The organism is Ilumatobacter sp. (assembly GCF_965215205.1).
Classification (GTDB): Bacteria; Actinomycetota; Acidimicrobiia; order Acidimicrobiales; family Ilumatobacteraceae; genus Ilumatobacter_A.
Genome location: NZ_OZ244049.1, coordinates 1,490,805 through 1,548,163, shown reverse-complemented (window position 1 = coordinate 1,548,163; position 57,359 = coordinate 1,490,805). Strand labels below are relative to the sequence as shown.

51 protein-coding genes, 2 tRNA genes and 2 pseudogenes (2 of these 55 cut by a window edge) are annotated in these 57,359 nt (G+C 71.7%); 23 read left to right on the top strand and 32 right to left on the bottom strand.

The genetic code is table 11. The features are described 5' to 3' along the window. Positions 1–440: the end of a sortase domain-bontaining protein gene (locus tag ACOOHC_RS07270; protein ID WP_420453332.1), read on the top strand. 481 nt of this gene lie to the left of the window's left edge; the window shows 440 of its 921 coding nt (coding positions 482–921); its start codon lies beyond the left edge, outside the window; it ends in the stop codon at positions 438–440. 7 nt (positions 441–447) lie between these two features. Here the strand turns inward: ACOOHC_RS07270 and ACOOHC_RS07265 are convergent, their stop codons facing one another. From ACOOHC_RS07265 to ACOOHC_RS07245, 5 genes are all read right to left on the bottom strand, one after another. After that, positions 448–1,200 (bottom strand): class I SAM-dependent methyltransferase, encoded by a 753-nt coding sequence (locus tag ACOOHC_RS07265; RefSeq protein WP_420453331.1) that lies wholly within the window; start codon positions 1,198–1,200, stop codon positions 448–450. A 43-nt stretch (positions 1,201–1,243) separates the two neighbouring features. Then, entirely contained in the window at positions 1,244–3,919 is a 2,676-nt protein-coding gene (gene polA / locus ACOOHC_RS07260; protein WP_420453772.1) for a DNA polymerase I, read from the bottom strand. 107 nt (positions 3,920–4,026) lie between these two features. After that, positions 4,027–4,611, bottom strand: coding sequence for an ANTAR domain-containing response regulator (locus ACOOHC_RS07255; protein WP_420453330.1), 585 nt, complete (start codon positions 4,609–4,611; stop codon positions 4,027–4,029). 72 nt (positions 4,612–4,683) lie between these two features. Next, entirely contained in the window at positions 4,684–4,974 is a 291-nt protein-coding gene (locus ACOOHC_RS07250; RefSeq protein ID WP_420453329.1) for a hypothetical protein, read from the bottom strand. A gap of 109 nt (positions 4,975–5,083) precedes the next feature. Then, positions 5,084–5,157: transfer RNA gene (locus ACOOHC_RS07245), tRNA-Leu, on the bottom strand. Between the two features lie 102 nt (positions 5,158–5,259). On the opposite strand from ACOOHC_RS07245, the gene fabD reads away from it, so the two are divergent. The 5 genes from fabD (at position 5,260) to ACOOHC_RS07220 (ending at position 9,846) form a co-directional block, all read left to right on the top strand. Then, the gene (gene fabD, locus ACOOHC_RS07240) at positions 5,260–6,444 is read left to right on the top strand and encodes an ACP S-malonyltransferase (RefSeq protein ID WP_420453328.1); all 1,185 of its coding nucleotides are present in this window, start codon (positions 5,260–5,262) and stop codon (positions 6,442–6,444) included. 1 nt (position 6,445) lies between these two features. After that, positions 6,446–7,435 (top strand): beta-ketoacyl-ACP synthase III, encoded by a 990-nt coding sequence (locus ACOOHC_RS07235; RefSeq protein WP_420453327.1) that lies wholly within the window; start codon positions 6,446–6,448, stop codon positions 7,433–7,435. A 129-nt stretch (positions 7,436–7,564) separates the two neighbouring features. Then, entirely contained in the window at positions 7,565–8,278 is a 714-nt protein-coding gene (locus ACOOHC_RS07230; protein ID WP_420453326.1) for a beta-ketoacyl-ACP reductase, read from the top strand. A 116-nt stretch (positions 8,279–8,394) separates the two neighbouring features. Then, positions 8,395–8,631, top strand: coding sequence for an acyl carrier protein (acpP, locus tag ACOOHC_RS07225; RefSeq protein ID WP_420453325.1), 237 nt, complete (start codon positions 8,395–8,397; stop codon positions 8,629–8,631). Between the two features lie 12 nt (positions 8,632–8,643). Beyond that, complete coding sequence (locus tag ACOOHC_RS07220; protein WP_420453324.1) at positions 8,644–9,846, top strand: beta-ketoacyl-[acyl-carrier-protein] synthase family protein; 1,203 nt, start codon at positions 8,644–8,646, stop codon at positions 9,844–9,846. Positions 9,847–9,880: 34 nt separating this feature from the next. On the opposite strand, the gene fabZ is transcribed toward ACOOHC_RS07220, so the two are convergent. Then, the gene (fabZ, locus tag ACOOHC_RS07215; RefSeq protein ID WP_420453323.1) at positions 9,881–10,309 is read right to left on the bottom strand and encodes a 3-hydroxyacyl-ACP dehydratase FabZ; all 429 of its coding nucleotides are present in this window, start codon (positions 10,307–10,309) and stop codon (positions 9,881–9,883) included. A gap of 354 nt (positions 10,310–10,663) precedes the next feature. On the opposite strand from fabZ, the gene ACOOHC_RS07210 reads away from it, so the two are divergent. The 4 genes from ACOOHC_RS07210 to ACOOHC_RS07195 all read left to right on the top strand — a co-directional run bounded on the left by ACOOHC_RS07210 (position 10,664) and on the right by ACOOHC_RS07195 (position 15,011). After that, a complete protein-coding gene (locus ACOOHC_RS07210; RefSeq protein WP_420453322.1) occupies positions 10,664–11,650 on the top strand; it encodes a LysR family transcriptional regulator in 987 nt (328 codons plus the stop codon). After that, complete coding sequence (locus ACOOHC_RS07205) at positions 11,625–12,989, top strand: acyl-CoA carboxylase subunit beta (RefSeq protein WP_420453321.1); 1,365 nt, start codon at positions 11,625–11,627, stop codon at positions 12,987–12,989. Before ACOOHC_RS07210 ends, ACOOHC_RS07205 begins: the two co-directional genes overlap by 26 nt. Before the next feature lie 239 nt (positions 12,990–13,228). Further along, positions 13,229–14,491, top strand: a complete 1,263-nt coding sequence (locus ACOOHC_RS07200) for a citrate synthase (protein ID WP_420453320.1) — start codon at positions 13,229–13,231, stop codon at positions 14,489–14,491. A 232-nt stretch (positions 14,492–14,723) separates the two neighbouring features. Next, positions 14,724–15,011 (top strand): transposase, encoded by a 288-nt coding sequence (locus ACOOHC_RS07195; protein ID WP_420453319.1) that lies wholly within the window; start codon positions 14,724–14,726, stop codon positions 15,009–15,011. A 659-nt stretch (positions 15,012–15,670) separates the two neighbouring features. Here ACOOHC_RS07195 and ACOOHC_RS07190 read toward each other — a convergent pair. The 3 genes from ACOOHC_RS07190 to ACOOHC_RS07180 all read right to left on the bottom strand — a co-directional run bounded on the left by ACOOHC_RS07190 (position 15,671) and on the right by ACOOHC_RS07180 (position 19,874). Continuing rightward, complete coding sequence (locus ACOOHC_RS07190; protein WP_420453318.1) at positions 15,671–17,893, bottom strand: NADP-dependent isocitrate dehydrogenase; 2,223 nt, start codon at positions 17,891–17,893, stop codon at positions 15,671–15,673. 200 nt (positions 17,894–18,093) lie between these two features. Further along, entirely contained in the window at positions 18,094–18,726 is a 633-nt protein-coding gene (locus ACOOHC_RS07185; RefSeq protein WP_420453317.1) for a hypothetical protein, read from the bottom strand. Beyond that, positions 18,723–19,874: a CHAD domain-containing protein gene (locus ACOOHC_RS07180; protein WP_420453316.1), complete on the bottom strand. Its 1,152-nt coding sequence runs from the start codon at positions 19,872–19,874 to the stop codon at positions 18,723–18,725. The genes ACOOHC_RS07185 and ACOOHC_RS07180 overlap by 4 nt, the downstream gene beginning before the upstream one ends. 95 nt (positions 19,875–19,969) lie before the next feature. On the opposite strand from ACOOHC_RS07180, the gene ACOOHC_RS07175 reads away from it, so the two are divergent. Beyond that, a complete protein-coding gene (locus ACOOHC_RS07175; RefSeq protein WP_420453315.1) occupies positions 19,970–21,076 on the top strand; it encodes an acyl-CoA dehydrogenase family protein in 1,107 nt (368 codons plus the stop codon). A gap of 55 nt (positions 21,077–21,131) precedes the next feature. Here ACOOHC_RS07175 and ACOOHC_RS07170 read toward each other — a convergent pair whose 3' ends face one another. From ACOOHC_RS07170 to ACOOHC_RS07135, 8 genes are all read right to left on the bottom strand, one after another. Continuing rightward, positions 21,132–22,481: a hypothetical protein gene (locus ACOOHC_RS07170; protein WP_420453314.1), complete on the bottom strand. Its 1,350-nt coding sequence runs from the start codon at positions 22,479–22,481 to the stop codon at positions 21,132–21,134. A gap of 81 nt (positions 22,482–22,562) precedes the next feature. Beyond that, positions 22,563–22,636: transfer RNA gene (locus tag ACOOHC_RS07165), tRNA-Val, on the bottom strand. Further along, a complete protein-coding gene (gene hemW, locus ACOOHC_RS07160) occupies positions 22,627–23,772 on the bottom strand; it encodes a radical SAM family heme chaperone HemW (protein ID WP_420453313.1) in 1,146 nt (381 codons plus the stop codon). Before hemW ends, ACOOHC_RS07165 begins: the two co-directional genes overlap by 10 nt. A 72-nt stretch (positions 23,773–23,844) precedes the next feature. Beyond that, positions 23,845–24,351, bottom strand: a complete 507-nt coding sequence (locus ACOOHC_RS07155) for a transcriptional regulator (RefSeq protein ID WP_420453312.1) — start codon at positions 24,349–24,351, stop codon at positions 23,845–23,847. A gap of 69 nt (positions 24,352–24,420) precedes the next feature. Beyond that, complete coding sequence (locus ACOOHC_RS07150; protein ID WP_420453311.1) at positions 24,421–25,155, bottom strand: RsmE family RNA methyltransferase; 735 nt, start codon at positions 25,153–25,155, stop codon at positions 24,421–24,423. Between the two features lie 10 nt (positions 25,156–25,165). Then, entirely contained in the window at positions 25,166–26,302 is a 1,137-nt protein-coding gene (gene dnaJ / locus ACOOHC_RS07145; protein WP_420453310.1) for a molecular chaperone DnaJ, read from the bottom strand. A 114-nt stretch (positions 26,303–26,416) separates the two neighbouring features. Continuing rightward, complete coding sequence (gene hrcA, locus ACOOHC_RS07140) at positions 26,417–27,448, bottom strand: heat-inducible transcriptional repressor HrcA (protein WP_420453309.1); 1,032 nt, start codon at positions 27,446–27,448, stop codon at positions 26,417–26,419. 127 nt (positions 27,449–27,575) lie between these two features. Further along, a complete protein-coding gene (locus tag ACOOHC_RS07135; RefSeq protein ID WP_420453771.1) occupies positions 27,576–28,913 on the bottom strand; it encodes a cryptochrome/photolyase family protein in 1,338 nt (445 codons plus the stop codon). Positions 28,914–29,021: 108 nt separating this feature from the next. Here ACOOHC_RS07135 and ACOOHC_RS07130 point away from each other — a divergent pair. Continuing rightward, positions 29,022–29,267: pseudogene (locus ACOOHC_RS07130) on the top strand (PRC-barrel domain-containing protein); the annotation flags it as partial. 197 nt (positions 29,268–29,464) lie between these two features. Here the strand turns inward: ACOOHC_RS07130 and lepA are convergent. After that, positions 29,465–31,250 (bottom strand): annotated as a pseudogene (gene lepA, locus ACOOHC_RS07125) (translation elongation factor 4). A 153-nt stretch (positions 31,251–31,403) separates the two neighbouring features. Between lepA and rpsT the strand changes: the two are divergent. Continuing rightward, a complete protein-coding gene (gene rpsT / locus ACOOHC_RS07120; RefSeq protein WP_420453308.1) occupies positions 31,404–31,655 on the top strand; it encodes a 30S ribosomal protein S20 in 252 nt (83 codons plus the stop codon). 147 nt (positions 31,656–31,802) lie between these two features. Here the strand turns inward: rpsT and holA are convergent, their stop codons facing one another. Together holA and ACOOHC_RS07110 are read right to left on the bottom strand one after the other, a co-directional pair. Next, positions 31,803–32,762 carry a DNA polymerase III subunit delta gene (gene holA / locus ACOOHC_RS07115; protein WP_420453307.1) on the bottom strand — a complete coding sequence of 320 codons (960 nt, stop codon included), beginning with the start codon at positions 32,760–32,762 and terminating at the stop codon, positions 31,803–31,805. Continuing rightward, complete coding sequence (locus tag ACOOHC_RS07110; RefSeq protein WP_420453306.1) at positions 32,737–34,068, bottom strand: ComEC/Rec2 family competence protein; 1,332 nt, start codon at positions 34,066–34,068, stop codon at positions 32,737–32,739. Before ACOOHC_RS07110 ends, holA begins: the two co-directional genes overlap by 26 nt. 103 nt (positions 34,069–34,171) lie before the next feature. Between ACOOHC_RS07110 and ACOOHC_RS07105 the strand changes: the two genes are divergently transcribed. After that, positions 34,172–34,651, top strand: coding sequence for a hypothetical protein (locus ACOOHC_RS07105; protein WP_420453305.1), 480 nt, complete (start codon positions 34,172–34,174; stop codon positions 34,649–34,651). A 57-nt stretch (positions 34,652–34,708) separates the two neighbouring features. Here ACOOHC_RS07105 and ACOOHC_RS07100 read toward each other — a convergent pair whose 3' ends face one another. Both ACOOHC_RS07100 and ACOOHC_RS07095 read right to left on the bottom strand, forming a co-directional pair. Then, the gene (locus tag ACOOHC_RS07100) at positions 34,709–35,494 is read right to left on the bottom strand and encodes a helix-hairpin-helix domain-containing protein (protein WP_420453304.1); all 786 of its coding nucleotides are present in this window, start codon (positions 35,492–35,494) and stop codon (positions 34,709–34,711) included. 214 nt (positions 35,495–35,708) lie between these two features. After that, positions 35,709–36,437: a tetratricopeptide repeat protein gene (locus ACOOHC_RS07095; protein WP_420453303.1), complete on the bottom strand. Its 729-nt coding sequence runs from the start codon at positions 36,435–36,437 to the stop codon at positions 35,709–35,711. Positions 36,438–36,460: 23 nt separating this feature from the next. On the opposite strand from ACOOHC_RS07095, the gene ACOOHC_RS07090 reads away from it, so the two are divergent. Genes ACOOHC_RS07090 through ACOOHC_RS07080 form a run of 3 tightly spaced genes read left to right on the top strand, consistent with a single transcriptional unit; the run spans position 36,461 to position 39,618 of the window. Then, positions 36,461–37,552 (top strand): phosphotransferase family protein, encoded by a 1,092-nt coding sequence (locus ACOOHC_RS07090; protein WP_420453302.1) that lies wholly within the window; start codon positions 36,461–36,463, stop codon positions 37,550–37,552. After that, positions 37,549–38,544: a PAC2 family protein gene (locus ACOOHC_RS07085; RefSeq protein ID WP_420453301.1), complete on the top strand. Its 996-nt coding sequence runs from the start codon at positions 37,549–37,551 to the stop codon at positions 38,542–38,544. The genes ACOOHC_RS07090 and ACOOHC_RS07085 overlap by 4 nt, the downstream gene beginning before the upstream one ends. A 54-nt stretch (positions 38,545–38,598) precedes the next feature. Next, a complete protein-coding gene (locus tag ACOOHC_RS07080; protein WP_420453300.1) occupies positions 38,599–39,618 on the top strand; it encodes an LLM class F420-dependent oxidoreductase in 1,020 nt (339 codons plus the stop codon). On the opposite strand, the gene ACOOHC_RS07075 is transcribed toward ACOOHC_RS07080, so the two are convergent. From ACOOHC_RS07075 to ACOOHC_RS07060, 4 genes are read right to left on the bottom strand one after another with little or no spacing between them, the layout of a single operon-like run. After that, entirely contained in the window at positions 39,605–40,132 is a 528-nt protein-coding gene (locus ACOOHC_RS07075) for a Fur family transcriptional regulator (protein WP_420453299.1), read from the bottom strand. The genes ACOOHC_RS07080 and ACOOHC_RS07075 overlap by 14 nt on opposite strands. A gap of 11 nt (positions 40,133–40,143) precedes the next feature. Next, the gene (locus tag ACOOHC_RS07070; RefSeq protein WP_420453298.1) at positions 40,144–40,992 is read right to left on the bottom strand and encodes a metal ABC transporter permease; all 849 of its coding nucleotides are present in this window, start codon (positions 40,990–40,992) and stop codon (positions 40,144–40,146) included. After that, positions 40,989–41,825, bottom strand: a complete 837-nt coding sequence (locus ACOOHC_RS07065) for a metal ABC transporter ATP-binding protein (RefSeq protein WP_420453297.1) — start codon at positions 41,823–41,825, stop codon at positions 40,989–40,991. Before ACOOHC_RS07065 ends, ACOOHC_RS07070 begins: the two co-directional genes overlap by 4 nt. A 24-nt stretch (positions 41,826–41,849) precedes the next feature. Further along, a complete protein-coding gene (locus ACOOHC_RS07060; protein ID WP_420453296.1) occupies positions 41,850–42,752 on the bottom strand; it encodes a metal ABC transporter substrate-binding protein in 903 nt (300 codons plus the stop codon). Positions 42,753–43,100: 348 nt separating this feature from the next. Between ACOOHC_RS07060 and ACOOHC_RS07055 the strand changes: the two genes are divergently transcribed. The 4 genes from ACOOHC_RS07055 to ACOOHC_RS07040 all read left to right on the top strand — a co-directional run bounded on the left by ACOOHC_RS07055 (position 43,101) and on the right by ACOOHC_RS07040 (position 48,065). Beyond that, positions 43,101–44,684 carry a Gfo/Idh/MocA family protein gene (locus ACOOHC_RS07055; protein ID WP_420453295.1) on the top strand — a complete coding sequence of 528 codons (1,584 nt, stop codon included), beginning with the start codon at positions 43,101–43,103 and terminating at the stop codon, positions 44,682–44,684. Continuing rightward, the gene (locus ACOOHC_RS07050) at positions 44,681–45,706 is read left to right on the top strand and encodes a Gfo/Idh/MocA family protein (RefSeq protein WP_420453294.1); all 1,026 of its coding nucleotides are present in this window, start codon (positions 44,681–44,683) and stop codon (positions 45,704–45,706) included. The genes ACOOHC_RS07055 and ACOOHC_RS07050 overlap by 4 nt, the downstream gene beginning before the upstream one ends. Before the next feature lie 62 nt (positions 45,707–45,768). Then, complete coding sequence (locus ACOOHC_RS07045; RefSeq protein ID WP_420453293.1) at positions 45,769–46,758, top strand: alpha/beta fold hydrolase; 990 nt, start codon at positions 45,769–45,771, stop codon at positions 46,756–46,758. Beyond that, positions 46,755–48,065: a hypothetical protein gene (locus ACOOHC_RS07040; RefSeq protein ID WP_420453292.1), complete on the top strand. Its 1,311-nt coding sequence runs from the start codon at positions 46,755–46,757 to the stop codon at positions 48,063–48,065. Before ACOOHC_RS07045 ends, ACOOHC_RS07040 begins: the two co-directional genes overlap by 4 nt. A gap of 44 nt (positions 48,066–48,109) precedes the next feature. On the opposite strand, the gene ACOOHC_RS07035 is transcribed toward ACOOHC_RS07040, so the two are convergent. The 6 genes from ACOOHC_RS07035 to ACOOHC_RS07010 all read right to left on the bottom strand — a co-directional run bounded on the left by ACOOHC_RS07035 (position 48,110) and on the right by ACOOHC_RS07010 (position 55,347). After that, on the bottom strand, positions 48,110–50,179 hold the full coding sequence (locus tag ACOOHC_RS07035; protein WP_420453291.1) for an ABC transporter ATP-binding protein: 2,070 nt from the start codon (positions 50,177–50,179) through the stop codon (positions 48,110–48,112). Beyond that, positions 50,176–51,174, bottom strand: a complete 999-nt coding sequence (locus ACOOHC_RS07030) for an ABC transporter permease (RefSeq protein ID WP_420453290.1) — start codon at positions 51,172–51,174, stop codon at positions 50,176–50,178. The genes ACOOHC_RS07035 and ACOOHC_RS07030 overlap by 4 nt, the downstream gene beginning before the upstream one ends. After that, the gene (locus ACOOHC_RS07025) at positions 51,171–52,163 is read right to left on the bottom strand and encodes an ABC transporter permease (RefSeq protein WP_420453289.1); all 993 of its coding nucleotides are present in this window, start codon (positions 52,161–52,163) and stop codon (positions 51,171–51,173) included. Before ACOOHC_RS07025 ends, ACOOHC_RS07030 begins: the two co-directional genes overlap by 4 nt. 67 nt (positions 52,164–52,230) lie before the next feature. Then, positions 52,231–54,006 carry an ABC transporter substrate-binding protein gene (locus ACOOHC_RS07020; protein ID WP_420453288.1) on the bottom strand — a complete coding sequence of 592 codons (1,776 nt, stop codon included), beginning with the start codon at positions 54,004–54,006 and terminating at the stop codon, positions 52,231–52,233. Between the two features lie 125 nt (positions 54,007–54,131). Next, a complete protein-coding gene (locus ACOOHC_RS07015) occupies positions 54,132–54,764 on the bottom strand; it encodes a TetR/AcrR family transcriptional regulator (RefSeq protein WP_420453287.1) in 633 nt (210 codons plus the stop codon). Positions 54,765–55,026: 262 nt separating this feature from the next. Further along, positions 55,027–55,347 (bottom strand): hypothetical protein, encoded by a 321-nt coding sequence (locus ACOOHC_RS07010; protein WP_420453286.1) that lies wholly within the window; start codon positions 55,345–55,347, stop codon positions 55,027–55,029. 116 nt (positions 55,348–55,463) lie between these two features. On the opposite strand from ACOOHC_RS07010, the gene ACOOHC_RS07005 reads away from it, so the two are divergent. Continuing rightward, complete coding sequence (locus ACOOHC_RS07005) at positions 55,464–56,723, top strand: cytochrome P450 (RefSeq protein ID WP_420453285.1); 1,260 nt, start codon at positions 55,464–55,466, stop codon at positions 56,721–56,723. 130 nt (positions 56,724–56,853) lie between these two features. Next, positions 56,854–57,359 carry the start of a diguanylate cyclase gene (locus ACOOHC_RS07000; protein ID WP_420453284.1) on the top strand. Its footprint extends 1,063 nt past the window's final position, so 506 of the gene's 1,569 nt are visible here — the first part of the coding sequence; the start codon lies at positions 56,854–56,856; its stop codon lies beyond the right edge, outside the window.

The following is a 57,359-nucleotide window of genomic DNA, read 5'->3' as shown; positions in this document are numbered from 1 at the left end:
GCCCGACGCCGACGCGCCTGCGCATCTCCTCGATCGACGTCTCCCGATACCCGATCCGCGGCATCGGGCTCGACGGCGACGCGCTCGAGATCCCCGACGAGACCGAGATCGGCTGGTACCGGTACGGGTCGACGGCCGGACGCGCCGGGGCCGTCGTGCTCGCCGCCCACGTGTCGTGGAACCGCACGACCGGGCCGTTCTTCCGGCTCGAGACGGTGGACGCCGGCGACGAGATCGAGGTCACCCTCGACGACGGCGCCGTCCACCGGTACACGGTGACCGAGCGGGCGATCTACGACAAGGACGAGCTCCCGCGCGCCCGAATCTGGCGCAGCTCGGGCCCCGAGGAGCTCGTGCTCATCACCTGCGGCGGCGACTACGACCCGAACCGCCGCCGGTTCGGCCAGAACGTCGTCGTCTACGCGACGCCGAGAGGCTGACGCGTCGTCACCGGGCGGAGCCGCCGGCGGCGCCCCCCGCGATGCGGGGCCGCTGCGCGATGACCAGGAACTCCGGCGAGTCGACGTCGGCCGGAGCGTGGGAGTACGCACCCGGCTCGACGCTGCTCACCGAGGTCACCTGCAGCCCGTTCCGTGCGAGCAGGAGCCGCAGCTCGCGCGGGGTGTAGCACCCGGTCCACAGCTCGGCCTCCATCGCCTCACCCGTCTCCGAGCGGACCTCGGTGCGCTCGTGGTTGACACCGGTGTCGGCGTCGAAGTCGGCGCCGTCCCAGTGCTTGACCACGAAGTACGCGCTGAACGCGCTCAGCGCCAGACGCCCGCCCGGGCGCAGCGCCCTCGCCATCGAGGCGACCACCGAGTCGTCGTCGCCGTCGGCGGTCATCAGGCCGAACGCGCCCTGGCACAGGCAGATCACGGCGTCGAACCCCTCCTCGACGGTGAGCGACCGCGCATCGGCCCGCTCGAACGTCGCACCCGGCGGGGCGTGCCGCTCGGCGATCTCCACGAAGCGCCGGCTGATGTCGACGCCGTGCACCTCGATCCCGCGGCGGGCGAGCTCGTGCGAGTGGCGGCCGGGGCCGCAGCCGACGTCGAGCACGCGGTCCCCCGCCGAGAGCGACAGCGCCTCGACGACGTGGTCGACCTCCTGCGCCGTCCCCTTCGTGAACGAGTAGCGCAGGTAGGCCGAGCCCATGTGCTCGGCCAGCGGCTCGAACCAGTGATCCGTCGGCCGGCTCACCGGGTGCCCACGGCGTCTCGTCGGGTGTCAGGCACCGGGTGGCTCAGCTCTTCGCGGAGGCCCAGGTCTCGCCCCACGAGACGTTGACCTCGAGGGGGACGTCGAGCTCGGCCGCGTCGTGCATGATCCGCACGACGAGGTCGCCGATCACCTCGCGCTCCGCGGGCGGCACCTCCACCAGCACCTCGTCGTGGACCTGCAGGATGAGTCGGCTCTCCACCCCGACCTCGCTCAGCGCCTCGTCGATGCGGACGAGCGCGACCTTGAAGATGTCGGCGGCGAGGCCCTGGATCCCCGCGTTCATCGCCTGGCGCTCGCCGGCCTGACGCACCCGGTAGTTCGAGTTGAGCAGCTCGGGGATCGGCCGACGACGCCCGAAGAGCGTCTCGGTGTAGCCGCGCTCGCGCGCCTCGACCACCGTGCGGTCCATGTAGGCCTTCACGTTCGGGAACGCCTCGAAGTAGGCGTCGAGGATCACCGACGCCTCGTCGACGGCGATGTTCAGGCGCTGCGCGAGCCCGTAGGCCTCCATCCCGTACGCCAGCCCGTACGAGACCATCTTCGCCTTCGACCGCTGGTCGAGCGTGACCGCGGCGGGCTCGACCGAGAACACCCGCGACGCCGTCGCGTTGTGGATGTCCTGAGCGCTGGTGAACGCCTCGAGCAGCCCGGGGTCGGCCGCGAGGTGGGCGATGCAGCGCAGCTCGATCTGGTTGTAGTCCGCGACGAGCAGCTCGGTGCCCGGCGTCGCGACGAAGGCCCGGCGGAACAGGCGGCCCTCCTCGGAGCGCACCGGGATGTTGTGCAGGTTCGGCTTGTCCGACGACAGCCGGCCGGTGCGCGCCACGGTCTGGTTGAACGTCGCGTGGATGCGGCCGTCGGGGGCGACCTCGGCGAGCAGGCCCTTGCCGTAGGTCCCGCGCAGCTTCTCGACCTCGCGGTGGCGACGCAGCGGGGCGAGGAACTCGGGCCACTCGTGCTCGAGCTTCTCGAGGGTCGCGGCGTCGGTGGACGGCCCCGTCTTGGTCTTCTTGATCGGCGTCAACCCGCGCTCGTCGTAGAGCAGCTCGCGCAGCTGCTTCGGGGAGTTGAGGTTGAGGTCGTCCTTGCCCGCCACCCGGCGGAGCTCGGCGATCAGCGACTCGACCTCCCCGCTCAACTTGCCGTTGAGCGCCTCGAGCTCCTCGATGTCGACCGCCACGCCGACGTGCTCCATCTTCGCGAGCACCATCACCAGCGGGTTCTCGATCGTGGAGTACAGCTCGTCCATCCCCTGGGCGGCGAGGCTCGCCCGGATCGGCTCGACGAGGTGGTGCACCGCGAGGGCGTCGCGCCCGGCGAGCTCGGCGTCGGACCTCGAGGTGCCCTCGAGGTCGAGCTGGCCGGCCCCGGCGGCGTCGTCACCGGGTCGGGCCCAGCGCGTGTACTTCTCGATCAGGTCGGGCAGGTCGTAGCGGGCCTCGGCCGGGTCGATCAGGTAGGCGGCGATCGCGGTGTCGAGGGTGATCCCGTCGAGCGCGATGTCCAACCCCAGCAACGACCGCATGACGGGCTTGAGGTCGTGGCCGCGAACGTCGGTGTGCACGGCGAACGCGGCACGGACCCCGTCGTCGGGCAGGAGGTGCGCCGGGATCCACGCGACCTGCGCCGACTCGGGCTCGGTGACGACGGCGATCCCGCTGAGCGCGCTGCGTCCCGGCTCGCCGATCCAGCGCGCCGCCAGGTCGAGCGCATCGACGTCGGAGATCGCGGCGACCGCGGCGACGGCGCTGTCGAGCTCGACCACCTCGGCGACGAGCTCCTCGGCGTCGTCGCGCGGCCCCATGTCGACCGGGGCGCCCATCGAGTCGATCGCGTCGGCGATCCGGCCGCTGAGCGCACGGAACTCGAGGAAGTCGAACAGCCGCTTCATCTCGACGCCGTTCGGCTGCGGCACGAGGTCGTCGAAGTCGACCGAGTCGACCGGGGCGTCGTGGCGCAGCACCATCAGCTCGAGGTTCTTGCGCGCCCTGGCCTCGTGCTCGGTCAGGTTCTCGCGCAGCTTCGGCGTCTGCTCGTCGACGTGGGCGAAGATCCCGTCGAGGCCCCCGTACTTGCCGATGAGCTTGGCCGCCGTCTTCTCCCCCACCCCGGGGATCCCCGGGAGGTTGTCGGAGGTGTCGCCGCGCAGCGCCGCGTACTGGGGGTACATGTCGGGACGCACCCCGGTCTTGCCCTCGATGCCGGCCTCGTCGTAGAGCGAGTAGTCCGACACCCCTCGCTTGTTGTAGAGGACGCGCACCTTCGTGGCGTCGTCGACGAGCTGGTAGCTGTCGCGGTCGCCGGTGACGATGATCACCTCGTGCCCGCGCTCGACGAGGCGGTCGACGGCGGTCGCGATCAGGTCGTCGGCCTCCCACCCGGCCTCGTCGATCGTCTGGATGCCGAGGGCGTCGAGCACCTCGCGCACCAGGCCCATCTGCTGGCGCAGGATGTCAGGTGCCGCGTCGCGCTGGGCCTTGTACTCGGGTTCGGCCTCGTGGCGGAAGGTCGGCTCGGCCCGGTCGAACGCCACGAGGATCCCCTCGGGCTGCTGCTCGTTGAGCACGTAGGCCAGCATCGAGGTGAACCCGAACACCGCGTTGGTGACCTGGCCGCTGGCGGTCGCCATGTCGGTCGGCAGGGCGAAGAACGCGCGGTAGGTGAGCGAGTTCCCGTCGACGAGGAGGTGGGTGCCCAGGGTGCGCTCCGTTCGGTCTGGTTCGGTCTGGTCGGCTGGTGTCGGGCTGCTGATCGCGCCCGGCGTCGGACGGGATCGGTCGGGTCGTCTCGGGTCGGTCGTCTCGGTCAGCCGGTCGGCGGGCGCAGCGACCCGTCGAGGATCCGGTCGGCGACGTCGCGCATCCGGGTGCGCTCGCGCATCGCGGTCTTCTGGATGAACGCGAACGCGTCGCCCTCCGACATCGCGGCCTCGTCCATCAGCGTGCCCTTCGCCCGGTCGAGGATCTTGCGCGACTCGAGCTGATCGCCGAGCTGGTCGACGTCGCCGGCGAGCGAGCGCAGCTCGCGGAAGCGCCCCATCGCGACTTCGATCGCCGGGACGAGGTCGCTCTTCTGAAACGGCTTGACGAGGAACGCGAGCGCACCGGCGTCGCGCGCCTCCTCGACCACCTCGCGCTGGCTGAACGCGGTCAGCATCAGCACCCCGCACATCCTCTCGGCGTTGATCGTGCGCGCCGCCTCGAGCCCGTCGGCGCCGGGCATCTTGATGTCGAGGATCGCGAGGTCGGGTCGGGTCTCACGGACCAGGTCGACGACCGCGTCACCGCGCCCCGTCTCACCGACGACGTCGTAGCCCTCCTCCTCGAGCGTCTCGCGCAGATCCATCCGGATGATGGCTTCGTCTTCGGCGATCACGACGCGCAGCGGCATGTGAGTGTTATAGCGCCGAACACGGCGATGCACCGGAACGCCGCGCCGGCCCGCGGCGCCTGCGGCGGCACCTCACGCCCCGCCGCCCATGCGGTCGAGCAGGGCGTCGACGAGCGCTTCGAGCTCGGCGATCTCGTCGTGGACGCGCACCCGGTGCCGACGCATCGCGTCGACGTGCTGGCGCGCGTGGCGGGCGTCGCGGGAGGCCGCCGTGCTCTCGGCGACGAGGGCACGCACCTCGTGGTCGTCGGCGTCGTCACCGAGGTGCCGGAGCTGCTCGTCCACCACGGCCAGCTCGGCACGCAGGGTCGACAGCCGCGTGGAGCTCGTGCGGAGCCGACGCCGGTCCATCCACGCACCCACCCCGCCGAGGGTACCGACACACGTGGCGACGCTCGCGCCACCGGCGGCGTGGGCGGGGGTGACGGGAGGGCGGGCCTCGCACGGGCGGGGCTCGTGCGGGACGGCGAGGTGCCCCGGGTCGGACTCGAACCGACACTCGACGGTGTTTGAGACCGTTGCCTCTGCCAATTGGGCTACCGGGGCGGGGGTGCAGCACGACGCTACCGCCCGCCACCGCATCGACGGACGAGGGTTACCGTTCGGTAACGACGGGGCCGTCGGGACCGGGGTCTAGATTCGGCCATCATGCTCGCCTTCACGTTCCCCGGACAGGGATCCCAACGTCCCGGCATGGGTCGACCGTGGCGCGACCACGAGAGCTGGGAGCTGGTCGAGGAGGCGAGCGACGTGGCCGGGCGAGACGTCGCCGCGCTGCTGTGCGACGCCGACGCCGACGAGCTCAAGGACACCCGCAACGCCCAGCTCACCACCTTCGTGGCCAGCCTGGTCGTGCTCGACGCCGTCGGACGGATCGGCATCGACTCGAGCTTCTGCGCCGGGCACAGCCTGGGCGAGTACACCGCGCTGACCGCCACCGGCGCGCTCGGCTTCGACGACGGGGTGCGACTCGTCTCGGAGCGAGCGGCCGCGATGCACGACGCCGGCCTCGAACGTCCGGGGACGATGGCCGCCGTGCTCGGGCTCGACGACGACCAGGTCGGCGTCGCGTGCGACCTCGCGGACGCCGACGTGTGGGTCGCCAACTTCAACGCGCCCGGCCAGGTCGTCGTCGCCGGATCACCCGACGGCGTCGACGCCGCGTCGGCGCGGGCGAAGGAGCTCGGCGCGAAGCGGGTCATGTCGCTCCCGGTGTCGGGGGCCTTCCACACGCCGTTCATGGCGTCCGCGCGCGAGCGCCTGCGTGAGGCGATCGCATCGGCCGAGCCACGCAACACCGACATCCCCGTCGTGTCGAACGTCGACGCCCAGCCCCACGACCTCGGCGGCGACTGGGCGAGCCTGCTGTCGGCCCAGCTGTCGAGCCCCGTGCGGTGGCGACAGAGCCTGGTGACCCTCGAAGGCGCCGGGGTCACCGACTTCGCCGAGCTGGGCCCGGGCGGGGTGCTCACCGGGATGGCCAAGCGCACCACCGAGGGGCGCACCATCTCCATCGCCACCCCCGAGGACCTCGACTCGCTCGTCGAGTGGGTCGACGCCGGCGTGTCCAGCGCGTCGGTGCCGTCGTCGACGTCCCTCGACGGGGAGCACCTGTTCGCGGTCGAGCGACTGGTGGTCAGTCCCTCGGCGGGGATCTTCACCCCGGTCGAGGGCGTCGGCGCCGGCAGCGACATCGACGTCGGCACCGTGATCGGCCACGTCGGCGACGCCGAGGTCCGCTCGCCGTTCGCCGGCCAGCTCCAGAGCTACATCGCGCTCGACACCGAGCGCGTCACGTTGCGCCAACCCATCGCCTGGTTGCGGGGGAGCTGACGTGCCGGCCACGCCGAGCGGTGCCCGGGGGGCGATCATCACCGGGTGGGGGACGGCCCTGCCCGACGAGATCGTCACCAACGTCGACCTCGAGTCGAAGATGGACACCGACGACGCGTGGATCCGCGACCGGACCGGCATCGCGCAGCGCCACGTCGGGGGCACCACGGCGGGGTTGTCGACGGAGGCGGGTCGCGCCGCGATCGAGATGTCGGGGGTCGACCCCGCGGAGATCGACGCGCTGGTGCTCGCGACGACGACGCCCGACCGGATGGTCCCGGCGTCGGCATCGACGGTGCAGAACATGCTCGGGCTGTCGTGCGGGGCGTTCGACGTCAACGCCGCCTGCTCGGGGTGGGTGTACGCGCTCGTGACCGCTCACGGGCTGATCGCGATGGGGTCGGAGAAGGTCCTCGTGATCGGGACCGACACCCTCGACCGGATCACCGACTACACCGACCGCAACACCGGGATCCTGTTCGGCAACGGATCGGGCGCCGCGCTGCTCGAAGCGGTCGACGGGGCCGGCCAGATGCTCGGCTGGGACCTCGACTCGCTCGGCGAGGCGGAGAGCGCGCTGTTCGCCGAGATCGGCGGGTTCCTCCAGATGGAGGGCCGGGAGGTCTTCCGCCGGGCGGTGCGCCTCATGGCGGACTCGGCGACCAAGGCGTTGACCAGCGCCGGGGTGAGCAGCGACGAGCTCGCCCTCGTCGTCCCGCACCAGGCGAACATCCGCATCATCTCGGCGTCGCTCGAGCGGCTCGAGATCCCGATGGAGAAGGCGGCGATCGTGCTCGATCGCACCGGCAACACGTCGTCCGCGTCGGTCCCGCTCGCGCTGGCCGACGCCCTCGACGCGGGGCGCGTCGGCGACGGCGACCTGGTGCTGTTCGTCGGCTTCGGGGCGGGGATGTCGGCGGCGAGCGCCGTCGTGCGGTGGGGTGCCGACCGGGGCCCGGCGCTCGAACGACCAGGACGAGCCGGGACGTGACGAGCCGAGACGTGACGAGCCGGGGCGTGACCGGCCGGGTCCCGGCGTCGGGCGACGACTCACGACGCGGCGTGGCACGACGAACGGAGACACCGATGACGGGAGAGCGCGGATGACGGGAGAGCGCGGATGACGGGCGGTCGCGTGGTGCTGGTGACGGGTGGGGCGCGCGGGATCGGGCTTGCGTGCGCCCGGCGCTTCGCCGCGGACGGCGAGCGCGTCGCCGTCACCTACCGCTCCTCCCCGCCACCCGACGAGGTGTTCGCCGTGCGGTGCGACGTCACGGACCCCGACCAGGTCGACGCGGCGTTCCGCGCGGTCGAGGAGCACTTCGGCGACCCCGTCGAGGTGCTGGTGTCGAACGCGGGCATCACCCGTGACGGGCTGCTGCTGCGCATGGGCGAGGACGACTTCGCGGCGGTCGTCGACGCCAACCTGACCGCGGCCTACCGCGTGTCCAAGCGTGCGGCGAAGGCCATGCTCAAGGCGCGCTCGGGGCGGATCGTGCTGATGTCGTCCGTCGTCGGGCTGCTGGGCTCGGCGGGCCAGGCGAACTACGCCGCGTCGAAGGCCGGGCTCGTCGGCTTCGCCCGTTCGCTCGCTCGTGAGCTCGGCTCCCGGTCGATCACCGTCAACGTCGTCGCTCCCGGCCCGGTCGACACCGACATGACCGCTGCGCTGTCGGAGTCGCAGCGCGAGGCGATCGTCGAGTCGGTCCCGCTCGGGCGGATGGCGGACCCCGACGAGATCGCCGGGGTCGTCAGCTTCCTGTGCGGCCCCGACGCCGCCTACGTGACCGGTGCGGTCATCCCCGTCGACGGCGGGCTCGGCATGGGTCACTGACCCGACGGACCGCCGACGTCACGGCTCCGTCGCCGGCCCGGGCCGGCGCCCGGAACCGACGGCCCCGTCGACCGTTGTCCTACACTCCACCCACCTCACCTGAACTGGAGAATCCCGTGAATGAAGAACTGTTCGCCCGCTTCCGCAAGTGCGCCGTCGAGGTGCTCTCGGTCGAGGAGAGCGCCGTCGTCCCCGAGGCGAAGTTCGGCGACGACCTCGACGCCGACAGCCTCGACCTGGTCGAGCTCGTGATGGCGCTCGAGGAGGAGTTCGACATCGAGGTGCCCGAGGAGGAGCTCGAAGGCGTCGAGACCGTCCAGGGCGCGTACGACCTGGTCGCAGCCAAGGTCTGACCCCCGACCGAGATGACCACCGAGTCCGCGGCACCACGGCGCGTCGCGATCACCGGGCTGGGAGTCGTCGCTCCCGCCGGGATCGGCGCGCAGCAGTTCTGGGACGGTCTGCTCGCCCCCGGCCCGACCGGTGGCCGGTCGATCACGTTCGACGACTGGGACCCCACCCCCTGGTTCGAGAACGCCAAGGCGGCGCGCCGGGCCGACCGCGTCGAGCAGTACGCGGTCGCCGCGGCGGCCGAGGCGATCGACCAGAGCGGCGGGATCGACTCGATCGGTGTCGACCCCTCGCGCTTCGGCACCATCTTCGCGACCGGGGTGGGCGGGCTGCACACCCTGGAGGAGCAGATCGCGCTCCGCATGGAGAAGGGCCCCCGCCGCGTCTCGCCGTTCCTCGTCCCGATGATGATGACCAACGCTCCCGGAGCGGCGATCTCGATGCGTCACGGGCTGCAGGGCCCGAACGAGACGATCACCACCGCCTGCGCCGCCGGGAGCCACGCGCTCAACTACGCGGCGCGGCTCATCCGGTGGGGGGTGATGGACGCGGCCGCCACGGGTGGCGCCGAATCGGCCGGCACCGAGACGGCGCTCGCCGGCTTCGGCAACATGACCGCGCTGTCGAGCCGCGGGGTGAGCTGCCCGTTCTCGGCCGAGCGCGACGGGTTCGTCATGGGCGAAGGTGCGGCCGTGCTCGTCCTCGAGGAGTGGTCGCACGCCGAGGCCCGGGGGGCGACGATCCTCGGCGAGGTGCTCGGGGGCGCGAGCAACGCCGATGCGCACCACATCACCGCCCCGTCCCCCGGCGGGGTCGGAGCGATCGCCTGCATGCGCCTCGCGCTCGCCGAGGCGGGCCTCGAGCCCGGCGACATCGCCCAGGTCAACGCGCACGGCACATCGACCCCGCTCAACGACGCCGCCGAGGCGGATGCGATCGCCGAGGTCTTCGGGCCGGGAGCGGTCCCCGTCGTGTCGACCAAGGGGGTCACCGGCCACGCGCTGGGCGCGGCGGGAGCGCTGGAGGCCGCGGCGTTGCTGCTCTCGATGCAGCACGGCCTGATCCCCCCCACCGCCAACACCTCGGTCGTCGACGAGGCCATGAAGATCGACCTCGTGGTCGGCGAGGCGCGCGAGTGGCAGCCCGGTCCGGCGCTCTCGAACAACTTCGGGTTCGGCGGGCACAACGGATCGGTCGTGCTCGCACCCGCGACCTGATCCGCTCCCTCGGGCGCACGACCTGCCCCCGCCCTCAGGCGTCGGCGAGGACGAACATCAGGTCGCAGGTCGCCGCGACCTCGTCGCCGACGCGGGCGGTCCCCGAGCCCTTGCCGGCGCGCGCCGACATCCGCCCGAGCTCGACCTCGACGATGAGCTCGTCGCCGGGTACGACCTGACGCCGGAAGCGCGCCCCGTCGAGTCCGCCGAACAGGGGCAGCTTGCCGGAGAAGCGTTCGTCGGCGAGCACGACGCAGGCTCCGAGCTGGGCGATCGACTCGCACATCAGCACCCCGGGCAGCGTGGGCCGGCCGGGGAAGTGGCCGCCGAAGAACCACTCGTCACCGCCGAGCCGCCAGATCCCCGTCCCGGATCGCCCCGGCTCGAGGGCACGGAGCTCGTCGAGGAGCAGGAAGGGCGCACGGTGCGGGAGGAGGTCGACGGGCGCGGGGAGCGAGGTCATCGGCGCATCATCTCACCCGTGCTCCGCTGCGGCGGCCACCGTGGCCGTGCCGTGGCCCATCGGGCCGGAGAACGGGAAGAGCCCGGATCGAATCGATCCGGGCTCCTCGACCTGAGGGTCCTCCGATGGGGGTCGGATAGCGGACGCCTCGACGAGTGGAACATGGGGGGTGTTCTCACTTCGACTGAAGAACGACCCGTGCGACGGGTGTTCGTTGTGCCTCTGTTCGTGATCGTAGCAACGCTCTTCGTGAGCTGCTCGTGATCGTGATCACGATCTCTTGTAGATGAGTATGCACGTGCGCCGAGCGATCTGACAAGGAGAACATCGAGATAGTCACTATCGTTGCGAGCGATGGACGTGCGCCAGCTCGCCGCGATCGTCGCGATCGCCGACCACGGGACGTTCTCGGCTGCGGCGCGATCGCTCTACACCGTCCAGTCGAACATCTCCGGGCACGTCTCACGGCTCGAGAAGGAGCTCGGCGTGACCCTGGTCGATCGATCCCAGGGTGGCCTCACCGACGACGGCGCACGCGTCGTGGAGCGGGCACGTCGCGTGCTCAACGAGATCGAGGACATCACCGCCGACGTGACCAGCCGGCACGACGAGGTCTCGGGCCAGACGCGCATCGGCATCATCGGCACCACGGCGCGCTGGCTCACCCCGCTGCTGCTCGAGCGGTTGGCGCACGATCACCCGAACGTGCGCGCGGTCGTGCGCGACGGGGCGAGCTCGTCGCTCGTCCCCAGCGTGATGACCGGTGAGCTCAACGCGGCGGTCGTCCACCTCCCCGTCGACGAACCCGAGCTCGTCGTCGATCCGCTGTTCGCCGAAGACCTCTTCCTCCTCGTCGGCAGCGGGCACCGCCTCTCGGGCGCCGACGTCGTGCACCTCGCCGACCTCCACGACGAACCGCTCCTGCTGCCGCCCACCGGGTCCGCGCTGCGCAAGGTGCTCGAGCGAGCGGCCGCGGGCAACGACGTGAACCTGCGCGCTCAGGCCGAGATCGACGGGGTGCGCCTGCTCACCTCGCTGGCGCTCGACGGGTTCGGCGCGGCGATCGTCCCCGCCACGGCGGTCCCGCCCTCGCTGTCGGAGGACTTCTCCCGGGTCACGGTCCCCGAGCTGCCACGGCGCGTCGTGGCGTCCATCCGTCGGCGCCGACCGAGCCCGAGCGCGCCCTCCCACGTCACCCTCGACGTTCTCGCCACGGTCATCGAGCGCGAGGCCGAGCAGCAGCCGGGCGTCCACGCGGGGACCTCGGCGCTCCCGGCGACCCGGTCACCGACCGAGCGAACTACGGTGACCGGCGATGACGTCGATCGACGAGCGCACTGACGTCTTCGGTCTGGATCGCTTCGTCCCCGGGCTCGCCCAGGTCGAGGTGCGCGAGTTCGACGGACGGCGCGTCGTGTGGATCGAGTTCGACGACGCGGACGAACCGGCGCGCCTCACCGCCGCGACCGCGCAGCAGATCCACCGGGGGGTGACCGCCGCGCTCGAGCAGCGCGTGCCGGTGGTGCTCGTGATGTCCACGAGCGGCACCGACATCGTCGAGGGGATGGCGGCGCTGCACGGATGGGGTCTCGTCGCCGGCGCGCTCGCCCGGTGCTCGGGTGTCGTGCCGACCACCGTGGTCGTCGACGGACCGGCCGTGTCGGGCCCGGCGCTGCTGCTCGGGGTCGTCGACGTGGTGATCATGACCGAGCGCGCCTCGGCGTTCGTGAACGGGCCGCTCGTCGTCGCCCAGTTCACGGGCGTCGAGATGGGGACCGACGAGCTCGGCGGCGCGGCGACCCACGCTCGCTACAGCGGGGTCGCCACCCTCGTCGCCCCCGATCGCGACGCCGCCGCCGAGACCGCCCTCGCGGTGCTCGCCTACCTGCCCGACAGCGTCGACTCCGAGCCGGCGGCCTGGCACGTCGACGACCCGCCGGACCGGGGTTCCGACGAGGCGGGCGCGCAGATCCCCGAGTCGTCGACGGGGAGCTACGACGTGCGCGCCGTCGCCCGCTCGATCGTCGACGAGGACTCCCTCCTCGAGCTGCGCGACCGGTGGGCCGCCAACGTGGTGACGGCGTTCGCCACCCTCGACGGCCGTCCCGTGGGGATCGTCGCCAACCAGCCGATGGTGCTCGCCGGGACGCTCGACATCCCGGCGTCGCAGAAGGCGGCGCGCTTCGTGGCCCTGTGCGACGCGTTCAACCTGCCGATCGTCACCCTCGTCGACACCCCCGGCTTCTACCCGGGCAAGGACCTCGAGTGGCGGGGGATGATCCGCCACGGCGCCCAGCTCGTCCACTCCTACGCACGCGCCGACGTGGCGAGGATCTGCGTCATCCTGCGCAAGAGCTACGGCGGCGCGTACATCGTCATGGACTCCAAGACGATGGGCAACGACCTGTGCCTCGCCTGGCCCTGGGCCGAGATCGCGGTGATGGGAGCCGGCCAGGCCGCGGCGATCCTCGCCCGGCGGGCGTCAGCGCAGGAGCGGGCCGAGTTCGAGGCCGACTACTCCGAGCGCCTGCTCAACCCCTACGTCGCCGCCGAGCGAGGCTTCGTCGACGCGGTCGTCGAGCCCTCCGAGACGCGTGCGGTGATCTGCGCCGCGCTCGAGGTGCTGGCCGACAAGCGCGAGCACCTCGAGCCGCGCAAGCACGGCAACACCCCGCTCTGATCGACCGCGCGCCGCCCGTCGCGGGGCCGCCGCCGCCACGACACGGGTCGGCCGGATCCACCGTCCCGGCACCGTCGTCGACGCCGCGATCGCCCGCCCGGCGGCGTCGACGTCGACGCGTCGAGGTCGACGGCCAGGTTGCGTCCGGTCGACGGGTCACGGGTTAACGTGCGAGTTGCTCGGAGACGGATCCTCCGGGTGACGCGAGAGCCCCATCCGGAGCCACGAGAGGAAGCCACGTGCCCGACACGATCACGATCACCGACGACCGCACCGGGAAGACCGTCACGGTCCCCATCGAGGGGGGTGTCTTCCCGTCGTCCGCGCTGCGTGAGCTCGACCCGAGCCTCTACATGTTCGATCCGGCCTTCCTCTCGACGGCCTCGACCAAGTCGGAGATCACCTACCTCGACGGAGAGAACGGCGTCCTGCGCTACCGGGGGTACCCGATCGAGCAGCTCGCCGAGCACTCCACCTACCTCGAGGTCGCCTACCTGCTGATCAACGGGGAGCTCCCCTCGGAGGCCGAGCTGCTCAAGTGGAAGGACGACGTCACCCACCACACGTTCATCCACGAGAACATGCGCAAGCGGTTCGTCGACGGGTTCCACTACGACGCCCACCCGATGGGCATGTTCGTGTCCGCGGTCGCCGCCCTCGGGACCTTCTACGACGGCGCGAAGGACATCGAGGACCCCAGGGCGCGCAAGCACCAGACGCTGCGGCTGATCGCGAAGAGCCCGACCATGGCCGCGATGTGCTACCGGTTCTCGGTCGGGCTGCCGTTCAACACCCCCGACAACGACCTGTCGTACGCCGCGAACTTCCTGAACATGATGTGGAAGGTCGGCGACTACGAGGTCGACCCGGTGCTCGAGCGTGCGATGGACATCTTGTTCATCCTCCACGCCGATCACGAGCAGAACTGCGGCACGACCGCGATGCGCGTGATCGGGTCCAGCCACGCCGATCCGTACTCGTCGGCCGCCGGCGCGGCGTCCGCCCTCTACGGACCGCGCCACGGCGGCGCGAACGAAGCCGTCATCCGCATGCTCACCGAGATCGGGTCGGTCGACAACGTGCCCGACTTCGTCAAGTCCGTGAAGAGCGGCGATGGCCGCCTGATGGGCTTCGGGCACCGTGTGTACAAGAACTACGACCCGCGCGCCACGATCATCAAGAACGCCGCGTACGACGTGTTCGAGGTGACCGGCAAGAGCCCGCTGCTCGATGTCGCGCTGAAGCTCGAGGAGGCCGCGCTCGAGGACGAGTACTTCGTCGAGCGCAAGCTGTACCCGAACGTCGACTTCTACTCGGGCCTGATCTACCAGGCGCTGAAGTTCCCCGTGGACATGTTCACCGTGCTCTTCGCGATCCCACGCATGTCGGGGTGGCTGGCCCACTGGGAGGAGCTGCTCGACCAGGGCCAGAAGATCAGCCGCCCCCGCCAATGGTACGACGGCCCCGACGAGCGCGCGTACGTCCCCATCGGCGACCGCTGACCCACCACCGTCGCGCTACGGGTCTGACCCGTAACGCGATGGAACGCGACCGCTGACCCACCGACCCACCACCGTCGCGTTACGGGTCTGACCCGTAACGCGATGGACCGCAACCGTGGCGCTCGGGGTCTGACGCGCAGCGCGACTCGAGTGGAGCGCGACACCCCCGTGTGAACATGGCGTCGTGGCCCGAGCCCTACGTCTGGACCCCGTCGACGGCTGGCATCACGTGATGAACCGGGGTGTCGACCGGTCCACGATCTTCCACGGGGACGCCGACCGCGTCGAGTTCGGCCGACTGCTCGGCATCGCGAGCGACCGATTCACCATCGAGGTCCACGCGTACTGCTTGATGGACAACCACTTCCACCTGCTCGTCCGGTGCCCGGAGTCGGGTCTGTCCGACTTCGTGCAACTGCTGACGAGCACGTTCGCGCGGTTCGTCAACCGTCGAACAGACCGAGTCGGCCACCTGTTCGGTTCTCGCTTCACCTCTCGGCTCCTCACCACCTCGCAGTAAGTCGCGAACGTCGCTCGCTACGTTCATCGGAACTGCCTCGACATGAGAGGGGTCGATCGTCCGGAGTCCTATCGGTGGTCGAGCCACCGCACGTACCTCGGCCATCGGCGACCTCCGCCGTTCCTGCGAACCTCCCCGATCCTCGACTGGTTCGGCGGTCCGCAGGACTTCGATCGGTTCGTGAGCGGACCTGTCACCCCCGGTCGGCCGATGGCGGGCGTGGGGGTGGATGCTCCAGCTCGAGACATGATCGACGCGATCGACGCCGTCCTGGCCGAGCGCTCGGACGACCACGGACGGGCTCTCCTCACGCAACGTCGGGCGCTGGCGCTCGAGCTCGCTGGAGATCCGACCGATCCGCTCGATTCGGTCCACTGCCGACATCTCGGCATCGACACGCCGAGCGCGCTTCGGAGTGCCCGCTGGCGATCGCGCCGGTACTTCGACCGTCACCCGGAAGCGAGCGGTCTGGTCGACCGCGTCGCTGAGCTGGTCGCCCCGTGGCCCGGTGACACCACCTCGACGAGCTGAGCTCCGCCGAGGCACCGTTCGCATCGCGTTACGGGTCAGACCCGTAACGCAACGGGGCCCGTCGCGTCGCGTTACGGGTCAGACCCGTAACGCGACGCAGACCCGGTCGGGCGATGCAGGACCTGCGGTCAGAGGGTGGCGAGGATGCGTCGCAGGGTCTCGCTGGGTCGCATGACGGCGTCGGCCTCGTCGTCGTCGGGCTGGTAGTAGCCGCCGATGTCGGCCGGCTCGCCGTGGACCCCGTTGAGCTCCTCGACGATCACGTCCTCGTTCTCCTCGAGCTGCGCCGCGAGCGGTGCGAAGCGCTCGGCCACCGCCGTGTCCTCGGTCTGGTTCGCGAGCGCCTGCGCCCAGTAGAGCGCGATGTAGAAGTGGCTCCCGCGGTTGTCGAGCTGACCGAGCTTCCGGGCCGGTGACTTACCGTTCTCCAGCAGCTTCGCCGTCGCCTCGCCGAGTGCGTCGCCGAGCATCCGTGCGGCGTCGTTGTCGGTCACGTCGGCGAGGTGGTCGAACGACTCGGCCAGGGCGAGGAACTCGCCCAGCGAGTCCCACCGCAGGTAGTTCTCCTCGACCAGCTGCTGCACGTGCTTGGGCGCCGAGCCCCCGGCACCCGTCTCGAAGAGGCCACCTCCGTTGAGCAGCGGGACGATCGACAGCATCTTCGCCGACGTCCCCAGCTCGAGGATCGGGAACAGGTCGGTGTTGTAGTCGCGCAGGACGTTGCCCGTCACCGAGATCGTGTCCTCGCCGCGACGGATGCGGTCGAGCGAGAACTTGGTCGCAGAGGTGGGATCCATGATCTCGATCTGCAGGCCGTCGGTGTCGTGTTCGGGGAGGTAGGCGTTCACCTTCTCGATGAGCTGGCGGTCGTGGGCACGACCCTCGTCGAGCCAGAACACGATCGGCGCACCCGTCGCACGACCGCGAGCGACGGCGAGGCGGACCCAGTCGCGGATCGGCTCGTCCTTCACCTGGCAGGCGCGGAAGATGTCACCCCGGGCGACCGCGTGCTCCATCAGCACCTCACCGTCGGAGCGAACGACGCGGATCGTCCCGTCGGAGGGCGCCTCGAAGGTCTTGTCGTGGCTGCCGTACTCCTCGGCCTTCTGGGCCATCAGACCGACGTTGGGGACGGACCCCATCGTGGAGGGGTCGAACGCCCCGTGCTCGATGCAATCGTCGATCGTCGCCTGGTACACCCCGGCGTAGGACGAGTCGGGGATGACGGCCTTCGCGTCCTGGCGCTCGTCGTCGGAGTTCCACATCTTCCCCGAGTCGCGGATCATCGCCGGCATCGACGCGTCGATGATCACGTCGCTCGGCACGTGGAGGTTCGAGATGCCCTTGTGCGAGTTCACCATCGCCAGATCGGGACCTGCCTCGTAGGCCGCGTCGAAGTCGGCGGCGATCTCGGTCCGCAGATCGTCGGGCAGCGTCTCGATGGCGGCGAGCACCCCGCCGAGGCCGTTGCTCGGGTTGGCTCCGGCTCGCTCGAGCGCCTCCCCGTGCTTCTCGAACACCTCCGCGAAGAACACCTCGACCGCGTGGCCGAAGATGATCGGGTCGGAGACCTTCATCATCGTCGCCTTCATGTGGATCGAGAACAGCACCCCCTGCTGCTTCGCGTCGGCGACCTGCTCGGCGAGGAAGTCGCGCAGCGCCTCCACGCTCATGAAGGTCGAGTCGATGACCTCGCCGGCGAGCAGCCCGAAGTCGTCCTTGAGCACGGTGACGGCGCCCTCGGGGTCGACGTGCTCGATGCGCACGTCGGTCGCCTCGGACACGGTCACCGACTTCTCGTTCGACGCGAAGTCGTCGTGGCCCATCGTCGCGACATGGGTCTTGGAGTCGCTCGACCACTCCCCCATCGAGTGCGGGTTCCGCTGCGCGTAGTCCTTGACCGCCTTGGGAGCGCGACGGTCGGAGTTGCCCTGGCGCAGCACCGGGTTGACGGCCGAACCGAGCGCGACGCTGTACTTCTCGCGGATCTCTCGCTCCTCGTCCGTGGAGGGCTCGTGGGGGAAGTCGGGGAGGTCGTGGCCGAGGGCACGCAGCTCGGCGACCGCGGCCTCCAGCTGGGGGATCGACGCCGAGATGTTCGGGAGCTTGATGATGTTCGCCCCCGGGGTGAGCGCGATCTCACCGAGCTCGGTGAGCGCGTCGGGGACGCGCTGGTCCTCGGTGAGGCGCTCGGGGAACTGCGCGAGGATGCGACCGGCGAGGGAGATGTCGCGGGTGTCGACGTCGACGCCGGCGGCGGCCGCGAAGGCCTCGACGATCGGGAGGAACGAACGCGTCGCGAGAGCGGGGGCCTCGTCGGTGATGGTGTAGATGATCGTCGATTCGGTCATGGTGCTCCGTTGCGTGGGTCGGGCGGTGCGCGGGTCGGGATCGATCGAGGACACGTCGTCCCGGGGATCGACGCCCCCGTCACTTGTCTTGAACTTGTCTGCACCCTAGTGGAGCGGAGCGGCGAGCCCCGAACGTGCGACGGGACCGGGCGCCGGCACCCGTGCGGAGCCGAACCGGCACCGGGCATCGGACCGGCCCGTCACCTGCGGACGCCGAACGGTCGATCACCGTCCGTTCGGACCTCGCTGCGGCGACCGGGGACGGGGCCGACCGACCCGGGGAGGCCGCCTCCTGCGGCCACGCTGGTGGCCAGCGCGGCGTTGGACCACCGATGGTCGTCGGTCAGCTCCTCGCCGAACCACGCCGGGACGACGAAGCTCTCGGCAGCCGCCCGGTCGGCGAACTCGACCTCGGCGACGACGAGGCCGGCCAGCGGTCCGCGGTGCACGTCGACCTCGGCGACCGGTGCGGTTCCGCCATCGGCGGCGACGTCGCCGAACGTCGAACCGGCCCCCGCCACGCGACCGTCGAGGGGGATCCGGGTCCGCGTCTTGTCGATGCGGCGATCGCCCGCGACCGCCATCAGCGCGTCGAAGTCGTCGACGCCGATCTCGATCTCGACCTCGGCGCGCTCGAGCCCCGTCCCCGCCTTGACCGTGAGGACCCGCACGGCCTCGGACGGCTCGCCGTCGAGGGGGCGCGAGCGACGGACGCGCACCTCGGTCCCGGCTTCGCGGTCGATCGTGACGTACCCCTGCACGATTCGGATCCGGTCCGGGCGATCGCGCTCGGGTTCGCGCTCGAGTCGGAAGGTGCGCTCGATCTCGCTCACCCGAGCACCCCCTCGGCGCGCACCACCGCCACGAGCTCGTCACGCGCCATCGACCAGCGACCGACGACGCCCGCCTCCCCGGCGAGCGCCCGCAGCTCGGCGACCGTCAGCTCGTCGGCCGAGTCGGACCGGTCGAACACCTCGGCGATCTCACCCACGGGATGCTCGGGCCCCCACCGCCGGTGCACCTCCCAGCACGCGACGAGTCGACCCACGAAGCAGTCGACGTCGTCGGCGAGCAGGCGCCGGGCGAGCGCGATGCTGCGCTGCTCGAGCATCTCGCGACGACCGTCGACCACGACGAGCGCGGCCTCCACGACCTCCGGTGCGCCCCACGCGGCGCGGCCCTCGCCGCCCTCGATCTCACGCGCCCCGTCGTCGCCATCGGGTGCCCCCTCGTCGGAGCGACCGCGCAGCGCCGCCGCGAGCACGGCGAGATCGTGGGCGTCGCCGAGGCCGTCGGCGAGGTCGTGCCACACGTCGGCGAGCGGTCCGAGCGACGACGGCGCGGTCGGCTCGAGCAACCGCAGGTGGTACCAGGTGTACTTCGCGCGCTTGCGCAGCTCGTGGTGCGCGTCGGCGGTCGGCGCGTCGATCGCGTCGACCAGCGCCGATCGGCCCCGGCCGTAGGTCTTCGCGAGTCCACCGGCGAGCGAGTCGCCCGGCGGGCCCCCGAGCGTCCAGTCGTCGATCAGCTCCCGCCCCCGCTCGAGCAGCGACCGGGCGCGGTCGACGTCGTCGTGCCCGGCGTCGAGCCGCCGGGTGCTCTCGCGGGCCCGGCGTGCGAGCTCGGCGCGGACGGTGCCGACGCCGCCGCTCGGGATCTGCGACGACGTCACGGCGATCAGGTCGTCGAAGGTGGCGAGCAGGGCGTGGGCGTCGCGGTAGGGCGACAGGGCGCGCGCGGCGTCGCGCAACGCGGTGTTCGTCTCGCCGTAGCTCGACCCGATCGACGGTCGCACGAGTCGGGCCGCGGCGCGCGCCTTCTTGCACGCCTTGCGCGCCGAGTGGACCCGCTCGACCGCGTTCGAGGCGTCGAGCGCGTCCAGATCGGCGATCGCCCCGTCGACCTGATCGCGCGCCACGGCGCGGATCGCCTCACCCGGATCGCGGTCGCCGTCGGGTCCGAGATCGAGGGCGTACGACATGTCCGTGACTTCCCTCCCGACCGAGGCACCAAACACCGTGGCCGACCCGAGCCGGACGTGCCGTCGACCTCGGCCGACGCCTACCCTGGTGGGCGATGGACTTCTCCTGGACGCCCGAACAGAACGAGCTGCGCGAGCGCGCCCGGAAGGTCGCGACCGAGGCGGTCGAGCGCTACGGCCGGCACAACGACTCGTGGATCAACGGCTACTCGAAGGAGTTCGCGAAGGAGCTGGCCGCCCACGGCTGGATCGGGATGACGTGGCCGGCCGAGTACGGCGGCGGCGGACGACCCGACATCGACCGCCTGATCGTCGGCGAGGAGCTGATCGCCGCCGGTGCCCCCATCGCGGCGATGTGGTTCGCCGACCGCCAGATGGGCCCCACCCTGATCAAGTTCGGGACGGCCGACCAGCAGGCCGAGTTCCTCCCCGGGATGCTGTCGGGGGAGACCACGTGGTGCATCGGCATGTCCGAGCCCGATTCGGGATCGGACCTGGCGTCGCTGACCACCTCCGCGCACCGCGACGGCGACGACTTCGTCATCGACGGCCAGAAGATCTGGACCTCGTTCGGCGAGCTCGCCGACTACTGCTACCTGATCTGTCGCACCGACTCGAGCGGCAAGGCGCACCAGGGGATCAGCGAGATCATCGTCCCGATGGACACCCCGGGCATCGAGGTCCGACCGATCACCGACATGACGACGAACCGCCACTTCTGCGAGGTGTGGTTCAGCGAGGTGCGCGTCCCGGCCGTGAACCTGGTCGGGACCGAGGGGAACGCGTTCAAGCAGACCATGGCCCAGCTGGAGCACGAGCGCGGCGGGATCGACCGTCTCGTCTCCAACCGGGCGCTCTACGAGCTCGCCGCCGCCCGCGCCGACACCGACGACCCCCGCGTCCGCCAGGAGATGGCCCGCCTCGAGACCGGCTACACCCTCGGGCGGATCCTGGTCACCCGGGAGGTGCTGCGCCAGGCGCCCCGTGGGTTCTCGGCGGCGACGAAGTGCTTCTGCACCGAGCACGAGCAGGACGTCGCCGCGTTCGTCGCGACCACGCTCGGGCCCGACGCGCTGCTGTGGGACGACGTCACCCGTGGCCTGGCCTACGACCCGGGGTACACGATCATGGGCGGGACCTCCGACATCATGCGCAACATCCTGGGCGAGCGCGTCCTGGGGCTCCCTCGCGAGCCCCGCTGAGCGCGCCGACCCGGCTGCGCCCGGGCGCCCGGGCGCGCGTTCGACGCCGCCCCGATCACGACCGGGGCAGGACGACCTCCAGCACGACGTCGAAGGCACCTGGAGACCTCTGCTCGAGGTCGTCGCGCACGATGCGGAACGCACGCACCCGCTCGATCGCCACGCCGGCGGTGAGGGTCACGTCCGCCGCCTCGTTGAAGGATCCGGCGGTCACCTCGGAGCCGTCGTCGAGCTCGAGCACCGCCCGGTAGAGCGGACCCCCGGCCCGACGCGGCAAGGTCGGCGCCTCGAGCTCGATCACGATGCCGTCGTCGGTCGAGGTCACCCCGATCTCGCCGCCCGTGACGTCGGCGACGAGGCCGGTCGACACGAGCTCGACGCGCACGTCCTCGGGTGGCGGAGCGCCGGACGCCGCGCTCAGGACGACGATCGCCCCCAGCAGCACGGCGAGCGCCGCGCCGACCCCGATCACGGCCGGCGCGATCCGCCCCGTGCGCCACCACGCGGGGGCCTCGTCGGCGGTCCCGTCGCCGGGAGCGGCACGCGACGCATCGAGCGTCGTGCCCGTCGACGCGATCGACGCGGCGTCCGTCGGGATCGAGGCGTCGAGCGCGGCACCCCGGGTCGGCTCGGCCGATCGACCCGCGGTGCCCGACGATCCGGCACCGGGGCTCGCGACCGGCTCGTGAGGTCCGGTCGCGGCCGCGACGTCGCCGTGCCGCACCGACCGGCCGGCGGACGTCGTCCCCCCCGACGTCCCCGCACCCGCCGCGCCCGCCGCTGCCGCCCAGGCGACGACGCGCTCGGCGAGGTCGCGGTCCGGCCGGATCCAGCACCGGGGGTCACGCAGCGCCTCGAGCGCCTCGGGGAGCTGGTCCAGGCGCCGTTCGAGGCGGGCGCGCTCGGTGAGGGCGGTCTCGCTCAGCTCGGTGTCGGCTCCTGCGGCGAAGGCCGATGCGAGCTCGTCGCGCACCTCGGGCGCGACGCGCGACACCGCGGACGCCGCGACCCAGGTCCGCTCGACGACCGGGTCGATCCCGCCGTCGACGTCTCCCCCGCCCCTCGTCGGAACGACCCCGTCGGAGCCACCGCTCCCCTCGCCGCCATCGCACGACCCACCGCTGCCGGCGACGTCCCGTGCGAGCGCGCTCGCCGAGCGCGCCAGCGCGGGGGCGAACCCGGTGGCTCGGTCGAAGCGTTCGGCCTGGTCCACGGCACGACGGAACACCTGCTCCGCGACCGCACGTCCGGCCGCGTCGTCGCCCGTCGCGACGGCCGAGCTGGCCGTCACCGGGGCGGCGTAGCGCTCGACGAGGGCGACGATCGCCTCACGATCGCCCGCCAGGACGGCCGCGGCGAGGGCGTCGTCGGCGTCGATCACGCTCACCGGTCGGAACTCCTGCACCGCCCCCAGCGTAGGTCCCCGGCGTCAGCCCCCGGACGCGACGATCCCCCGCCCGATCTCGACGATCGGCGGGGGATCCGGTGGGCACAGAGGGATTCGAACCCCCGACCCCCTGCGTGTCATGCAGGTACTCTAACCAACTGAGCTATGCGCCCTCAGCGGGCACCGAGACTACCACCGCGACGTCGCCGTGCGGTGCGGGAGCGAAGCGCGTCGAGATGTCGTCGGCCATCAGCCGACCCGCCCGGGTGAGAACGACGCGGCCGGGGTCGTCGGGGTGGGGGACGACCATCCCGGCGAGCAGCTCCAGGGTCTCTGGGGCGAACGCACCGGACTCCACGCCGTCACGGGTCCGGAGCCCGAGTTGCAGACGCTCGAAGCGCCGGGTCTCGTCGTCGAGCGCCTCGGCCGACGCCTCCACCGGTTCCCCGCGGGTGACGAGGTCGATGTAGCGCTCGGGGGTGCGCACGTTCCACCAGCGCCGCCCGTCGCGGTGCGAGTGCGCGGCGCACCCGACGCCGCGGTAGTCGTGCTGGTGCCAGTACAGGAGGTTGTGCCGCGACTCGTGGCCCGGGAGCGCCCAGTTGGACACCTCGTAGTTGGCGAGTCCCGCGGCGGTGAGCGCCGAGTCGGCGATCTCGTACTTGTCGGCCTGGTCGTCGTCGTCGGGGTGCCGCTGCGGAGTGGCGGCGAGAGCGGTGCCGGCCTCGACGGTCAAGCCGTACGCCGACACGTGGGGCGGGTCGAGGTCGAGCGCGGCGGACACGGTCGAGGACCAGTCGGCGACGGTCTCGCCGACCGCCCCGTAGATCAGGTCGAGGTTGAAGCTCGTGAGACCGGCGGACCGAGCGCACTCGACCGCTCGGGCGACGTTCTCGGGACGGTGGGTGCGTCCGAGCGCGACGAGGACGTGGGGAGCCATCGACTGCACCCCGATGCTCACCCGGTTGACGCCGGCGCCGGCGAACGCGGTCGTCATCTCGAGGGTCACGTCGTCGGGGTTGCACTCGACGGTCACCTCCGCGCCCGGGGTGCGCGGGATCGCGGCGATCACCTCGGCGAGCGCGTCCGGCGGGACCGCGGTCGGGGTCCCCCCGCCGACGAACACGGTCGTCGCGGGCGCCATCCCATCCGCGACAGCGCGCTCGATCTCCACCCGGACGCACCGCAGGTACTCCTCGGCGAGGTGGGTCCGGTCGGTCCACGTCGCGAAGGCGCAGTAGTCGCAGCGCGTCGCGCAGAACGGCACGTGGACGTAGACCCCGTTCGGTCGGTGCTCGTCGGGCGACATCACGTCACGCTAGCGACGGCGCTGCGATCGTCGTGACGACGCCGCCGCACGGCCGGGCGTCGGAGCTCGCGACTAGGAGGTGAACAGCAGGTCGAGAGCGGCGAGCCGATCGCCGACCTGGTCGACGGGGACGTCGAGCATCGCCGCGATCGCTCGGGTGTCGTCGCCGCGGACCGTGATCACGCGGCCGTTGAAGTCCTGGCGCTGCACCTGGATCAGGCGCAGGTAGCGGGCGAGCATCTCGAAGGGCGAGCCGCTGAGCTGGAGGAGCTTGGTGACGTCGATCGCGAGCTTCTTGTTGATCGGTGACTCGAGCGCCGCCGCCTCCATCCCGGTGACCTCGCGCGGGAGGAGCTGCTCGATGGGGACGCTGTAGAACTGGGCGAGGCGGTCGAGGCGCGGCACGGAGAGGGCCCGCTCGCCACGCTCGTAGGCCCCGAGGACCGACGCCTTGAACTCCTGGCCGGACTGGGCCTCGACCTCCTGCAGCGACAGGCGCTTCTGCTTGCGGATCGCGCGCAGCCGGTCGCCGACCTGCTGGCTGTACGCCGAGGGCGCGTCGTCGTCGAAGTTCACCATGTGTCCGTTCCCCGCCTCTTCGTGGTTCTCTGTCGCCGTCCCGACCATTCCGGGTGGTCGGCGCCGACACTACTTGTCCGGACCATCAAAAACACTCGTTGCGTGGTGGCTGACCATTCTGAGTGCGGTCGCCACGACGGCGGCTGTCTCGATGCGGAGGATGTTGTCGCCGAGACCGACGGAACTTGACGCAGATGACAGTTCGCGGTCGGTCCAACCGCCCTCCGGGCCGATCGCGATCGCACGTTCCGAACCGGTCGGGGGCGGCGCCGCCGGCTCGGCGACGGCGCTCGCCCGCAGCACCTCGTCGGCGTCGACGGGCCCCTCCACCGTCGTGCGCCACACCCGTCGGCTCTGCCGGACCGCCTCGTCCGCGATCCGGCCCAGCCGGCGACGCTGCTTGTCGGCCTTCGCCGCGCTCCAGCGCAGGTTCGAGCGCTCCGCCTCGATCAGCACGATCCTCGACGCGCCCAGCTCGCTGACCTTCTGCACCAGCCAGTCGAGCCGGTCGCCCTTGGGGACCGCCGTCGCGAGGGTGAACGGTGTCGGCGCCACCTCGGCGCGGACGTCGCCGGTGACCTCGATCGTCAACGTCGGGTCCGTGGAGCGCACGCGCCCCGAGCACCACCGGCCCGCGCCGTCGGTGATCGAGACGCCGGAACCGTCGCGCAGTCGCAGCACCCGTCGCAGGTGGTGCTCGACGTCGTCGGGGAGCAGGATGGGCCCGCCGTCGAGCGTCGAACCCGGGGGGAGCAGGACGTGGGCCGCCGACCGGCGACGCTCGTCGGACCACCCCGCACCCATCGCCGACCCGTCAGGAGAACGCGGACTTGATGCGCGAGAAGATCCCGTCCTTGCCGTTGCCGACCCGCTCACCGCGGCCCTCGGCGAACGCGGTCAGCAAGCGGACCTCCTCGTCGCTCATCGCGGTGGGGACGTCGACGCGCACGCGCGCCTTGAGGTCACCGCGCCCGCGCCCCTGCAGGTGGGGGACGCCGCGCTGGCGGAGCACGAACTCGCGGCCGGGCTGGGTCCCGTGGGGGACGACGAGATCCTCGGTGCCGTCGAGCGTCTCGAGCTCGAGCGAGGTGCCGAGCGCGGCCTGGGCGATCGAGAGGGGGATCTCGGTGACGAGGTCGTCGCCCTCGCGGGTGTAGCGCTCGTCGGGGCGGACCCGCAGGTGGACGTAGAGGTCGCCGTTGCCGCCGCCCCTCGGGCCGACCGCGCCTCGGCGCGTGAGGCGCAGGGTGGAGCCGGTGTCGACCCCGGCCGGCACGTCGACCTGGTACGACGCGTCGTCGGTCACGCGGCCCTCTCCGCGGCACGTCGGGCACGGCGTGGAGATCACCTCGCCGAGCCCGCCGCAGCGGGTGCACGGGCTGGCGGTGACCATCTGCCCGAGGAGGCTCTGGCGCACCCGTTGGACCTGACCCGAGCCCCCGCAGTCGCTGCAGGTCACCGGCTCGGTGCCCGACCCGGCCCCGGACCCGTCGCAGTCGTCGCAGCGCACCGGCAGCTTGAGCTCGACGGGGATCTGGTCACCGAAGACGGCCTGCGCGAAGTCGATGTCGACGATGACCTCGACGTCCTGGCCGCGTGGCGGGCCGCTGGGGCCGCGCTGGCGACCGCCGCCGCCGAACGGGCTCCCGCCGCCGCCGAAGAACGTGTCGAAGATGTCGCCGATGCCCCCGCCGAAGAGGTCGTCCATCGACGGCCCCGCTCCCGACCCGCCGCCGACGCCGGCTTCCCCGAACTGGTCGTAGCGGGATCGCTGCGCGTCGTCGGAGAGCACCTTGTACGCGCGCGACAGCTCCTTGAACTCGGCCTCCGCGTTCGGGTCACCCGGGTTCGCGTCGGGGTGCAGCTCCCGAGCGCGCTTGCGGTACGCCTTCTTGATCTCGTCGGCCGATGCCGATCGGGACACCCCGAGGAGGTCGTAGAAGTCAGCCATGGCGGTGCCCATGATGCCGGATTCCGCGCCGATCCGAACGTGTGCCGTCGGTCGGGGCGGCGGTCGACCGCCGCGCCCGCGCCCTGCCGACCCCGGGTGGCGAGGGGTGCGAGGTCAGCCCTCCTCGATGCGCCGACCGAGGCGGTCGCTCACGACCTCGACCGTCGCGAGCGCCTGCGGGTAGTTCATCCGGGTCGGCCCGAGGACGCCGACCGACCCGAGGTGCTCGCCCTCGACGACGACCGGGGCGACGACGACCGAGCACGCCGAGAGCGGCTCGACGCCGTGCTCCACGCCGATCGCGACCGACATCCCGCGCTCGACGATGTCGGACACGAGCGAGACCACGACGAACTGCTGCTCGAGGGTGTGCAGCACCGAGCGGACCACCTCGACCGCGTCGAACGCCCGCGCCACCTCGGAGGCACCGCCGGTGTACACGTGATCGTTCGCGGCGATCGTCTGCATCCTGTCCACCGCCGTCGCGCACAGGCGGTCGACCGCGTCGTCGCCGGACCCGTCGACGGCGTCGAGGTCACCGAGCACCGCGCCGTCGAGCCGCGCCGACAGGTGGGCGCTCGCGACCGCGAGGCGATCGTCGTCGTCACCCTGCTCGAGGTCGAGCGTGACGTTCTCGACCGAGCCGTTCGCGAACACGACGACGACGGTGGCCGCCGTCTCCGAGAGCCCGACGAGCTCGATCCGTCGCAGGGGCACCGCCTCGGGCCGCGGTCCGACGACGACCGCGGCGTTGTGCGTGAGCTCGGCGAGCAGGTTCGACGTCTGGTGCAGCATCTCCTCGAGGTGGAGGTGGGCCGCGGAGAAGAAGTCCCCGACCTGGCGGCTGCTCGAGGAGTCGAGGATCCCCGGTCGGGTCATGTTGTCGACGAAGTACCGGTACCCCTTGTCGGTCGGGATCCGCCCGGCCGAGGTGTGGGGCTGGATCAGGAACCCCTCGCTCTCGAGCAGCGACAGCTCGCTGCGCACCGTGGCCGAGGAGACGTTGATCGACGGCGCCTTGGCGATGCTGCCGGACCCGACCGGCTGCGCCGTCGCGATGTACTCCTGGACGACCGCGGCGAGGATCGCCGACTTGCGGTCGTCGAGTCGGACGTCGCGGGGCCGGTCGTCGAACATGGTCACCATGACGTTACCCGGCGGTGGTCCCGGCGATCCGGCGGTGGTCCCGGCGATCCGGCGGTGGTCCCGGCGATCCGGCGGTGGTCCCGGCGATCCGGCGGTGGTCCCGGCGATCCGGCGGTGGTCCCGGCGATCAGGGGGTGGCCGCCGCGAGTCGGCGCAGCGCCTCGGCACGCTCGACGGCGTGGTCGAGCATCGGCTCGACCGGCTCGGGCGCCCAGCGTGCGACGTAGGCGCCGTCGGGGTCGAAGCGCTCCTGCTGCCGGGTCGGGTTGAACACCCGGAAGTAGGGCGCGGCGTCGGTCCCGGTCCCGGCCGCCCACTGCCACCCGTGGTTGTTCGAGGCGAGGTCGCCGTCGACGAGGTGGCGCATGAACCACCGAGCTCCCCACTGCCACGGGAGGTGGAGGTCCTTCACCAGGAAGCTCGCGGTGATCATCCGCACCCGGTTGTGCATCCAGCCGATCGAGGAGAGCTGGCGCATCCCGGCGTCGACGATGCCGAAGCCGGTCTCACCCCGGCACCAGCGACCGAACCGCTCCTCGGCCTCCGCGCCCGTGTCGAGCTCGATCCCGTCGAGCTTCGGGTTCAGGTTGCGCCACGCGCTGTCCGGGCGTCGGAGCAGGACGTCGGCGTAGAAGTCGCGCCAGGCGAGCTCGTCGGAGAACGTCGCCGCTCCGTCGCCCCACGCCGCCGCGTCGCCCGATCCGATGTCGGCGAGCAGGGTGCGCGGGTGGATCGTCCCCCACTTGAGGTCCGCCGACAGGCGGCTGGTCCCGCGTCGGGCCGGGACGTCGCGCAGGTCGTCGTACGCCGCGAGCGCGGACCGGATCGAGCCGTCGTCGGCGCCGCCGTCCGCCACGAAGGCGCCCCACCGACGTCGGGCCGACCGCTCTCCGACCGGGGGGAGCTCGCAGCCCGGCTCCGGGGCCGGTCCGAGGTCGTCGGACTCGATCCCGGGCGTCCCGGCGCCGTGCCACGCGACGTCGCCGCCGGGCGGCGGGTGCGGCGGATCCCAACCGGTCGCCCGCCAGGAGCGGGCGAAGGGGGTGAACACCGAGTACGGGCCGCCGTCGCCGCGCCGCACCGTCCCCGGGTCGACGGCGTAGGGAGACCCCACGCCGCGCAGGCGTCGACCGGATCCGGCGAGCGCATCGATCACGGCGGCGTCCCGGCGACGGCCGTAGGGCGTCGCGTCCCGACTCACGCAGACCGTGGTCGCTCCGGTCTCCTCCGCCAGGGCGGGGATCTCGTCGGTCGGATCGCCGTGGCGGATGACGAGACCGGTCCCCGACCGCTCGCGTATCGACTCGTCGAGCGCGGTGAGCGCCCGGTGGAGGTACGCGGACCGAACCGGACCGGCCTCGTCGAAGGCCGGATCGACGACGAACACCGGCACCACCGCACCCTCGTCGGCCGCCGCGAGCAGAGCCGGGTTGTCGTCCAGCCGGAGGTCTCGTCGGAACCACATGATCGACCGCGACCGCACGACGTCGTGGTACCCCGCCGATCGTGCTCCCAGCCGCGCCGCGGCGCGTTTGAGCGTTCGTGAACGGGGGTACACCTTCTTTACGATTCGATGACGAACATCGAACGAAACGATGACGAGGTGATCAGAGCCATGACGAAGGAACGCATCAGCTACGTCGACCACGAGGTGGTCGACGAGAACCACAACACCGTGGGGAAGGTGACGGACGTGATCTACGGAGACGACGAGACCGCACCCCAGTGGCTCGTCGTGAAGCCCGGTGTGCTCGCGAAGGAGCGGTACGTGCCGATCGAGGGCTCCTACGAGTCCGACGAGGGCAACATCGTCGTCCCCTTCGACAAGAGTGGGTCAAGTCGGGGCCGAAGGCGTCCGGTGACCACGTGCTCGACGCCGAGACGAAGGCCGAGGCCGCCGAGCACTTCGACGTCACGCCGACCTGACGCACCACCACCGCTCCGTCGCCGACGGGAAGCGGTCCCGGTCCGGAGCCCGCCGTTCGACGGCGGGCTCCGGCGCGCCCGGACGGCATCTCAGTCGTCGAGCTTGAGGGCGTTGATGAACACGTCTCCGGGGACCTCCACCCGGCCGATCGCCTTCATCTTCTTCTTGCCCTCCTTCTGCTTCTCGAGCAGCTTGCGCTTGCGGGTGATGTCGCCGCCGTAGCACTTGGCGGTCACGTCCTTGCGCTTCGCCTTGACCGTCTCGCGCGCGATGATCTTGCCGCCGATCGCCGCCTGGATCGGTACGTCGAACATCTGGCGAGGGATCAGCTCCTTGAGCTTCTCGCACATCCGGTTGCCGTAGGAGTACGCGTGGTCGCGGTGCACGATCATCGAGAACGCGTCGGCCGGGATGGCGTTGAGCAGCAGGTCGACCTTCACCAGGTTCGACCTGCGGTACCCGGCGAGCTCGTAGTCGAGGCTGGCGTAGCCCTTGGTGCGCGACTTCATCTGGTCGAAGAAGTCGACGACGACCTCGGCGAGGGGGACCTCGTAGACGAGCTCGACGCGCTCGGGCGACAGGTACTCCATCTTCTTCATCTCGCCACGACGGGTCTGGCACAGGTCCATCAGCGGCCCGGTGTACTCGGTCGGGCTGATGATCGAGAGCGTGAAGTAGGGCTCGCGGATCTCGTCGATCTTCTGCGACTCCGGGAGCTCGGCGGGGTTGTCCACCTTGAGCTCCTCGCCGGCCGTGGTGGTCACCAGGTACTCGACGCTGGGGGCGGTGGCGATCAGGGCGAGGCCGAACTCGCGCTCCAGCCGCTCCTTGACGATCTCCATGTGCAGCAGCCCGAGGAACCCGCAGCGGAAGCCGAACCCGAGGCGCCCGACGACTCCGGGAGGTAGGTGATCGACGCGTCGTTCAGCTTCAGCTTCTCGAGCGACTCCCGCAGCAGCTCGAAGTCGTCGCCGTCGATCGGGAACAACCCCGAGAAGACCATCGGCTTGGGGTCGGAGTAGCCGGGGAGCGGATCGCTCGACCCGTTCGACGAGGTGGTCACGGTCTCACCCGAGCGGGCGTCGCCGACGTCCTTGATCCCGGCGATGAGGTAGCCGACCTCGCCGGGGCCGAGGGAGTCCTTCGGCGTGGGCACCGGTTCGCGAGCGCCGATCTCGAGCGCCTCGTGGGTGGCGGCCGCCTGCATGAACTCGAGCTTGGCCCCCGAGCGCAGGGTGCCGTTGACGACCCGGATGCTCGACACGACCCCCCGGTACTGGTCGAACTGCGAGTCGAAGATGAGGCCCTGCAGTGGGGCGTCGACGTCACCGACCGGCGCCGGGATCCGCTCGATGATCGCGTCGAGCAGCTCGGGGACGCCCTGGCCCGTCTTGGCCGACATCGGGATGATCTCGTCGCGTGGGATGCCGAGCACCGTCTCGATCTCGCCGGCGTAGCGGTCGACGTCGGCGGCGGGGAGGTCGATCTTGTTCAGCGCGGCGACGATCTCGAGGTCGTGCTCGAGCGCGAGGTAGCAGGTTGGCCAGCGTCTGGGCCTCGATCCCCTGCGCGGCGTCGACGACGAGCACCACCCCCTCGCACGCCGGCGAGCGACCGGCTCACCTCGTAGCCGAAGTCGACGTGGCCCGGGGTGTCGATCAGGTGGAAGACGTGGTCCTTCCACCCGACGCGCACGTTCTGCGCCTTGATCGTGATGCCCCGCTCGCGCTCGAGGTCCATCGAGTCCAGGTACTGCGCCTTCATGTCGCGCTGCTGCACCGCTCCGGTGATCTCGAGGATGCGATCCGACAGCGTCGACTTGCCGTGGTCGATGTGCGCGATGATCGAGAAGTTGCGGATGCGGGCGAGATCCATGACCGACCCGACGCTACCGCCGACGGCGACGCCGCCGCCCGGTGCGCCGCCGGCGTGACGTTGGGGCCGCCGAGGGCGCGCCGCTAGAGTCTCACGGCTGTTCACGGGCCGTTCCGGCCGACGGACGACCCGACGAGAGAGATCGAGAGCACGATGGCGAACATCAAGAGCCAGAAGAAGCGCATCCTCACCAATGCCAAGTCCCACGAGCGCAACAAGTCCGTGCGCGCCGAGATGCGCACGCGGGTGAAGAGCGCTCTCGAGCAGGCCGACCCGACGAGCGACGCGACCCGTGCGGCGATCGCCCGGATCGACAAGGCCGCGTCGAAGGGCGTCATCCACAAGAACACCGCAGCCCGCAAGAAGAGCCGGCTGATGAAGCAGCTGCAGTCCGCCGAGAGCTGACGATCACCCCACGGCCGCTGACGCGGCCGACCGACACCGACGGCGCCTCCCTCCGGGACGGCGCCGTTCGTCGTCTCGCAGCCGCCCCCGATCGGCGATGCGTCGCGTCGTCACGAGATCGACGACCGGGCGCGGCGGTGTCCGCCGTCAGCGGCGCAGCTTGGAGAGCCGCGCGACGAGGACCTCCATGACGAGCTCGGGCTCGAGGTCGCGCGCGCCGCGCAGATCGAGGTCGGCCTGGGCGAGCAGCTCGAGCGCTCGCCGCGTCGCGGTCCCGCCCAGGCGCTCGTAGCCCTGCAACGCCTTCTTCGCCGGGAAGCCCTTCAGCCCGGTCGCGACGGCTGCGTCCTTCTCCGAGCGCGCCCCCGATCCGTCGAGGCGGGCGAGGGCGACGTAGTGGTGGTGCAGCGTCGCCATGACCTGGAGCGGGTGGCGCCCGCCGCCGTGCACCATCCGCCCCATCAGGGTCAGCGCCGCCGCGGTGTCCCCTCGGGAGATGGCGTCGGTGAGGTCCCAGGGCGGCACCCCTCCCGCCTCGCCGAGGAAGGGCTCGACATCGGGCTCGCCGAGCGTCGCGCCCTGCCCGAACGCGCCCGCCAGGGTGGCGAGCAGACCGTCGAGGCGGGCCGGGTCCTCGCCCAGCCACTCGGTGAGGCGCACCAGGGCGGCGCGGTCGATCGTCAGCCCGCTGCGCTCGATGTGGTCGCGGATCCACCCCTGCCGGTCGGCCGCCTTGCGCGGCGGAGCCGTCGCGACGACGGTCCCCGTCGAGGTGACGGCGTCGCTCAGCTTCTTCGACATCCGGCCGTCACCGCCCTCGGCGAGGACCAGGTCGGAGGAGTCCAGCGGGTCGTCCAGGTACGCGAGCAGCCCCGGGAGATCGGCGGCGTTGAACCGGCTCACGCCGCGGGCGACCACCACCCGCCGGTCGGTGAGGAACGGCGGCGTCTGGGCCGCGTCGACCACGGCGCGCAGCTCGTAGTCGTCGGTGTCGAACTCGTCGACCACGATCGAGCGGTCGCCGTCGCCGACGAGGGAGTCGACCAGCTCGGCCACCGCGGTGCGCACGAGGGACTCGTCGTCACCGGTCACGAGGAAGGTCGCCATTCGACCCGCGAGTATCGCAGCAGATCGCGAGCGCGACGACCGACACCACGGTGATCAGCACCCACCCGACCACCTGGCCGGTCGGACCGGGCTCGAGGCGCGCGCCGATCAGCGCGACCGCGTCCACCCAGCGGGTCCCCAGCCGCGCCGGGAACACGACGGCCGGCGCGACCGCCGGGATCCACCCGGCGACGAGCCCGGCGGGCATCCCGTAGAGCATCACCGCCCCGGCGACGGGCACCGCCAGCAGGTTCGCCGGGATGCTCACCAACGGCAGCCGCCCGAACACCAGCACGCTGGGGATGGCGACCCCGATCTGGGCACCGAGCGTCACCCCGAGCGGGAGGGCCAGGGCGCCGAGGCGCGACCACCTGCGAGCGATCCACGGGCCGGGACCGCTCACCCCGAGCGTCGCGCCGACCGACAGCCAGAACCCGACCGACCACACGATGAGCGGGTCGACGAGGACCAGGACGACCACCGCCACGGCGAGGGTGCGCACCGGGTCGCGCTCGCGACCGAGCACGAACGCGGTGGCGGACAACGAGGCCATGACCCCCGCCCGCACGATCGACGGCTCGAAGCGGGTCAGCGCGACGAACCACGCGATCAGCCCGATCGTGACCACCCAGCGCGCCCACGGTCGCAGACGGCGCAGCACCGGACCCGTCGCGGCGAGGAGGAACGACACGTTCTGTCCGGACACGGCCGTCAGGTGCGACAGCCCGCTGGCGCGGAACCGCTCCACCATCTCCGGCGGCTGGTCGCGATCGTCTCCGACCACCAGGCCGCGGAACAGCGCTCCCTCGGGATCGCCGAGCGCGTCTCCGGCGCGCTCGATCGCGCTGCGCACGCGGTTCGACGCACGCGCCACCGCCCCGCCGGGGGCGCTGTCACCGACCCAGTCGATCCGCATCTCCCCGACCACGTGCTGCCACGCAACCCGCGAGGCGCGCCGCTCGTCGAGGCGCGTGCGCTCCCCGCTGACGACGACCCGCTCCCCCGCCCGCCAACGCCCGACGACGGCTCGGCTCCCCCGCCCGCGCGCCCACGACTCGAACCGCTCCCCCTCGACCTCGACGACGACGCGGGTGCTGCTGCGGAAGGGCTGGGGATCGTCGACGACGCGCACCCACCCGGTGTGCGCTCCCAGCGAGTCGGGCTGCACCCCGCGCCACTCGGCCTGGGACCGCAGCGCCCCGACCACGCACAGCACGACCACCAGCGCGCACGTCGCGGAGGACCGCCATCGGATCGCGACGGCGACCGCGGCGACCGCCGCGACGCGCGGGTCGCCGGACCGCACCGCCACCACCGTCGCGACCGCCACGGCCAGCGCGGGCGCCGTGGCGGCGCGCGCCCCGAGGTGGTCGGGCCGAGAGGCCCCGGTCCCGTAACGTGTGCGTCGCGTGCCTGCGACCACCTCCTCCACCGCGTCCGGATCCCCGTCGGGCGACACCATCGCCGAGTACCACCTCACCGGTGGGCCTCGCTGGTACCGCGATCGGATCCGCACGTTCGGACCCCTCGTGGCGCTGATCGTGCCCGGGGCGATCGGGGTGGCGGCGTTCGCCGCGCTGTCGCTGTCCGACGCGGGCTGGAGCGGGCCGGTCGGGCTGCTCGGGGGGTACTTCGCGGCACCGACGCTGCTCGCCGTCGGGGCTCCGTTCGCCGATCGCGGCCTCTACCCGATCGCGGTCGTCGCCGCGGTGGCGATGTGGCTCCTGATCGGGCTGCTCGCCTCGCGGCGCGCCACGCGGCACCCCTTCGCCACCTGGTCGGACTGGTGGCGCCACTACGCCTGGATGCTGCTCGGCGTGTGGGTCGGCGTGGTCGTGGCGCTGGTGTTCGCCACCGTGACCGTCGGCGGCGGCGTCCTGGATCTGTGACGCGGGCGGGCGTGGGCGAGGCGGCGCGTCGACCCGCGGCGTGGCTCCGACCGACCCTCACGTGACGACGAGCCTCTCGAGCGCGGCGAGCTTCGCCGGACCGATGCCCGGAACCCGCTCGAGATCGGCCGGGGACGCGAACGGCCCGCTGCGCTCGCGCTCGGTCACGATCGCGGCGGCGGTGGCCGGACCGACCCCGGGAAGGGTCTCGAGTCGCTCGGCGGTCGCACGGTTCACGTCGACCGGCGCGTCGGCGACGTCGGTGGGTGGCGGCGGCGCGATCACCAGCTCGGCGGGGACCTCCTCCCCGTGGCGCGGGACGTGGATGCGGCTGCCGTCGACGACCGGTGCCGCGAGGTTCAGCGCTTCGGGGTCGGCGTCACCGGTCGCCCCGCCCGCCTCCGCGATCGCATCGTCGACGCGGGCGGTGCCGTCGAGCTCGTAGACGCCGGGGCGCACCACCGCCCCCGCGACGTGCACGACGACCGTGGCGGGCTCGTCGGCTCGAGGGACCGCCCCGTCCTCCCCGCCCGCCGCCGACGGCGCACCGGACCCGCCGGCCACCGGGGAACCCGCGCCGGGCGCGGAGGCGGGCGGACCCGTGCCGTCAGCCGGCACCGTCGGAGCCGCGGTCGCGAACGGCAGGGTCGACTCGGGCGACGGCACCGGCGAACGGGCGAGCCAGTACGCGCCGACGCACACGACCACCACCGCGACCGCCGACGTGACGAGCCGTGACACCCCGAACCACTCGAGCCACGCCCGTGCCCGCTCGCCGGGGGCCGCCGGGCCGGTGGGGCGCGTCGGCCCCGTGTCGACGTCGTGTTCGATCGGTGCTCGCACCGCCCCTCCTCTCGCACGCCGACCGGCGCGCGCGACCTCAGCGGGAGGGAGTCGGTGACGGCAACCTAGCGAGGACGGCGTGCGGAGAGGACACCTGGACGGCGCGACGACGAACTCGTGAGCTCCTCGTGGCCGCCGGCCCCGTCGCCCTCGGTCGGAGGGACGCGAAGCGCGACGGTCCCGGCTCGCCGGGCCGACGCGGCGCGCCGTGCGCTCAGAACAGGCGCTGGGTGAGCTTCTTGCGGTACTCGGCGGTGCGCGGGTCGTCGCCGCCCATCAGCTCGAGCAGGTCGACGTACTGCTGGCGCGCCTCGTCGTCGTCCTTCACCCGGTCGAGCAGCGAGCTCAGGGTGGCGTCGTGGTCGTCGGCGGGCGCGTCTCCGACGCGAGCGGCCGCGGCCACGCGCCGGGTGCGGTCGGATTCGGGGATCCGCCCGAGCAGCTCGAGCGCCTCGTCGCCGCGGCCGTCCGCCACGAGCACCTCGCCGAGGGCGACGATCGCGTCCTCGTTCGCCGGCTCCATCTGGAGCGCGAGCCGCAGGCTGGGCTCGTCGCCCGCCGCCACCAGCTCGTCGACCGCGCGCTCGTCCTCGGTCGGGCGCAGCTTGTCGACGAACTCGCGCACCGACGCCTCGGGGTAGGCGCCCATGAAGCCGTCGACGACCTTGCCGTCGCGCATCGCGTACACCGCCGGGATCGACTGCACCTTGAACGCCTGACCGAGCGCCGGGTTCGCGTCGACGTCGACCTTCGCGAGCACGACCTCGCCGTCGGTCTCGTCGATCACCTTCTCCAGGATCGGACCGAGCGTCTTGCACGGTCCGCACCACTCCGCCCAGAGGTCGATGACGACCGCGACCTCGGCGGATCTGTCGAGGACCTCGGTCTGGAACGTTTCATCCGTGACGTCGATGGCGACCATCCCGGTGACGATACCCGCCACGACGACCTACCCTCCGGAGCGCGATGTCCCACGGTCCCTCCAGCGATCCCGACGACCGGCGGCTCGAGTCGTCGGGGGTGGGGGCCGGCACCGCCGGGATCGATCCGGTCCGGGTCCCGGAGTGGCTCGCCGCGAACGTGCGGGGCACGTCCCCGCCGTTCACGTTCTCGCCGATCACCGGCGGTCACTCGAACATCACGGTGACCGTCACCGACGCCGACGGACGCCGGTTCGTGCTCCGCCGACCGCCCCTCGGCCACGTGCTGGCGAGCGCGCACGACATGGAGCGCGAGCACCGGATCCTGAGCGGCCTGCAGGGCAGCGACGTCCCCGTCCCCCCGGTGCTCGGGCTGTGCAGCGACCCGGACGTCAACGGCGTGCCGTTCTACGTGATGGAGCACGTCGACGGCCACGTGCTGCGCGACGTCGAGGCCGCGGCCGCCGTGCTCGACGCCGCCGGGCGGGACAGGGCGTCGCGCTCGCTCGTCGACACGCTGGCGCGCATCCACGCCGTCGACCTCGGCGCCGCCGGGCTGACGGAGCTCGGCCGCCACGAGGGCTACGTCGAGCGCCAGCTCAGGCGGTGGTACGCGCAGTGGGACCAGGGGCGGACGCGCGACCTGCCCGCCGTCGACCGCGCCCACGACCTCCTGCTCGAGCGGATCCCGGAGCAGGGTCCGGCGACGATCGTCCACGGCGACTACCGGCTCGACAACTGCATGGTCGACGACGACGGGGAGGTCGTCGCGGTGCTCGACTGGGAGATCTGCACCCTCGGCGACCCGCTCGCCGACCTCGGGCTGCTCCAGGTGTACTGGACCGGCCCCGGCGACGGGGCGTCCGCCTGGACCGGCAGCGCCACCGAGCTCGACGGGTTCTGGGACCGCTCCGAGCTCGCCCGGCGCTACGCCGAGGTGTCGGGGCGCGACATCGCTCAGCTCGACTTCTACGTCGCGTTCGCGTACTGGAAGCTGGCGTGCATCCTCGAGGGCGTGTTCTCGCGCTACCTGGGCGGGGCGCTCGGCGAGCAGGATCCCGAGTTCCTCGACGGGTTCCGGCGACAGGTCGACGACGCGGCGGCCGCGGCGGAGCGGCTCGTCGAGGAGATGTCGTGAGCGAGCCCGGCGATCCTCGCCCCGACGACGACCCCGCACGCCGTCGCGACGGGGCGGGCGGGGATGCCCTGCCCGACGACGCCGGGACCGACGAGAGCGACGCCCGCGACGGCGTCGTGCGCTCGGTGCGGGAACCGGCGCTCCACGAACCGGTGATGGTCGTGATGCTGACCGGGTGGATCGATGCCGCCGGCGCCGCGGCGGCCGCCGCGGCCGAGCTCACGAGAGCGTGCGAGTCGACCCCGATCCTCACCTTCGACGACGACACCTACATCGACTACCGCGCCCGCCGTCCGACGATGCAGCTGCGCGACGGGTTGAACACCGACCTCGACTGGGCGACGATCGAGATGCGCTCGGGGCGCTCCCCCGGTGGCCGCGACGTCGTCTTCCTGGTCGGGCCCGAACCCGACATGGCGTGGCGCCGCTTCGGGCGGGCGGTGTCGACGCTGGCCGTCGAGCTGGGGGTGACCCAGATGGTCTCGCTCGGCGCCTACCCGTTCGCCTCCCCCCACACCCGCCCCTCGCGGCTGTCCGTGTCGACGCCCTCGAGCGAGGTGCTCGCCTCCGTCAACTTCGCGCGCAGCTCCGTCGACGTCCCGGCCGGGATGGCCGCGGTGCTCGAGCACGCGATGCACGCCCGGCGCATCCCCGCGCTCGGGATCTGGGCGCAGGTGCCGCACTACGTGTCGGCGATGGAGTACCCGGCGGCGTCCGTCGCGCTGCTCGACGGCCTCGCCGAGGTCACCGGGATCGAGATCGAGGCGCTCGACCTGCGCGACGAGGTCGCCGAGCAGCGGACCCGCCTCGACCGCATGGTGGCCGAGAAGTCGGAGTACCAGACGATGCTGACCCAGCTCGAGGAGCTCCACGACCTGGCCGAGGACCAGGAATCCGAGGCGGGTGGCCCCGGTCGCGAGTCGGAGCTCGAGATGCGCTCCGGCGACGAGCTCGCACGAGAGATCCAGGAGTTCTTCCGAGATCAGGGGTGACGGTACGGTGACCGCGATGAGCACCAGCGCGCGCACCCGGTCCGGAGTCCCACGATGAAGGTCGACGGGAGCATCGGGACCGACCTCGCCCAGGTGGCGACCAGGGCACGCGAGGTCGAGGAGGCCGGGTACGCCGGCGCGTGGACCGCGGAGACGTCGCACGACCCGTTCCTCCCCCTCCTGCTCGCCGCGGAGCACACCACCGAGCTCGAGATCGGCACCTCGATCGCGGTCGCCTTCGCGCGCAACCCGATGACGTTGGCGAACACGGCGTGGGACCTGCAGGCGTACTCCAAGGGTCGGTTCGTGCTCGGCCTCGGCAGCCAGATCAAGCCCCACATCGAGAAGCGCTTCTCGATGGACTGGTCGCACCCCGCTCCCCGGATGCGCGAGTTCGTGCTGGCCATGCGCGCCATCTGGGACACCTGGCTCACGGGTGACAAGCTCGAGTTCCGCGGCGACTTCTACACCCACACGCTGATGACGCCGTTCTTCACGCCCGACGCCGACGAGCTGGAGGACTTCGGGACCCCGAAGGTGTTCCTGGCCGGGGTGGGCGAGCTCATGACCGAGACCGCCGGCGAGGTGTGCGACGGCTTCCTGTGCCACGGGTTCACGACCGAGAAGTACCTGCGCGAGGTGACGATCCCGGCGCTCGAGCGCGGACGTGAGAAGGCGGGCAAGACGATGGACGACTTCGAGATCGTCGGTCCCTCGTTCGTGGTCACCGGCAACGACGACGAGGAGATGGAGAAGGCCGCCGCCGGGACCCGCCAGCAGATCGCGTTCTACGGCTCGACCCCCGCGTACCGCAAGGTGCTCGAGATCCACGGCTGGGGCGGGCTCCAGGAGGAGCTGAACTCGCTCTCCAAGCAGGGCGAGTGGGAGAAGATGGGCACGCTCATCGACGACGAGATCCTGAACACCTTCGCCGTCGTCGGCGAACCCGAGCAGATCGCGCCGGAGCTGTCTCGCCGGTACGGCGACGTCATCCAGCGGATCAGCTTCTACGCCCCCTACGCCAGCGACCCCGATCGCTGGTCGAAGGTGATGGCCGACCTCAGCGCCGTCTGAGGTCGTCGCGTCGGTGGGGGCTCCCGTCCCCCACCGGGCTGGGCCGGGACGGGTCGGTCGGCTCCCGGCACGAGGCGCACAGCCCCTCGAGCGCGAAGTGCCCGGGCTCGAGGGCGAACCCGGTCCGAGCGCGCATCCGCGTGCTCATCGTGGCGATCAGGTCCGTGGGGACCGGCTCGATGTCGCCGCAGCCCCGGCAGACGGCGACGAGGCCGTCGTCGCCGGCCAGGCGCACTAGCGACGGGCCGTGACCGGCGTGGACGTGCGTCGCGATGCCGACCTCGGTGAGCACCCTCACGGTGCGGTAGACCGTGGCATCGTGGACGTCGGGCTCGTGCTCTCGAGCCCGCTCCGCCAAGGTCGCCGCGTCCACGGTCCCCCCGGTGTCGAGCAGCGCGCGCAGCACCGCGACCCGCGGACCGGTGACCCGGCACCCTGCCGCCCGCAGCGCGTCGGCCACGGTCTCCGGCGTCCAGTCGCCGGGGTCGACGCGGTGGGGATGCTGCCGACGCACGATCGCTCTCGTCAGTGCGCGTGGGCCACGGTGCCCGCGCGCGCCCTCAGGCTCCCGCCGGCGAGGTAGGCGGCGATGAACAGGACGGTCCCGACGAGGACGATCGTCGACCCCGACGGCAGGTCCAGGTGGTAGCTGATGTTCATCCCGACGAACCCGCTGAACGCGCCCACCGCGGTCGCGACGACGAGCATCGTCGAGAAGCTGTCGGTGATCATCCGCGCGACGACCGCCGGCACGACGAGGGTCGCGGCGATGAGCGTCACCCCCATGACGTTCATCGTCGCGAGCACCGTGGCGGCGAGGACGACCATCAGCGCGCCGTCGACGAACGTGGTGCGCACCCCGGTCGCCTCGGCGACCTCGGTGTCGAAGGTGGTGAACAGCAGGGGCCGGTACCCGACCACGATGAAGGCGACGGCGACGGCCGAGACGCCCACCACCAGCCACACGTCCGAGCGGCCGACCCCCAGGACGTTGCCGAACAGCAGGGCGTCCGCGCTCCGTCCGGGCGATCCGTACCTCTCGACCAGAGCGATGCCGAGCGCGAACGAGGCGGTCGTGACCACGCCGATCGCGGCGTCCGACCCGATCGGGCGACGACGCACGATCCCGCCGATCATCAACGCCGTCACCACCCCCCAGATCCCGGCGCCGACGAAGAGGTTGACGCCGATCAGCCCGGCCGCCGCGTACCCGCCGAAGATGGCGTGCGACAGCCCGTGGCCGATGTAGCTCATGTTGCGCAGCACCACGTAGCAGCCCACCAGCCCGCACAGCGCCCCGGCGACCGTCGCGACCACGACCCCGTTGAGGAAGAACTCGAACGCGTACGGCGCGGTGAGCGCGTCCCAGCTCACTGGCCGGACGCCCGCCGGGTGATCGGGATGACGCTCGCGTCGGGTCCGGCGTCGACGACGACGCGCATCCCCCCGTGCTCGAGGATCTGCATCGGCGAGCCGTAGGTGCGCTCGAGGATCTCGGGGGTCAGGACCGCCTCGGGCGGCCCGGCGCCGACGACCTCGCGGTTGAGGCACACGATGGTCGGCAGGTGGGTGGCGATCCCGTTGAGGTCGTGGGTCGACAGCAGGATCGTGAGGCCCTCGGCGTTGAGGTCGCCGAGCAGGTGCAGCACCTCGTGGCGGGTCCGCACGTCGAGCCCCGAGGTCGGCTCGTCGAGGAAGATCACCGCGGAGCCGGTGAACAGGGCGCGGGCGATGAACACCCGCTGCTGCTGGCCTCCGGACAGGTCGCGGATGTGGCGCCCGCCGAGACCGTCGAGGCCGAGCCGGTCGAGCACGGCGGTGATCTCCGCGCGCTCCGACCGGGAGATCCACGGGGTCCGGAGCCCGGACGCCCGCGCCATGCCGACGCACTCGGCGACGGTCACCGGGAAGTTCCAGTCGATGCGCTCCACCTGGGGGACGAAGCCGATGGTCGTGCCCGGGCGGCGCACGACGCGCCCCTCGGTCGGGCGGATGGTGCCGAGGAGGGCCTTCAGCAGGGTCGACTTCCCCGAGCCCGAGGGTCCGACCACGCCGATCATGTCGCCGGGGGTGATCTCGAGGTCGACGGCGCTCAGCACGGGTCCGGAACCGAACGACACCGACAGCGCCTCGGCCCGCAGCAGCGCGCCCGCCTCGTCATCGATCCCGAGGTCGGGGCGACCACGGATCCGGTCGATCACGCTCACAGCGGTTCGCTCACCGGGGGTCGCTCACTGCGGGTACCGGGCCTCGTCGGGGGCCACGTCGCGCACCTCGAAGTCGCGCAGCGCCGTGGCATCGCCGCCGAGGGCCTCGGTGAGGGTGACGAAGTCGAAGCGCATCAGACCGACCCAGGAGTGCTCGGGGTCACCGGGCTCGCCCGGGAGGTCGTCGTCGCGCAGGTCGTCGACGTAGATCGCACCGGTCTCGGTGGCCACCTGCTCGAGCACCGGCGACGGGAAGACCTCGGATCCGAAGATCGCCGGGACCCCCTCGGCGCGGATCTGCTCGATCAGCTCGACGACCTTGGACGGGGTGGGCTCGCCGAAGTCGGACGGTTGGACGGCGCCGACCACGGTCCACCCGTAGGTCTCGGCGAAGTAGGCGTAGGCGTCGTGGTAGGTCACGAGCTTGCGGTTCTCCTCCGGGACCGTCTCGAGCGACGTGCGCACCGCCTGGTCGAACTCGTCGACGAGCTCGGAGAACGCCTCGTGGTTCTCCCGGTACGTGGCCTCGCCCTCCGGGTCCACCTCGACCATGGTGTCGAGGACGATGTCGGCGTAGCGACCCGCGAGGACCGGATCGGTCCACAGGTGGGGGTTCGGCTTGCCGCCCGATTCGGGGAACGAGAAGTCGTAGCGGTACTGGTCGGGGTCGATCGTCGCGTCACCCAGCTCGACGAGGGGCACGCCGTCGGCGAGGTTGGCGCCGGCGAGCTCCTTCGTCGGCTCCTCGAGCTGCAGCCCGTTGATGAACACCACGTCGGCTCCGGAGAGCACCTCGGCGGCCGACGGCGGCGGCTCGAAGGTGTGCGAGTTGGTGCCCTCCGGGACGATCCCGATGATGTCGGCCCGGTCGCCGACGACGTTCGCGACGATCGAGGTGATCGGGGCGACGGTGGTGACGATCGTCAAGCGATCAGATGTGGGGCTCGAACCTGCACCGGCGCCGTCGCTCGTGACAGGATCGCTCGATCCGCACCCGGCCACCAGCGCAGCCGCAGCGACGCCCGCCACGACACCCCGCAGGCGCCCTCTCCGCCGCACCGCACGCTTCTGTCGAGCACTCTCCGTCATGACCGGGACCCTAGTTGCGAGCTGGACGCAACGACACCCCCTGCTCGAAGACGGCCGTTCCCCGGTGCGCTCCCGACCGGTGCGATCCGAACCGGCCGGTATCGTCGTGACGGCGGCGTCGGGCGATGCCGTGGGGCCGATCGCTCGCCGTCGACGATCGCCGACGACCCACCGAATCGAGCACAGATGACCATCGCGACACCCGGACCGACCGACGTCGACCGCTCCCCGCGCGCTGCGCCCGCCACCACCGACGACCGGCGCGAGCCCCGGACGGTGACGGGTCGCATCGAGGCCGGCGAGGCCGGTGAGCTCGAGCGGTTCGCGAGCGACGGCGGCACCGTCGTGGTGGTCGCCACCCCGCGCGACGAGGTCGGCGAGTCCCTGGCCGGGGCCCGCTTCTCCGACCGGCTCCCGCTCACCGAGTGGTTCGTCACCCTCGCCGACCGCCCCGAGGCGGTCCGCCTGGACCCCGAGGTGCCGCTGACGACGTCGCTGGTGCTGCTCGACCCGTTCGATCCCGACGTGGAGGTCGCCGCGACCACCAGCGTGCGCTTCCGCCACGAGCCCACGGTCGTCGTCCGGCGCGTCGGCGCCGGCCGGGTCGTGACCCTCGGGGTGGACTCCGTCGGGTCCGTCGAGGCCCACCCCACCCTGTCGATCCTCCTGCGCCGACTCGTGCGCGGCGAAGTGCGCACCGACACCTCCGAGCTCGGCGTCGGCGTCGTCGGGTACGGACCCTTCGGCGGGATGGGGTACCTCCACGGCCTCGCCGCGACCGAGACCGATGGCCTCGCGCTGGTCGCCGCCGCCGACTCGTCGGCGGAGCGCATCGACGCCGCCCGCGGCGACTTCGCGCAGCTGCGCGGCCACGACTCGGCGACCGCCCTCGCCGCCGATCCCGACGTCGACGTCGCGATCGTCGCGACCCCTCCGGTGCTGCACGCCGAGATCGCGCGCGAGCTGCTGCGCGCCGGCAAGCACGTCGTGGTCGAGAAGCCGATGTGCCTGGCGACGTCGGACGCCGACGAGCTCATCGCGCTCGCGCGCGACGTCGATCGGACGATCACCGTCCACCAGAGCCGACGCTGGGACACCGACTGGCTCGCGATCCGTCGCCTCGTCGACCGCGGGGACCTCGGCGACGTGTTCAACATCGAGACCTTCGTCGGCGGCTTCGAGCACCCGTGCCGAGCGTGGCACTCCGAGGAGTCGATCTCCGGCGGCGCCGTCTACGACTGGGGCTCGCACCACGTGGACTGGATCGTCCAGCACTACGGCCACGCCCCGTCGCGCGTGCTGTGCTCGACGCACGCGCGGGTCTGGCACGACACCACCAACGTCGACCAGCTCTCGGTGTGGATGCAGTGGCCCGACGGGCGCGAGGCGACGTTCCGGCAGAGCGACGTGTGCGCGATCCGTCGACCGAAGTTCCACGTCGAGGGCACGGCGGGGACCCTCGAGGGCCGCTACGACCCGATCGTCTCCGACCGCATCGAGCCCGGCCGCGGGCATCGACGTCACGAGTCGCACCACGCGGAGCGGCCCGTCGAGCTGCACCTGGCCCGCTACGACGGCGATCACGGCCTCGTCGAGTCCACCGTTCGCCCGGCGCCGCACCCCGGGTGGGGGTTCCACCGCAACCTCGCCGACCACCTCCTGCTCGACGAGCCCCTCGCCGTGCGGCCCGAGCAGTCGCGCGACGTCGTCGCGGTCCTCGAGGCCGCCCACCGCTCCGGTGCGAACGGCGAGCTGGTCGAGCCGGCGTGACGGCGGACGTCGGTCGGAGCGCCGACGACCCCGTGGGGATCGGCGTCGTCGGGGTGGGATCGTTCGTGGCGAACGCGGCGGTGCTCCCGGCCGTCGAGGCGGCGACGGGTTGCCGCCTCGTGGCGCTCGCCTCACGGGGATCCCGGATCGATCCGCGCTGGGAGTCCGTGGCGGTGGCCGACTACGACGACGTCGTCGGCCACCCCGACGTCGAGGCGGTGTACATCCCCCTCCCCAACGGCATGCACCGCGAGTGGACCGAGCGGTGCGCCGCGGCCGGCAAGCACGTCCTGTGCGAGAAGCCGCTGGCGGCCGACGCCGAGACCGCCCGGGCGATGGTCGACGCCTGCGACCGCGCCGGCGTGATCCTGGCCGAGGCGTGGATGACCCCGTTCCACGACCGGTACCGCGAGGTCGTCGAGCGGGCGCGGTCGGGCGACGTCGGCGACGTGACCGCGATCCACGGCTCGTTCCGCTTCACCATCGGTCCCGACGCCGACGACAACTACCGATGGGACGCCGACCAGGGCGGAGGTGCGCTGCTCGACGTCGGGATCTACGCCCTCGGAGCGATCGTCGAGCTGTGGGATCACGAACCGGAGACGGTCGAGGTCCGCACGCGCCGCCGCGGCGGCGTCGACGCGTCGACGGAGGCATCGCTGCGTTGGCCCGACGGGCGGGAGGGCACGATCTCGTGCTCGTTCGTCGACGACGAGGTGCAGCGCCTCACCGTGTGCGGCACCGGGGGGACGCTGGCGATCCCGACCGAGGCCTTCACCGGTGGCGTCGGCGACACCACCTACCTGCGCAGCGCGCACGTCGCGAGCGAGCGCCCCGACGCCGGGCGCGCTGGCGACGCCGCGCCCGGCTCGCCGGTCACCGTCGCCGGCAACGACCCCTACCGCTCGATGGTCGAGGCGTTCGCCATCGCGGTCCGCGGCACGAGGCCGTGGCCCCGCCCGGCTGAGCGCTCCGTCGAGATGCTCGAGCTGCTCGACCGGATCCGCTCGGTGGCGTCGTGATCGGATCGGTTCCGGACGGTCCCGGCGACGTCAGCGCTGGAGCTCGGGCGAACCGGGGCCGGGTGGTCGAGCCCGTCGACGAGCTCCACGACCTCGCATCGGGCGTCACGTTGCACGTGCGCCGGTGGGAGCCGCCCGGCGCGCACGAGGCCGGGCTCCCGAGCTGGGTCCTGACCCACGGTCTGGCGTCCAACGCACGCCTGTGGGACGGGGTCGCCTGGCGCCTCGCGGCGATGGGGCACCTCGTCGTCACCGTCGACCAGCGCGGCCACGGCCTGTCGTCGAAGCCGGAGGGCCCCTACGACGTCGCGACCTGCGCGGACGACCTCGCCCTGCTGATCGACGTGCTCGACCTCGATCGGCCCGCCGTCGCCGGGCAGTCGTGGGGTGGGAACGTCGTGCTCGAGCTCGGCCATCGCCACCCCGGCGCCGTCGCTCTCGTTACGTGCGTCGACGGTGGCTTCATCGAGCTCGGTGCTCGGTTCGCCGACTGGGAGCGGTGCGCCGAGGCGCTCGCCCCACCGAAGCTCGCCGGGACGCCGCTCGAGACGATGCGCGGGTGGCTGGACCGATCGGCGTCCGACTGGCCGGAGGAGGGACGGGAGGGGACGCTGGCCAACTTCGAGGTGCGTGCCGACGGCACGATCGCTCCGTGGCTGACGTTCGAGCGCCACCTCGAGGTCCTTCACGGTCTGTGGGAGCACTCCCCGGCCGCGGTGTACCCCGATGTCGACGTGCCGACCCTGCTGATCGCCGCCGACACCGGGGACGTCGGGTGGACCGACTCGAAGGAGTCGGCCGTCGACGCGGCCGTCGCAGCGCTCCCCCGGGGGCGGGCGCACTGGTTCCGTCCGGCCCACCACGACGTCCACGCCCAGCGGCCCGACGAGGTCGCGGACCTGCTCCACGACGCCGCCACCGACCCCGACTTCTTCCCACCGCCCGACGGGAGCGCCCGCCGCGCCTCGGCGGGCGACGACCAGGACGACACGGACCGCGACGACACGGATCACCACGACACGGACCACCACGACACGGAGACCTCACGATGACCCTGCCCCGACTGCTCGTGATCATGGGATCGGGTGAGACCGCTCCGACGATGAAGGCGCCGCACCGCGAGGTGTTCGAGCGCCTCACCGCGCAGGGCGACCCCGTCCGCCCGATCATGCTCGACACCCCGTTCGGCTTCCAGGAGAACGCGCCGAACCTGGCGGCCGCGACGACCAAGTACTTCTCCGACGGGTTCGGGCGCGACGTGGAGGTCGCCGGCCTCGCCCGGACCGACACCGGCGACTCCGCCGCCGTCGAGGCGGCCATCGCGAGGGTGCGCGACGCCGACTGGGTGTTCGCCGGGCCGGGCAGCCCGACCTTCGCGCTCCGCCAGTGGCACCGGACCGGCCTGCGCGACGTGCTCGCCGAGAAGATCGCTCCCGGAGGCGGTGGCGCGCTGGTGTTCTCGTCCGCGGCGGCGCTCACGCTCGGGTGCTCGACCATCCCCGTCTACGAGATCTACAAGGTCGGGATGGACCCCTGGTGGGAGCCCGGCCTCGACCTCCTCGCCGAGATCGGGATCCACGCAGCCGTCATCCCCCACTACGACAACGCCGAGGGGGGCCACCACGACACCCGGTTCTGCTACCTCGGCGAGCGACGCCTCGCGCTGCTCGAGCCCGAGCTCCCCGACGGCGCCTTCGTCCTCGGGCTCGACGAGCACACCGGGCTGATCATGGATCTCGACGCCGACACCGCCGAGGTCGTCGGCAAGGGCGCGATGACCCTGCGCTCGGACGCGGGGTCGGTGCGCGTCGAGGCCGGTCGCACGGTGCCGATCGACCTCATCCGGTCCGGCGGCACCGACGACGCCGCCGGTGCCACGTCGACGGTCGACGACGTCGACCGATCACTCGGCGGCGAGGGAACCGACCGGGTCGACGCGCCCGACGGTGGGGGGACGCCGGGTGGGACCGCCTCGCTCGGCACGACCGCAGCGACGCTGGAGCGACGGTTCAACGACGCGATCGCCGACGGCGACTCCTCGGCGGCCGTGAGTGCGGTGCTCGACCTCGACGCCGCGATCGTCGAGTGGTCCGCCGACACCCTGCAGTCCGACGAGACGGACCAGGCGCGGCGTGCGCTGCGCTCGATGATCGTCAAGCTCGGCGCCGCCGCCGACGCAGGGCTGCGCGACCCCCGGGCCGTGCTCGGCCCGGTGGTGGAGGCTGCGCTCGACGCCCGGCGCGTGGCGCGCGAGGAGAAGGCCTACGCGGTGTCCGACGCCGTCCGCGACGGCCTCGACGCAGCCGGGATCGAGGTGCGCGACACCGCCGACGGCGCCGAGTGGATCATCCGGGACTGACCGAACGCGTCCCGTCGTCGCCGGAGCGCCGACGGGACGGGCGCTCAGTCGGCGAGCTCCGCCAGCTTGTCGGACTCCGTGATCCGCACCGGTGTCGACAGCTCCTCGATCGAGAGCACGCACTTGATGCTGTGCCCGGGCGAGATCTCCTTCATCGGCGGATCCTCCACATCGCACAGCCCCTCGATCGCGCGGTGGCAGCGCGTGTGGAACACGCAGCCCGTCGGCGGGTTCGACGGTGACGGGATCTCGCCGTTCAGGGGGATCCGGTTCTCGGCCTCCCCGTCGACCGACGGCACCGCCGACAGCAGAGCTTCGGTGTAGGGGTGGTTCACCTCGCTGAACATGACGTCGGTGGACCCGATCTCCATGATCCGGCCGAGGTACATGACCGCGATCCGGTCGGCGAGGTAGCGCACCACGCCGATGTCGTGGGTGATGAACAGGTACGCCGTGCGATCGTCGTTCTGGAGGTGCGCGAGCAGGTTCAGGATGGCCGCCTGCACCGACACGTCGAGCGCCGAGGTCGGTTCGTCGCACACGACGACGTCGGGGTCGCCGGCGAAGGCTCGTGCGATGGCGACGCGCTGCTTGAGCCCGCCGGACAGCTGACGGGGACGCATGTCGAGGTGGCGAGGCGACAACCGCATGGCTTCCGCGATCTCCTCGACGCGACGGTCGGCCTCGTCGCCGTCCATCTCCGTGAGCTTCGTGACGGTGCGGTGCAGGATCCTGCGCACGGTCCACGATCGATTCAACGCCGAGTCGGGGTTCTGGAAGACCATCGACAGCGACCTGATCGATTCGCGCACGCGGTTCGACGCGTCCGGCTTCATCGGCCGCCCGCGCAACGTGATCTCGCCGCCCTCGTCGGGCGGGTGGATCCCCAGCAGCGTCTTCGCGAGCGTGCTCTTGCCGGAGCCCGACTCGCCGACGAGCCCGAGCGTCTCGCCCTCGTGGAACCCGAGATCGATGCCGACCAGCGCCGGCACGTCGCTCCCGCGCTGGCGGAAGGTCTTCGACACGCCGTCGAGGGCGATGACGCTCTCGGTGCCGATGTCGTAGTCCGTGACGTCGGCGTCGGGTTCGGTGATCTCGTCCATCCGGTCGATGTGGTGGCAGCGCGACCACTGGCCGTCGCGCACCTCGACGACCGGCGGCACCACCTCGCGGCACAGGTCGTCGGCGAGCGGGCAGCGGTCGACGTACACGCAGGTCGGGAGCTCGGTGCCGATGAGCGGCAGGTTCCCGGGGATGGTGAACAGCGCGCGATCCGTCTTGCGCAGACCCTTGCGGGGGATGGCGTTGAGCAGGCCCTTCGTGTACGGGTGCTTGGGATCGTCGAAGATCTGCTGAGCGTCACCCTGCTCGACGAGCTTGCCGGCGTACATGACGCCGACCTGGTCGCACATCGAGCGGATCACGCCGAGGTTGTGCGCGATCAGGAGCACGGCGGCGTTCGTCTCCGCGCGCAGATCGCGGACCAGGTCGAGGACCTCGGCCTCCACGGTCGCGTCGAGGCCGGTCGTCGGTTCGTCCAGCACGAGGAGCTGCGGATCCGATGCGAGCGCCATCGCGATGACGACACGCTGCAACATGCCCCCCGAGAGCTGGTGCGGGAAGCGATCCAGCACGCTGGCCGGCGCGGCGATCTTCACGCGCCGGAGCGCCTCCTCCGCGCTCGACTCCGCCTCGGACCGGCTCTGGCCGAGGATCGTGAAGCACTCCGCGACCTGCTTGCCGATGCGCAACGACGGGTTCATCGCCTGGACGGGGTCCTGGTAGACCATCGACGCCCTCGTCGCTCGGAAACGCCGGAGCTGCGCGTTCGACATGGTGAGGAGGTCCTCACCGTCGGACAGCACCGACCCGCCCTGCACGACGGCGTTCTCGGGGAGGTACCGCAACGCCGCGTAGGCGGTGGTCGACTTGCCGCAGCCGGACTCGCCCACGAGGCCGTACGCCTCTCCGGGACGCACCTGGAACGACACCCCGCGCAGCACCGCCCGTGGGATCCCCCGGACCCGGTAGGCGAGCTCGAGGTCCTGGATGGCCAGGGCGGCGGTGTTCGGGTCGCCTCGTTCGGCGACGGGATCCGGTTCGGTGACGGTCATGACTTGTTGGCCCGATCGATGGAGTCGGCGACGAGGTTGACCCCGATCACCAGGGACGCGATTGCGAGGGCGGGGAAGATGGTGGACCACCACTGACCCGACTGGATCAGCTTGTACTGCTTGGTGATGTCCGTTCCCCAGTTGGCGGCGCTGGAGTCCCCGGCCGAGAGACCGAGGAAGGCCAGCGTGGCGACGGTGAAGATGGCGTACCCGACGCGGACGGTCAGCTCGACGACGGCCACGCCCGTGATGTTCGGGAGGATCTCCCGGGTCATCACGAAGATCGAGCTCTCGCCGCGCAGCTTGGCCGAGGTGACGTAGTCGAGCTGGCCCTCGGCGATCACGGCCGATCTGATCGTGCGTGCGACCACCGGGGTGAACAGGAGCGCGATCGTCGCGATCAGCACCGTGCTCGAGCGCCCGAAGAGGGTCAGGACCATGATGGCGAGCAGGATCACCGGGATCGACAGGAACGCCTCGATGACGCGGCTGAGGATCTCGTCGACCCAACCCCGGTAGTAGCCGACGACCAGGCCGAGCAGGGTGCCGGCGACGACGGCGAGCAGAGCGGCGACGACGGCGAGCAGGATGATCGGACGAGCGCCGTGGATCACGCGGGCGAAGACGTCGTTGCCGATCGAGTCGGTCCCGAACCAGGCGTCGGCCTGCGGTTCGGCACGTGGGATCGTCGAACCGTCGACGCGCACCGCCTCGTTGGGCTCGTTCGTCGTGAAGATGGTCGGCACGATCGCCGCGGCGGTCCAGAACAGCAGGATCAGCATCCCGACGATGAAGCCCGGGGTCTTCGCGAGCACGAGCAGCCGTTCCCGGCGGACCTGCTTGCGGTCCGCGGCGGCGGCGCTCGGACCGACCTCCGCCATCGGGACGATCTCCTCGTCGGCCGTCGTCGCGACGTCGGTCGCCGATTCGCCGTCCGAGCCGCCCTGCGGGCCCAGATCGGGGATGTCGTCTGCGGTCGAGTCGGTGGTGCTCATGCTGCTCCGGTGTCGAGTCGTGCCCGTGGGTTCATGTAGGCGATGAGGAGGTCGGCGAGGAGGGTGGTGATCATGAAGATGATGGCCACGACGATGACCCCCGCCTGGACCACCGGGAAGTTGGGGAGCAGCGCGGCGTCGAGGATGACTCGTCCGAGCCCGTTGTACTCGAACACCACCTCGAGGGCGACGAGCCCGCCGAACAGGTAGCCGACCTGCGTCCCGGTCACCGCCACCGTCGGCTGGAGCGCGTTGCGGAGGATGTGTCGGCGCACGACCTTGCGCGTGCCGAGACCCTTCATGTACGCGGTGCGTGCGTAGTCGGCGTCGAGCGCCGTGATCGTGCCCGCCCGCGTGACGCGTGCGATGTAGCCGAAGTACACCAGCACGATGGCGAGCGCCGGCAGGAGCAGGTAGCGGATCTCGGTGAGCGCACCCGCGTCGTTGGGGATGACCGTGATGGCGGGGAAGAAGTCGGTCGTGAACCCGAAGAAGCCCTCCCGCTTCAGCCGGACGCCGAGCAGGTACTGCAGGATCACGCCGGACACGAACTCCGGGATCGAGGCGCTCGCCAGCCCCAGGTTGACGATCGATCGGTCGGCGTAGGTGTCCTTCTTGCGTGCTGCGACCACGCCGCCGAGGATGCTGATCGGGATCGTCATCACCAGCGCCAGCATGACGAGCTTCGTCGAACGCCACAGCGCGGGTCGGATGACGTCGCCCATCACCGACTGGCTGTCGTCCGCGAAGGAGACGCCGAAGTCGAGGGTGACGACGGCGCCCAGGTAGCGCAGGAACTGGACCGGGAGGGAGTCCCCCAGGCCGAACTGGTCGCGGACCTCGTCGACGCGCTGCTGCGAGGCGAAGGGCCCGGCGATCCGCTGGGCGGTGTCGCCCGGCGCCGCCCGGGTGAGGATGAACACGACCACGACCAGGATGAACAGCGTGATGAGAGCCAGTGCGGCTCGTCTGAGGGCGAATCGGAGCATGTCGTCCTTCGTCTGTTCGCCCGTCGTCGGGGCCCGTCCCGGGCCCCGACGACCGACGTGGCGGGTATCAGGCCTTGCTGGCGCCGCTCAGGATGCAGTGCCCGAGCGACGTCGCCACGACGCCGCTCACGCTGGCGTCGTGGCCGGAGAGGTAGTTGAAGAAGTACGGGTACGACGCCGGCACGTCCTCCCACAGGATCCGCTGGATCTCACCGATCGCCGTGGTCTGCCCCTCGACGTCCACCGCCGTGCGGTACGCGGACAGCTGCTGGTCGAGATCCGGGTTGGAGTAGTTCGACGAGTTCCACACGCCGTTCGTGGCGAGCGCGGAGCCGAGGAAGACGTCCGGGATGGGACGGTGGCCGTAGTCGACGATGCCGAACTCGGCCGACGGTCCGCAGGGCACCCCGTCGGCGGGGGCGTCCTCGGTGTAGAGCGCCGGGCACCAGGCGTCCTCGTAGAACGTCGAGTTCGACTGGGTGCTCACGTTGATCGTGATCCCCGCCTCGGCGGCGTTCTGCTGCATGATCGCCGCGAGCTCGGGGATCTCCTGGAGGTCGCCGGTCTTGCACTCGACGTTGACGCTGTCGACGCCGGCCTCGGCCAGCAGCGAACGCGCCCGCTCGATGTCGCGTGACCTCTGCTCGACGGCGTCGGGGTCGAAGAACGGGAGCGAGGCGACCACCGGGTGGTCGTTCGCGATCTCGGCGCGACCCGCGAACAGGGTCGACACCATCTGCTCGCGATCCCAGCACCACGCGAGCGCCTGGCGGACGAGGCGGTTCTCGTCCAGGCCGGCGAACTGGCCCTGGTCGAGGTTGAACCAGATCTGGCGGTGGTTCCCCGACGGCGGCTCGAGGACGGTGAAGTTCGAGTCGTCGAGCAGACCTTCGCCACCCAGCACGCTGAACTGCTGGATGCCGTCGATCTCGCGGCTGGTCATCGCCGTCACGGCGGTCCCGATGTCGGCGAACCCGCGCAGCGTGATGCCGTCGAGCGGGGTCGTGCCACCCCACCAGTCGGGGTTGCGCGAGAAGTTCGCGGTGAACGTCGACGCGTCGAAGTCGTCGAGGATCCAGGCGCCGGTGCCGGCCGGGCGCTCGTCGAGCGTCGTCCCGTCGGAGAAGTCGGCGGGGGTGATCGGGCTCTGGGCGTTGAACGTCGAGACGAGGACGGGGAAGTTGCCGTTCGCCTCGATCAGCGTGAACACCGCCACGAGCGGGTCGGACGCGTCGACCGCGCCCTCCGCCAGCACGCCGTCGAGCGCCGAGTTGCCCTTCGCGACGAGGCGGTCCATGGTGGCCGCCACGTCGGCGGAGGTGAAGTCCGAGCCGTCCTGCCACTTGACGCCCTCGCGAAGCTGGAAGGTCCAGACGTCGCCGGTGTCGTTCGGCGACCAGTCGGTCGCCAGGGCGGTGGGGCCGATGTTGCCGTCGTCGGCGACGCCGACCAGGTACTCGAAGCTCTGCGAGACGACGTTGTAGGTGCCGAGGTCGAGCATGTTCACCGGATCGAGCCCGGTGCTCGAGTCGCCCTGCTGGTTCGCCCAGGTGACCGTGCCGCCCTGGGACGGCTCGGCGGCGGTGCCCGATGCGCTGTCGGTCTCGCCCTCGCCGGCGTCGCCCTCGAGCTCGTCAGGCGGGGGAGTCGTGCCGGCGGACTCGCCGTCGTCGCTCCCGCAGGCCGCGATGACGGAGCCCATGAGCGGCATCGACAACCCGATGATGCTGCCGCGCTTGAGGAAGTCTCGCCGCTTGATCCGGCCCTTGGCGTAGGCCTCGATGAGGTCGGCCTCGATGGGTCCGCCCTCTCCGCGCGCCCAGTCGATTCGTGTCCAGTCCATGTGATTGGTCCCCCTTGGGATGGTGCGTTCACGTGACGGGGCCACGGGGCCCCGACCCGTTCGACCATAACAGGAGGCCTCCGGCGAGTGGAGACGGGCCCGATCGCCCGGCCGGCGACGACCGGTCAGCCCAGCACACCGGAGCGGCGCAGCGCCTCGGTGCGGCCGGGTTCCACGAGCACCGCGGCCAGCGCGAGCTCGAGCGCGAGGTCGGCCGACGAGCGGTAGGGATCCCACTCGATCACCCCGTGCGCCCACTTCTCGAGACGGCCCATGCGGGTCACGAAGACGTGCCGGGCGAGGGCGGCGACGTCGACACCCTCGACGAGCAGCCCCTCGGCGGCCGCCTTGCCGAGGTCGGACTGGACGTAGCCCACCACGCGGTCACCGACCTCGCCCATGTCGCGCGTGTCCGAGCCGGACCTGAGCGACGCGAAGATCGGGCGCCACACGCCCTGCGCGGCGCCGACGGTCTCGTCGAGCAGGTCGAACAGGGCACGGGTCGTGTCGATCGGGCCGGCGTCGGGCCGCGAGTCGAGCTCGCCCTCGAGCTCGTCGAGACCGTCCGCCACGAACGCCACGATCACGCCGTCTCGGTCGCCGAAGCGGTTGTACAGGGTGGCGACGGCGACCCCCGCCCGCTCCGCGAGCTCGCGCATCCTCAGGCCGTCGAGCCCGGCCTCGCCGATCAGCGCGCCCGTCGCCTCGATCACCGCCCGTCGCGTGCGCTGCTGACGTCGCTCCCAGCCGTCTCCCATCGACCGTCGAGCATACGATCCGCACGGCCTCGAGGCGCCGTCCGGGCGTCGGCGCGCAGCGGTCGAGCCGAGCGGCTCGAGAACGGATCCGGGACGGTGCTCCGACCCCCCCGGGGGGGGTGGCCCGCTTCGGTGACGCCACCGGCCAGGGGCGCGGTGGCGGCCGCGATCTCGCTGCGCACCGACCGCTCCCCGCCGCGACGCCCGTCGGCGCGGTCCGCGGCGAGACGCGAGACGGCCGACCCCGTCGATCGCCGTGAGCTCACTGGCTGCCGTCGAGGCGGTCGGGGAGGTGGTGGGTCCGTCCCCCGCGCACCTTCACCTCCGGCGGCTCGCAGGCCCAGCACCCGTGCTCGACGTGGATCCCCTGCACCGACATCTGCGTGCCCCGGGACCGCTCGAGGATCACCTGGGGGCGGTGGTACAGGTCGTCGCCACCGCAGGTCGGGCAGCGCGGACGGGGGTCTCGCTCCCACGACACCCGGCACGAGGAGCACGTCAACCGGATCCGCCCGTCGTCGAGGGGCTCGCCGCTCAGCGCGTCGTCGGTCGAGCAGCGAGGGCAGGTGATCTCGGTCGCCACCGGGCGCAGCGTAGGTGGTGCGGCGCAGGGAGGCAGCGGGATCGTCGGCGCGCGAAGGCGAGGGAGCACCGGGTCCCGGTCGCACCGGGCGATCGGTGGGCTGCCAGGATGGGTGGATGCCCGAGCACCGCACGATCGGCGACATCCACCCGGGGAGCAACGAGTTCTGGACCCGTCCGCTCGTCGAGCGCGACGAGGCGTTCCGCGCCCTGCGCGCCGAGTCGAAGGACGGCGACGGGATGTGCTTCCACGAGGAGATCTCGGTCATCGAGGGGGCCGTCAAGGGGCCGGGCTTCTGGTCCGCCGTCACCTACGACGACATCCGTGAGGTCAACCGCAAGGCCCAGCTGTTCTCCTCCGCCGGAGGGATCACCCTCGGCGAGACCAGCCCCGAGACGCTCGAGTTCTTCGGGTCGATGATCGTCATGGACGACCCCCGCCACGCGAAGTTCCGGATGCTGGTCCAGAAGGGCTTCACCCCGAAGACCGTGGCGGCGATCGAGGAGTCGGTGCGCGTCCGTGCGCGCGAGCTCGTGGACGCCGCGAAGCGGACCGACGGCGAGGTCGACTTCGTCGAGGCCTTCGCCGCGCCGCTCCCCCTCCAGGTGATCTGCGACATGCTCGGCGTGCCGCCCGAGGACGAGCAGCAGATCTTCGAGTGGACGAACGTCATCCTCGGCGCCGGCGATCCCGACTTCGCCCTCGACCTCGACGGCCTGATCACGGGCGCGGCCGGGATGTTCGAGTACGCGCAGCGCCTCGGCGAGGACCGCCTCGAGCACCCCCGCGAGGACATCACCTCGATCCTGATGCACGCCGAGGTCAACGGCCAGCGCCTCACCCCCGCCGAGTTCGGGTCGTTCTTCATCCTGCTCGCCGTCGCCGGCAACGAGACGACCCGCAACGCGATCTCGTGGGGGATGCACCAGCTCACCGCGCACCCCGACCAGCGCGAGCTGCTGCGATCGAACTTCGACGAGCTGTCGCTGCCCGCCGCGGACGAGATCGTGCGCTGGTCGTCGCCCGTCATCCACATGCGGCGCGTGGCCAACGAGGACGTGCGCGTCGGCTCGACGGAGATCGCCGCCGGCGAGAAGGTCGTCATGTGGTACTGGTCGGGCAACCGCGACGAGGCCGTGTTCGAGGACGGTCACCGCTTCGACATCACCCGGCCGAACACCCGCGACATGGCCGGCTACGGGGCCGGCGGGCCGCACTTCTGCCTCGGCGCGAACCTCGCCCGCCGCGAGATCCAGGTGATGTACGACGCCATCTTCCGTGAGCTCCCCGACCTCGAGGTCACCGGCGAGCCGGACCGGCTCGTGTCGGGGTTCATCAACGGCATCAAGCGCATGCCGTGCCGGTTCAGCGTCTGAGCGTCTCCGCAAGGATCCGTCAGATCTTCCTCAAGACGCGGGCGCGGGGGCCGATGAACGGGATGTGAACCAGGCCACCGCCCCGTCCCGACTCCTCCGGCCCTCCTCTCCACGAGGCACCGTCCTGGCGGTGGCGGCGTGCGCGATGTTCGTGCTCCAGGTCCTCGCGATCATCGTCATCGGAGGAGCGGCGCGCACCGCCTCGGTCGAGGCCGCCGCGCGATCGCTGGCCGTCGAGGCCCAGGTGACCGTGGAGCGGATCTCGGGGTTCATGGCGCCCGGCGAGCGCATCGTCGAGGACACGGTCCGCCTGCTCGACGAGGGGATCATCTCCGCCGACGACCGCGAGCTCGAGCTCTACCTGCTGACCAGGCTCGCGAACCTCGAGCACATCTCGTCGGTGCACGTCGGCTACCCGGACGGCGCCTTCCTGTCCGTGACGGCGCACCCGACCGAGGGCGGGGCGTTCGGGTCGACCAGGATGGCCGCCTCCGGCCCGGACCGCATCGTCACGAAGACGTCCTACGACTCGTACCTCCAGCCGACCTCGACGACGCGCTCGACCGACAGCGGCTACGACCCCACTCAGCGACCGTGGTACCGCCTCGTCGCCGGCTCCCCCACCGCTCGCGATCT

Excerpts from the sequence above, each read along its gene's own strand:
- ACOOHC_RS07190 (WP_420453318.1), bottom strand. The coding sequence starts at position 17,893 with ATGACCGAATCGACGATCATCTACACCATCACCGACGAGGCCCCCGCT.
- hrcA (WP_420453309.1), bottom strand. The coding sequence starts at position 27,448 with ATGGTGACCATGTTCGACGACCGGCCCCGCGACGTCCGACTCGACGAC.
- ACOOHC_RS07135 (WP_420453771.1), bottom strand. The coding sequence starts at position 28,913 with ATGTGGTTCCGACGAGACCTCCGGCTGGACGACAACCCGGCTCTGCTC.
- ACOOHC_RS07080 (WP_420453300.1), top strand. The coding sequence starts at position 38,599 with ATGAAGGTCGACGGGAGCATCGGGACCGACCTCGCCCAGGTGGCGACC.
- ACOOHC_RS07150 (WP_420453311.1), bottom strand. The coding sequence starts at position 25,155 with ATGGGTGCGGGGTGGTCCGACGAGCGTCGCCGGTCGGCGGCCCACGTC.
- dnaJ (WP_420453310.1), bottom strand. The coding sequence starts at position 26,302 with ATGGCTGACTTCTACGACCTCCTCGGGGTGTCCCGATCGGCATCGGCC.
- holA (WP_420453307.1), bottom strand. The coding sequence starts at position 32,762 with ATGGCGACCTTCCTCGTGACCGGTGACGACGAGTCCCTCGTGCGCACC.
- ACOOHC_RS07205 (WP_420453321.1), top strand. The coding sequence starts at position 11,625 with ATGACGTCGATCGACGAGCGCACTGACGTCTTCGGTCTGGATCGCTTC.
- hemW (WP_420453313.1), bottom strand. The coding sequence starts at position 23,772 with ATGTCGCCCGACGAGCACCGACCGAACGGGGTCTACGTCCACGTGCCG.
- ACOOHC_RS07025 (WP_420453289.1), bottom strand. The coding sequence starts at position 52,163 with ATGCTCCGATTCGCCCTCAGACGAGCCGCACTGGCTCTCATCACGCTG.
- ACOOHC_RS07180 (WP_420453316.1), bottom strand. The coding sequence starts at position 19,874 with ATGTCGTACGCCCTCGATCTCGGACCCGACGGCGACCGCGATCCGGGT.
- ACOOHC_RS07090 (WP_420453302.1), top strand. The coding sequence starts at position 36,461 with ATGTCCCACGGTCCCTCCAGCGATCCCGACGACCGGCGGCTCGAGTCG.
- ACOOHC_RS07175 (WP_420453315.1), top strand. The coding sequence starts at position 19,970 with ATGGACTTCTCCTGGACGCCCGAACAGAACGAGCTGCGCGAGCGCGCC.
- ACOOHC_RS07210 (WP_420453322.1), top strand. The coding sequence starts at position 10,664 with ATGGACGTGCGCCAGCTCGCCGCGATCGTCGCGATCGCCGACCACGGG.
- ACOOHC_RS07005 (WP_420453285.1), top strand. The coding sequence starts at position 55,464 with ATGCCCGAGCACCGCACGATCGGCGACATCCACCCGGGGAGCAACGAG.
- fabZ (WP_420453323.1), bottom strand. The coding sequence starts at position 10,309 with ATGACCTCGCTCCCCGCGCCCGTCGACCTCCTCCCGCACCGTGCGCCC.
- ACOOHC_RS07015 (WP_420453287.1), bottom strand. The coding sequence starts at position 54,764 with ATGGGAGACGGCTGGGAGCGACGTCAGCAGCGCACGCGACGGGCGGTG.
- ACOOHC_RS07055 (WP_420453295.1), top strand. The coding sequence starts at position 43,101 with ATGACCATCGCGACACCCGGACCGACCGACGTCGACCGCTCCCCGCGC.
- ACOOHC_RS07035 (WP_420453291.1), bottom strand. The coding sequence starts at position 50,179 with ATGACCGTCACCGAACCGGATCCCGTCGCCGAACGAGGCGACCCGAAC.
- ACOOHC_RS07030 (WP_420453290.1), bottom strand. The coding sequence starts at position 51,174 with ATGAGCACCACCGACTCGACCGCAGACGACATCCCCGATCTGGGCCCG.
- fabD (WP_420453328.1), top strand. The coding sequence starts at position 5,260 with ATGCTCGCCTTCACGTTCCCCGGACAGGGATCCCAACGTCCCGGCATG.
- ACOOHC_RS07020 (WP_420453288.1), bottom strand. The coding sequence starts at position 54,006 with ATGGACTGGACACGAATCGACTGGGCGCGCGGAGAGGGCGGACCCATC.
- ACOOHC_RS07155 (WP_420453312.1), bottom strand. The coding sequence starts at position 24,351 with ATGGTGAACTTCGACGACGACGCGCCCTCGGCGTACAGCCAGCAGGTC.
- ACOOHC_RS07220 (WP_420453324.1), top strand. The coding sequence starts at position 8,644 with ATGACCACCGAGTCCGCGGCACCACGGCGCGTCGCGATCACCGGGCTG.
- ACOOHC_RS07195 (WP_420453319.1), top strand. The coding sequence starts at position 14,724 with ATGAACCGGGGTGTCGACCGGTCCACGATCTTCCACGGGGACGCCGAC.
- rpsT (WP_420453308.1), top strand. The coding sequence starts at position 31,404 with ATGGCGAACATCAAGAGCCAGAAGAAGCGCATCCTCACCAATGCCAAG.
- ACOOHC_RS07255 (WP_420453330.1), bottom strand. The coding sequence starts at position 4,611 with ATGCCGCTGCGCGTCGTGATCGCCGAAGACGAAGCCATCATCCGGATG.
- ACOOHC_RS07040 (WP_420453292.1), top strand. The coding sequence starts at position 46,755 with ATGACCCTGCCCCGACTGCTCGTGATCATGGGATCGGGTGAGACCGCT.
- ACOOHC_RS07230 (WP_420453326.1), top strand. The coding sequence starts at position 7,565 with ATGACGGGCGGTCGCGTGGTGCTGGTGACGGGTGGGGCGCGCGGGATC.